General features: G+C 71.8%; 42 protein-coding genes (2 of these 42 cut by a window edge). 14 read left to right on the forward strand and 28 right to left on the reverse strand.

Annotated features, from left to right (window positions below; all coding sequences use genetic code 11):
• The 4 genes from Actob_RS36070 to Actob_RS36085 all read left to right on the forward strand — a co-directional run.
• Positions 1 to 1,149, forward strand: the 3' portion of a protein-coding gene (locus Actob_RS36070; protein ID WP_284916429.1) for a precorrin-3B synthase. It extends 210 nt beyond the left edge of the window; 1,149 of the gene's 1,359 nt are visible here — the last part of the coding sequence; the start codon falls outside the window, past its left edge; the stop codon is at positions 1,147 to 1,149.
• Positions 1,149 to 1,766 carry a precorrin-8X methylmutase gene (locus tag Actob_RS36075; protein WP_284916430.1) on the forward strand — a complete coding sequence of 206 codons (618 nt, stop codon included), beginning with the start codon at positions 1,149 to 1,151 and terminating at the stop codon, positions 1,764 to 1,766. Before Actob_RS36070 ends, Actob_RS36075 begins: the two co-directional genes overlap by 1 nt.
• 172 nt (positions 1,767 to 1,938) lie before the next feature.
• A complete protein-coding gene (locus Actob_RS36080) occupies positions 1,939 to 3,642 on the forward strand; it encodes a precorrin-2 C(20)-methyltransferase (protein ID WP_284916431.1) in 1,704 nt (567 codons plus the stop codon).
• A gap of 172 nt (positions 3,643 to 3,814) precedes the next feature.
• Positions 3,815 to 5,584, forward strand: coding sequence for a cellulase family glycosylhydrolase (locus tag Actob_RS36085; RefSeq protein ID WP_284916432.1), 1,770 nt, complete (start codon positions 3,815 to 3,817; stop codon positions 5,582 to 5,584).
• Here Actob_RS36085 and Actob_RS36090 read toward each other — a convergent pair.
• The 8 genes from Actob_RS36090 to Actob_RS36125 form a co-directional block, all read right to left on the reverse strand.
• Positions 5,524 to 6,720, reverse strand: a complete 1,197-nt coding sequence (locus tag Actob_RS36090) for a glycosyltransferase (protein WP_284916433.1) — start codon at positions 6,718 to 6,720, stop codon at positions 5,524 to 5,526. The two genes, Actob_RS36085 and Actob_RS36090, sit on opposite strands and share 61 nt — an antisense overlap.
• A complete protein-coding gene (locus Actob_RS36095) occupies positions 6,698 to 7,936 on the reverse strand; it encodes a glycosyltransferase family 4 protein (RefSeq protein ID WP_284916434.1) in 1,239 nt (412 codons plus the stop codon). The genes Actob_RS36090 and Actob_RS36095 overlap by 23 nt, the downstream gene beginning before the upstream one ends.
• A gap of 10 nt (positions 7,937 to 7,946) precedes the next feature.
• Positions 7,947 to 9,242 (reverse strand): lipopolysaccharide biosynthesis protein, encoded by a 1,296-nt coding sequence (locus tag Actob_RS36100; RefSeq protein WP_284916435.1) that lies wholly within the window; start codon positions 9,240 to 9,242, stop codon positions 7,947 to 7,949.
• Positions 9,236 to 10,051 (reverse strand): hypothetical protein, encoded by an 816-nt coding sequence (locus tag Actob_RS36105; protein ID WP_284916436.1) that lies wholly within the window; start codon positions 10,049 to 10,051, stop codon positions 9,236 to 9,238. The genes Actob_RS36100 and Actob_RS36105 overlap by 7 nt, the downstream gene beginning before the upstream one ends.
• Entirely contained in the window at positions 10,048 to 12,096 is a 2,049-nt protein-coding gene (locus tag Actob_RS36110; RefSeq protein WP_284916437.1) for a hypothetical protein, read from the reverse strand. Before Actob_RS36110 ends, Actob_RS36105 begins: the two co-directional genes overlap by 4 nt.
• On the reverse strand, positions 12,093 to 13,199 hold the full coding sequence (locus Actob_RS36115; protein ID WP_284916438.1) for a glycosyltransferase family 4 protein: 1,107 nt from the start codon (positions 13,197 to 13,199) through the stop codon (positions 12,093 to 12,095). The genes Actob_RS36110 and Actob_RS36115 overlap by 4 nt, the downstream gene beginning before the upstream one ends.
• Positions 13,196 to 14,041: a glycosyltransferase family 2 protein gene (locus Actob_RS36120; protein WP_284916439.1), complete on the reverse strand. Its 846-nt coding sequence runs from the start codon at positions 14,039 to 14,041 to the stop codon at positions 13,196 to 13,198. The genes Actob_RS36115 and Actob_RS36120 overlap by 4 nt, the downstream gene beginning before the upstream one ends.
• A gap of 132 nt (positions 14,042 to 14,173) precedes the next feature.
• Positions 14,174 to 14,950: an L-type lectin-domain containing protein gene (locus Actob_RS36125; protein WP_284916440.1), complete on the reverse strand. Its 777-nt coding sequence runs from the start codon at positions 14,948 to 14,950 to the stop codon at positions 14,174 to 14,176.
• A gap of 516 nt (positions 14,951 to 15,466) precedes the next feature.
• Here Actob_RS36125 and Actob_RS44165 point away from each other — a divergent pair.
• From Actob_RS44165 to Actob_RS36145, 4 genes are all read left to right on the forward strand, one after another.
• Positions 15,467 to 16,948, forward strand: a complete 1,482-nt coding sequence (locus Actob_RS44165; protein ID WP_407653479.1) for a hypothetical protein — start codon at positions 15,467 to 15,469, stop codon at positions 16,946 to 16,948.
• A 333-nt stretch (positions 16,949 to 17,281) separates the two neighbouring features.
• Positions 17,282 to 18,124 carry a siderophore-interacting protein gene (locus Actob_RS36135; protein WP_284916441.1) on the forward strand — a complete coding sequence of 281 codons (843 nt, stop codon included), beginning with the start codon at positions 17,282 to 17,284 and terminating at the stop codon, positions 18,122 to 18,124.
• An 84-nt stretch (positions 18,125 to 18,208) separates the two neighbouring features.
• Positions 18,209 to 19,396: a CynX/NimT family MFS transporter gene (locus tag Actob_RS36140; RefSeq protein ID WP_284916442.1), complete on the forward strand. Its 1,188-nt coding sequence runs from the start codon at positions 18,209 to 18,211 to the stop codon at positions 19,394 to 19,396.
• Positions 19,397 to 19,589: 193 nt separating this feature from the next.
• Positions 19,590 to 20,777, forward strand: a complete 1,188-nt coding sequence (locus Actob_RS36145) for an LCP family protein (protein WP_284916443.1) — start codon at positions 19,590 to 19,592, stop codon at positions 20,775 to 20,777.
• Between the two features lie 49 nt (positions 20,778 to 20,826).
• Here the strand turns inward: Actob_RS36145 and Actob_RS36150 are convergent, their stop codons facing one another.
• Entirely contained in the window at positions 20,827 to 21,675 is an 849-nt protein-coding gene (locus Actob_RS36150) for an LLM class flavin-dependent oxidoreductase (RefSeq protein WP_284916444.1), read from the reverse strand.
• 304 nt (positions 21,676 to 21,979) lie between these two features.
• Positions 21,980 to 23,479, reverse strand: a complete 1,500-nt coding sequence (locus Actob_RS36155) for a glycosyltransferase family 39 protein (protein WP_284916445.1) — start codon at positions 23,477 to 23,479, stop codon at positions 21,980 to 21,982.
• A 267-nt stretch (positions 23,480 to 23,746) separates the two neighbouring features.
• Between Actob_RS36155 and Actob_RS36160 the strand changes: the two genes are divergently transcribed.
• Positions 23,747 to 28,582 carry an nSTAND1 domain-containing NTPase gene (locus tag Actob_RS36160; protein WP_284916446.1) on the forward strand — a complete coding sequence of 1,612 codons (4,836 nt, stop codon included), beginning with the start codon at positions 23,747 to 23,749 and terminating at the stop codon, positions 28,580 to 28,582.
• Here Actob_RS36160 and Actob_RS36165 read toward each other — a convergent pair.
• The 8 genes from Actob_RS36165 to Actob_RS36200 form a co-directional block, all read right to left on the reverse strand.
• Positions 28,565 to 29,218, reverse strand: coding sequence for a 4'-phosphopantetheinyl transferase family protein (locus Actob_RS36165; RefSeq protein ID WP_284916447.1), 654 nt, complete (start codon positions 29,216 to 29,218; stop codon positions 28,565 to 28,567). The two genes, Actob_RS36160 and Actob_RS36165, sit on opposite strands and share 18 nt — an antisense overlap.
• A 30-nt stretch (positions 29,219 to 29,248) precedes the next feature.
• Positions 29,249 to 30,223 carry a LacI family DNA-binding transcriptional regulator gene (locus Actob_RS36170; protein WP_284916448.1) on the reverse strand — a complete coding sequence of 325 codons (975 nt, stop codon included), beginning with the start codon at positions 30,221 to 30,223 and terminating at the stop codon, positions 29,249 to 29,251.
• A 107-nt stretch (positions 30,224 to 30,330) separates the two neighbouring features.
• Positions 30,331 to 31,152 (reverse strand): MOSC domain-containing protein, encoded by an 822-nt coding sequence (locus Actob_RS36175; protein ID WP_284916449.1) that lies wholly within the window; start codon positions 31,150 to 31,152, stop codon positions 30,331 to 30,333.
• A gap of 113 nt (positions 31,153 to 31,265) precedes the next feature.
• Entirely contained in the window at positions 31,266 to 32,954 is a 1,689-nt protein-coding gene (locus tag Actob_RS36180) for a carbohydrate-binding protein (RefSeq protein ID WP_284916450.1), read from the reverse strand.
• Positions 32,955 to 32,956: 2 nt separating this feature from the next.
• Complete coding sequence (locus Actob_RS36185; RefSeq protein WP_284916451.1) at positions 32,957 to 34,810, reverse strand: glycoside hydrolase family 127 protein; 1,854 nt, start codon at positions 34,808 to 34,810, stop codon at positions 32,957 to 32,959.
• A gap of 37 nt (positions 34,811 to 34,847) precedes the next feature.
• On the reverse strand, positions 34,848 to 35,657 hold the full coding sequence (locus tag Actob_RS36190) for a carbohydrate ABC transporter permease (protein WP_284916452.1): 810 nt from the start codon (positions 35,655 to 35,657) through the stop codon (positions 34,848 to 34,850).
• Complete coding sequence (locus Actob_RS36195; RefSeq protein WP_328518400.1) at positions 35,654 to 36,577, reverse strand: carbohydrate ABC transporter permease; 924 nt, start codon at positions 36,575 to 36,577, stop codon at positions 35,654 to 35,656. Before Actob_RS36195 ends, Actob_RS36190 begins: the two co-directional genes overlap by 4 nt.
• A complete protein-coding gene (locus Actob_RS36200; protein ID WP_284916453.1) occupies positions 36,574 to 37,797 on the reverse strand; it encodes a sugar ABC transporter substrate-binding protein in 1,224 nt (407 codons plus the stop codon). Before Actob_RS36200 ends, Actob_RS36195 begins: the two co-directional genes overlap by 4 nt.
• Positions 37,798 to 37,969: 172 nt before the next feature.
• Between Actob_RS36200 and Actob_RS36205 the strand changes: the two genes are divergently transcribed.
• From Actob_RS36205 to Actob_RS36215, 3 genes are all read left to right on the forward strand, one after another.
• Positions 37,970 to 38,929, forward strand: coding sequence for a LacI family DNA-binding transcriptional regulator (locus tag Actob_RS36205; protein WP_284916454.1), 960 nt, complete (start codon positions 37,970 to 37,972; stop codon positions 38,927 to 38,929).
• 11 nt (positions 38,930 to 38,940) lie between these two features.
• The gene (locus tag Actob_RS36210; RefSeq protein ID WP_284916455.1) at positions 38,941 to 39,372 is read left to right on the forward strand and encodes an SRPBCC family protein; all 432 of its coding nucleotides are present in this window, start codon (positions 38,941 to 38,943) and stop codon (positions 39,370 to 39,372) included.
• Between the two features lie 2,239 nt (positions 39,373 to 41,611).
• Complete coding sequence (locus Actob_RS36215) at positions 41,612 to 44,050, forward strand: glycogen/starch/alpha-glucan phosphorylase (RefSeq protein ID WP_284916456.1); 2,439 nt, start codon at positions 41,612 to 41,614, stop codon at positions 44,048 to 44,050.
• On the opposite strand, the gene Actob_RS36220 is transcribed toward Actob_RS36215, so the two are convergent.
• From Actob_RS36220 to Actob_RS36255, 8 genes are all read right to left on the reverse strand, one after another.
• Complete coding sequence (locus Actob_RS36220; protein ID WP_284916457.1) at positions 44,028 to 44,363, reverse strand: hypothetical protein; 336 nt, start codon at positions 44,361 to 44,363, stop codon at positions 44,028 to 44,030. The two genes, Actob_RS36215 and Actob_RS36220, sit on opposite strands and share 23 nt — an antisense overlap.
• Positions 44,364 to 44,642: 279 nt before the next feature.
• Entirely contained in the window at positions 44,643 to 45,500 is an 858-nt protein-coding gene (locus Actob_RS36225; RefSeq protein WP_284916458.1) for a hypothetical protein, read from the reverse strand.
• Positions 45,497 to 46,003 (reverse strand): SigE family RNA polymerase sigma factor, encoded by a 507-nt coding sequence (locus Actob_RS36230; protein WP_284916459.1) that lies wholly within the window; start codon positions 46,001 to 46,003, stop codon positions 45,497 to 45,499. The genes Actob_RS36225 and Actob_RS36230 overlap by 4 nt, the downstream gene beginning before the upstream one ends.
• A 238-nt stretch (positions 46,004 to 46,241) precedes the next feature.
• Positions 46,242 to 48,602 carry an excinuclease ABC subunit UvrA gene (locus Actob_RS36235; protein ID WP_284916460.1) on the reverse strand — a complete coding sequence of 787 codons (2,361 nt, stop codon included), beginning with the start codon at positions 48,600 to 48,602 and terminating at the stop codon, positions 46,242 to 46,244.
• Positions 48,603 to 48,612: 10 nt separating this feature from the next.
• Positions 48,613 to 50,151, reverse strand: a complete 1,539-nt coding sequence (locus Actob_RS36240) for an RICIN domain-containing protein (protein ID WP_284916461.1) — start codon at positions 50,149 to 50,151, stop codon at positions 48,613 to 48,615.
• A gap of 2 nt (positions 50,152 to 50,153) precedes the next feature.
• Positions 50,154 to 50,840, reverse strand: coding sequence for a PulJ/GspJ family protein (locus Actob_RS36245; protein ID WP_284916462.1), 687 nt, complete (start codon positions 50,838 to 50,840; stop codon positions 50,154 to 50,156).
• Between the two features lie 32 nt (positions 50,841 to 50,872).
• On the reverse strand, positions 50,873 to 52,639 hold the full coding sequence (locus Actob_RS36250; RefSeq protein ID WP_284916463.1) for a putative Ig domain-containing protein: 1,767 nt from the start codon (positions 52,637 to 52,639) through the stop codon (positions 50,873 to 50,875).
• Positions 52,640 to 52,727: 88 nt separating this feature from the next.
• Entirely contained in the window at positions 52,728 to 53,585 is an 858-nt protein-coding gene (locus Actob_RS36255; RefSeq protein WP_284916464.1) for an MEDS domain-containing protein, read from the reverse strand.
• 120 nt (positions 53,586 to 53,705) lie between these two features.
• On the opposite strand from Actob_RS36255, the gene Actob_RS36260 reads away from it, so the two are divergent.
• Positions 53,706 to 54,875 (forward strand): acyl-CoA dehydrogenase family protein, encoded by a 1,170-nt coding sequence (locus Actob_RS36260; protein WP_284916465.1) that lies wholly within the window; start codon positions 53,706 to 53,708, stop codon positions 54,873 to 54,875.
• Here the strand turns inward: Actob_RS36260 and Actob_RS36265 are convergent.
• Together Actob_RS36265 and Actob_RS36270 are read right to left on the reverse strand one after the other, a co-directional pair.
• On the reverse strand, positions 54,835 to 56,751 hold the full coding sequence (locus tag Actob_RS36265; RefSeq protein WP_284916466.1) for an RNA polymerase sigma factor: 1,917 nt from the start codon (positions 56,749 to 56,751) through the stop codon (positions 54,835 to 54,837). The genes Actob_RS36260 and Actob_RS36265 overlap by 41 nt on opposite strands.
• A 19-nt stretch (positions 56,752 to 56,770) precedes the next feature.
• Complete coding sequence (locus Actob_RS36270; RefSeq protein ID WP_284916468.1) at positions 56,771 to 57,091, reverse strand: YciI family protein; 321 nt, start codon at positions 57,089 to 57,091, stop codon at positions 56,771 to 56,773.
• Between the two features lie 162 nt (positions 57,092 to 57,253).
• Here Actob_RS36270 and Actob_RS36275 point away from each other — a divergent pair, with 162 nt between their 5' ends.
• Positions 57,254 to 57,671: the 5' portion of a DUF998 domain-containing protein gene (locus Actob_RS36275; protein WP_284916469.1), read on the forward strand. It continues 266 nt past the right edge of the window; 418 of the gene's 684 nt are visible here — the first part of the coding sequence; it begins with the start codon at positions 57,254 to 57,256; its stop codon lies beyond the right edge, outside the window.

Below are 57,671 nucleotides of genomic sequence, written 5' to 3' on the forward strand. Positions count from 1 at the left end.
GAGGGCGACGCCGCGCGGTTGGCCGATCGCTTGCGCGATGCGGGGCTGCTGCCGTCACCGACCCACGATTCGGTACGCAACATCGCCGCCCCACCACTCGCCGACGCCCGCGTGCGGGAGTTGGTGGCGGAGCTGGACGCCGCGATCCGCGCCGATCCGGAGCTGGCCCGGCTGCCCGGCAAGTTCCTGTTCGCGATCGGTGAGGTGCCGCTCGCGGCCGATGTCGCGGCGATCCCCGGTCCGGCGGGCGCGTTCGCGCTCCGGTTCGGCGGGCGCGACACCGGGCTGCGGGTGGATGCCGGCGCGGTGGTGCGGGCGCTGGTCGTGAGCGCGCACGCGTTCCTCGCCGAGCGGGAGGAGCAGCGGAGTGGCAAGGGTGCCGCGTGGCGGTTGCGGGAGCTGGCCGACGGGCCGGGGCGGGTCTCGGCGCGGGTCGTGGAAACGCTCGGTTTGGCGCCGGTGGCGGCGAGCCGGCCGGTCACCCTCAGCGGACCGCCGGGGGCGGCGGCCGGGGACGTGAACGCGGCGGTGCTGGTCGGCGTGGTGACCGATGGCGATCAGTGCGCGGCGGGGGCTTTGGTGCCCTTGGGGCGGCTCGAGGGCACCCAGACGAGAGTCTTGGCGGAGGCCAAGCGGCTGGTCGTCACGCCGTGGCGCGGTGTCCTGGTGCCCGGTCTCACCGCTGCCGAGGCGGCGTCCTGGACCGAGCGGCTGGCCGCGGCGGGGCTGGTGGTGACCGCGACGTCCCGGTGGACCGGGGTGACGGCCTGCGCGGGGCGGCCCGGGTGTGCGAAATCGCTGGCCGACGTGCGGTCCGACGCCGAGGCGGCGAGCCGGTTCGTGGCCGGGCTGCCGGTGCACTGGGTGGGCTGCGAGCGAGCGTGCGGGAGCCCGGCGGGCGCGCACGTGCGGGTCGAGGCGACCGGCGCCGGTTACGCGGTGACCCGCAGGTCCGCTGACGGCCTGCTGACCGAGAGCGCCCAGGCGGTCGATTCGCCGCTCCGGCAAGCCGAGGCGGCCCGCTCCGGACCGGAGACGGGACTCCCGGTGAACCGGCTGCCGGAGGCGGCGACCGACGGCACGGGACAGACGGTGACATTCCCGGTGGATCCGCTGGGGGACGTGGTGGCGGGGGCGAGGAGAGGCTGATGGATTACGAACGGGACGGCGCGGAGATCTATCGGCGGTCGTTCGCCACGATCCGGGCCGAGGCGGACCTGGGCGGCCTACCGGCCGACGTCGCGCGGGTGGTGGTTCGGATGATCCACGCGTGCGGGATGGTGGACCTGGTGCGGGATGTCCGGTTCAGCCCAGGTGTGGCGATCGCCGCGCGGAAGGCGCTGCTGGACGGGGCGCCGATCCTCTGTGACGCCGAGATGGTGGCTTCCGGGGTGACCCGCTCGCGGCTGCCCGCCGGGAACGACGTGGTCTGCATGTTGCGCGACCCCGGCGTACCGGAAATCGCCGCACGCATCGGGAACACCCGCAGCGCCGCGGCCCTCGATCTCTGGGGTGACCGCCTCGGCGGTGCCGTGGTGGCTGTCGGCAACGCGCCGACGGCGCTGTTCCGGCTGCTGGAGATGGTGGCGGCCGGTGCGCCGCGGCCGGCGGCGGTGATCGGCATCCCGGTCGGCTTCATCGGCGCTGCCGAGTCGAAGGAGGCGCTGGCCGAGTCCGGTCTGGAATACCTGATCGTCCGAGGCCGCCGGGGCGGCAGCGCGATGACAGCGGCCGCGGTGAACGCCCTGGCCTCGGAAGCGGAGTGACGAGCGGCGCGGCGGCCGGGGTGGGCCCCGGGACCGGAATGACGAGCGGCCCAGCCGCCGGGGCGGACCTCGGGAGCGGAATGGCGACCGGGGTGCGGCGGCGACTGGTAAGCGGAATGACGGATGGCAGGGCGGCGGGGCGATGACCGGCGTCGCGGGAGTGGAACGGGACATGACGAACGACGTGGTTCGCGGGCGGCTCTACGGGGTGGGGCTCGGGCCCGGTGACCCGGAACTGGTGACGGTCAAGGCGGCGCGGCTGATCGGGGCGGCCGACGTGATCGCCTATCACGCGGCGCGGCACGGGCGCAGCAACGCCCGGGCGATCGCTGCCGGGTACCTGCGGGACGGGCAGATCGAGGAGGCGCTGATCTACCCGGTGACCACCGAGACGACCGATCACCCGGGTGGTTACCAGGGCGCCATCGACGAGTTCTACGAGCGGGCCGCGGCCCGGCTCGCCGCGCACCTGGACGCCGGGCGGGACGTCGTGGTGCTGGCCGAGGGCGACCCGTTCTTCTACGGGTCCTACATGCACATGCACAAGCGGCTGGCGCATCGCTACGAGACCGCGGTGGTGCCCGGCGTGACGTCGGTGAGCGCGGCGTCGGCGGTGCTCGGGCGGCCGCTGATGGAACGCGACGAGGTGCTCACCGTGCTGCCCGGCACGCTGCCGCCGGACGAGCTGGCGCGGCGGCTCGCGGCGACCGACTCGGCCGCGGTGATGAAGCTGGGGCGGACGTTCGACGGGGTGCGGACGGCGCTGGAGCGGGCCGGCCGGCTCAAGGACGCGTTCTACGTGGAGCGCGCGACGATGGCCGAGGAACGGATCGGGACGCTGGCCGAGGTGGATCCGGCGACCGTGCCGTATTTCTCGCTCGCCCTGCTCCCGAGCCCGGCGGCCACCGCCTTCGCCGAGGCCGAGACGGCGGGTCCGCCCACCGCTTCAGACCAGGCAGCGGCGCTGCCCGCCGCTTCAGGTCACGCAGCGGTCCTGTCCACCGAAGCTTCGATCCGCGCGGCGGCCCCGCCCACCGCTTCAGGACGGGCGGCGGGTCTGGCCGCCGGCGCTTCAACGGAGGCCGCGGGTCTGCCCGCCGGCGCGCGAGCCGGAGAAGAGGCCCAGGGCGGCGCGGTGACCGTGGTGGGGCTGGGGCCGGGTGCGGCCGAGTGGCTCACCCCGCAGGCGCGGGCGGCGCTGGCCGAGGCGGACGACGTCGTGGGTTACACGACCTACGTGGCGCGGGTTCCGGTCAACCCCCGGCAGCGACGGCACGCCTCGGACAACAAGGTCGAGGCGGAGCGTGCCGCGTTCGCGCTGGACCTGGCGAAACGGGGGCGCCGCGTGGTGGTGGTCTCGTCCGGGGACCCGGGGGTCTTCGCGATGGCCGCCGCCGTGCTGGAGGTGGCCGAGGATCCGCAGTGGAAGGACGTGCCGGTGCGGATCGTGCCGGGGCTGACCGCGGCACAGGCCGTCGCCTCCCGGGCCGGCGCGCCGCTCGGGCACGACTTCTGCGTGCTGTCGCTCTCCGACCGGCTCAAGCCGTGGCCGGTCATCGAGGGCCGGCTGGCCGGGGCGGCCGCCGCCGACCTGGTCATCGCGATCTACAACCCGGCCTCGCAGACCCGCAAGCAGCAGCTGGTCCGGGCGCGGGAGCTGCTGCTGGAGCACCGCGCGGCGAGCACCCCGGTGGTGGTCGGGCGGGACGTCGGCGGGCCGCGGGAGACCGTGCTGGTCACCACGCTGGGCGAACTCGATCCGGCCACTGTCGACATGCGCTGCCTGCTCATCGTCGGGTCGTCGCAGACCAGGGCGGTGACCCGAGCGGACGGCGAGACGATCGTCTACACCCCACGGCACTACCCGGGCGCCTGATCCCCGCACGGCGGTGGCTGACCATCGGCCACCGCCTGGGGAATGAATTCCCCGCTCCCGAACCGCAACGAAGGGCAACCGCACTGCATCGACGAGTTACCTGATGGCAACGCGCGCCGAGCCGATCGGAGGGGCCACTGAAAAGAAGACTCCGTGAAGGGCTCCTCCCACCATGTCTCTCGCTGGTCGCCGCGCTGCCATCCTGGCCTCTTCACTCCTCCTTTCGGTCCTCGCACAGACCGGCGCCGCCGAGGCGGCCACCCCGACGCCGACGCCGACCCCGGCGAAGAAAACCGGCACCCCGGTGACCAAGACCGCCACGCCGGTGACCAAGACCCCCACGCCGGTGACCAAGACCAGCACCCCGGTGACCAAGACCCCCACGCCGGTGACCAAGACCAGCACCCCGGCGACCAAGACCCCCACGCCGGTGACCAAGACCAGCACCCCGGCGACCAAGACCCCCACGCCGGTGACCAAGACCAGCACCCCGGCGACCAAGACCCCCACGCCGGTGACCAAGACCAGCACCCCGGCGACCAAGACCGGCACGCCGGTGAAGGCCACGCTCAAGGACGCCACCCTGGTGACCCGCCTCGGCGCCGTCAAGGTCGCCAAGACGATCAACTACTACCCGTCGAACGCCGGCTGGTCGGCCATGTGGACCAGCTTCGACCCCGCCAAGATCGAGGCCGACCTGGCCAGGGCCAAGGCGCTGGGTGCCGACAACGTGCGGGTCATCGTCTTCCCGACCGCGTTCGGCTACCCCACCCCGAAGGCCGACTACGCCGCCAAGCTGAGCAAGTTCGTCAGCGTCGCGGACGGCCAGGGCCTCACCGTCAAGCTCACCCTGTTCGACTGGTGGGCCGCCTACACCGACGCCACCGGTAGCGCCAACTGGGCGAAGGCGGTGCTCACCCCGTACGCGAACGACCCGCGGGTGCTCTCGGTGGAGGTGCAGAACGAGTTCGACCCGACCGACGCGAAGGCCGTCGCCTGGGCCAGGCAGATCATCCCGAGCATCCGGGCGGCCGTGCCGGCCATGCCGCTGACCCTGTCGGTCTCCGGCACCGCCGGCGCGAACGGGCTCGCCCAGATCCGCTCCGCGCTCGCCGCCACCCCGCTCGACTACCTGGACTTCCACTTCTACGGCAACTCGGAGCGAGCGCTCGCCGAGATCCGGAAGGCGCAGGGCGCGGCCGGCCCGGTACCCATCGTGATCGGCGAGACCGGCCTGAGCACCGCCACCGGCACCGAGGGCGAGCAGGCCGGGTACCTGGCCCGGGTGTTCCAGGCGGCCCGGGCGGCCGGGGTCGGCTCGGTCGCCCCGTGGACCCTGAGCGACTTCAGCAACGGCGCGATCCCGGCCAACTCGGCGGTCTCCAGGATCCCGGCGCAGTACAAGTTCGGCCTGTACCGGGCGGACGGCACGGCGAAGGCCGCGGCCGCCGTGGTGAAGACCTACTGGGCCGGGCAGTCCGTCACGAACAGCGTGCTGGACCTGGGCTTCGAGGCGACGGCGACCAACTCGCCGTGGCGGCCGTACCTGGCCGAGGAGGGTGTCGCGGAGCGCACGAGCGACGCCGCCCGCACCGGCACCTGGTCGGCGAAGTTCAGCGACACCACCCGCACCGACGGCGGCCTGCCGTCGATCCGGATCTCCCCGATCACCCCGGTGCAGCCGGGCCAGAAGTGGCACGCCGAGGCGTGGGCCAAGGGCCAGAACGCCACCGGCGCCACCGAGATCGCGCTGAGCTGGTTCGACGCGAACGACAAGTGGCTGGGTCAGGCCACCTCGAAGCGGCTCGCGACCGGCACCACCGGCTGGACCCGGCTGACCGTGGACACCACCGCCCCGGCCGGCGCGGCGAGCGTCCAGCTTCACCTCAAGTCGGGCGACAACCGGGGCAGCGTCTGGTTCGACGACGTCACGCTCTCCTGAACCAGTCCCATCCTGGTGAAGAGGCGCTGGTAGGCGTCCAGCGTCCGGTCCCAGGAGGACGGGTCCGCGTGCCGCCGGCCGGTGAGGCCGGCGGCACCGGCGATGCCGGCGGCGAGCGCGGCCGGGTCGGCCGGCGGGACGAAGACCGTTCCGGGGTACGGCCCGGCCGCCTCGACCAGCCCGCCGACCGAGGTGACCACCACCGGCAGCCCGTGGCTCATCGCGATGTGCAGCGGCCCGCTGGCCGAGCTGCGCCGGTACGGCAGCACCACCGCGTCGGCGGCCGCGAAGTACGCGTTCACCTCGGCATCCGGCACGTACCGGTTGACGAAGGTGATCCGGTCCCGGGCCGGTGACGCGGCGATCAGCTCGGCCGGAAGCGTCCAGCCCTCCCAGGTCTCCCCGACCACCGTCAGCCGGTATCCCGGGCCGAGCGTCGCGAACGCCTCGATCAGGTCCTCCAGGCCCTTGTACGGCCGGATCGTCCCGAAGTACAGCAGCCGCACCACCCCGTCCGGCCCGGGCACCCGCTCGACACCGGCGGCGTGGTGGTCGAACGGCCCGTGCAGCGCGATCTCGGCCGGCACCCCGCCCAGGTCGTACGCGCCGGCCAGGGCGTCCCTGTCGAACGCCGAGTGCACCACCACCCCGGAGGTCCGCCGCAGCAGCGGACGGATGGCCGCCCGCACGTACCGGGCCGCCCACCTGTGCCGCAGCTCGCCGGTGTCCTGCACCTCGTGGAACTCGATCACCACCCGGATACCGAGGTGCCGCGCCGCGGCCGCGAGCACCAGGTACGAGTGCAGCACCGCCCCGGTCCACCACTGCAGCACCAGCACGTCCGGCTGCCGCGCGCGGAGGAACGCGACGGCGCGGGCCAGGCTGGGCAGCGCCCACCAGTCGACGCCGTCGAAGGTGGGGACGGTTTCGGCGTACCGTAAATCGGTCAGCGGAAGCCCGACCCGGGCGCGCCCGGGGTAGAGGCGGGCCGGGAGCAGCCGCCGCATCAGGATCGCGCTCACCTCGAAGCGCTCCTCGAGCGCGTTGCTCAGCCGGCAGGTGTAATAGCTGATCCCGGACAGGAAGTGCCACCCCGATCCGGCGACCACCACCCTAAGACGCCGCGACGCAGGCACGGTAAACCTCCTCGATCTGGGGGACGACGCGCGCGGCGGTGAACTCCAGGCCCCGCCGCGGGCCGGCCGCGCGCAGCCGCGCGGCGAGTTCGGTGTCGGTGAGCACCCGCAGCAGCGCGGCGTGCAGCGCGGCCACCTCGCCGGGCGGCACCAGCAGCCCGCTCTCGCCGTCGCGCACCACGTCGGTGAGCCCGCCGGCGGCCGACGCGACCAGCGGCGCACCGGCCAGCATCGCCTCCACCGCGACCTGTCCCATCCCCTCGTTCAACGACGGGACCGCCCCGGCCGCGGCGCCCCGCCAGGCCGCCATCACCTGGGCGTGTGGCACGTCGTGCCGGATCAGCACGCCGGGCGGGGGCGGCGGGGTGTCGTCGCGGCGGGTGCCGAGGCAGACCAGGGCCGGCGCCGGTCGCGGCCCGGCCCATCCGGCGACGAGCTCGCGGTACGCGTCGAACAGCACGTGGATGCCCTTGTGCGGGCCGAGCGCCCCGACGAACAGCAGATAGTCACCGGCCGGCAGCCAGTCCGGGCGGGGGGTCTCCCGGGCCAGCCGGTCGAGGCCGTCCGGGACCAGGCTGGACACCACCCGCACCGGCAGGTCGCCGGGGATCCGGGCCTGCCGCAGGGCGTCGGCCACCGAGCTGGAGATGGCGGTGAGCGCGTCGATGCCCCGGTGCCGGTGGGCGTGCAGGCCGGCGGTCAGGGCCGCCGCCCGGGGCCGGCCGTACTGGGTGGACGCGCAGCTCACGCAGCGGGACAGGCGCGGGCCGGGGCACGGGCCGCCGTCCCGGGAGAAGGTCTTGCGGACGCAGGTCAGCCCGAAGTCGTGCGCGGTGTGCACGTGCGGCCGCCCCAGCCGGGTCCGGCGCAGCGGCAGGTAGCTGTACATCAGCCAGTCGTGGCTGTGCACCACGTCGAAGTGCTCGGCCCGCAGCAGCCGGGCGATGGCGGCGGTGGCCAGCGGGTCCGGCATGGTCGGGTGGAACGGCTTGCCCGGGTTCTCGTTCATGGCGGGCAGCAGCGTGTTCGCGACGCTGCGGACCCGGTGCACGCGTACCCCGTTGATCGTGTCGTGGCCGGGCGCGGCGGGTGTCGCGCAGGTCAGCACGGTGACCTCGTGGCCGCGCCGGACCAGTTCCTCGCTGCTGGTCGCGATGCTGCGTTCCAGCCCGCCGATCACCGGCGCGTACAGGTTGGACAGGTGCAGGATCTTCATCGGCTCTCCCTCAGGCGGCGGCGGGTGGCTCGTGACGGACTCGCCCGGGACCGGCGAGCCCGCGCCGCACGACCAGGAGAAGGACCAGGACCGCGCCGGCGGACTGCCCGGCCAGCCAGGCGACGCCCGCCCCGGTCACCCCGGCGCCGGGCAGCAGCAGCCAGGTCAGCGCGAGGCAGCAGGCCGCGCGGACCGCGTTGAGCCGGCGGCAGAGCCGGAACTCGCCGCGCGAGCGCCAGTGCGCCACGGCCAGGTTGGCGACCGCGTCCGGGATCGCGGCGAGCACCAGGATCCGCAGCAGCAGGCCACCCTCGGCCGCGTAGCCGGCGCTGAACAGGCCGAGGATCCGGTCGCCGGCGCCGAGCAGCAGCGCGGCCGGGGCGCCGACCATGGCGAGCACCACCAGCGCGGCCCGGCCGAGGCCGACGCGGGCGGCGTTGGTGCGTTCCGCGTACAGCGCCGAGGCGACCGCCGGCGACACCATGAACAGCATCGACGCGGTCATCCAGGCCAGGTAGAAGTGCGCGGTGGCGCCCGCCCCGAGCCGCGCGGTGACCAGCACCGGCAGCAGCGCGGCCGGGCCGGCCTGGGTCAGGTTGATCAGGTGGTGGCCGGTCAGCGCGGCCCGCAGGTGCGGCACCTCGGTGCCGAGGCCGCGCAGCCGCAGCCGCGCGCCGGGCCGCAGCCGGCCCAGCCCGGAACTCAGGGTCGCGGCGCTGACCAGCAGGATCGGTCCGGTCCAGGAGAGCACGACGGCGCCGGCCGAGTGCGCCCCCACGGCGAGCATCGCGGCCAGCGCACCGATCTTCCCGGCGGCCAGGACCAGGTTGCGTACGAACATCCCGTGCCCGGCCCGATGCGCCACGTAGACGTTGTCCAGCAGGGTGGTCGCGGTGACCGCGGTCGCCGCGCAGATCAGCGCCAGCGCGCCGGCCGGCCGGGCCAGGAAGCCGAAGTTCGCCACCGCCATCGGTACCAGCACCGCGCCGGCCGTGGCGACCGCGGCGGTGGCCGCGCAGCCGGCGAGCAGGCCGCCGCCGACGATCCGGGACCAGAGGTCCGGGGCGCTGCCCGGCAGCCGCTGGATGAACATGTGCCCGGCGCCCAGGTTGGCCAGCATGCTGATCGCGGTGGCCGCCGAGATGAGCGCGGTGGCCGTGCCGACCTGCGGCTGCGGTACCGCCCGCGCGGCGAGCATCCAGTAGAGGTAGCCGAGTCCGCCGTTGGCCACCGTGGTCGCCATGATCAGCAGGCTGTTGCGGGCCAGTGAGTCGTCGAGCACCCGCCGGGTCGCGGTGATCAGCACGCCGCCCGCCCCCGGACCGCGCTCGACCGGGCGTAGAAGACCGTGCCGGTGCCGCCGACGCTGATGCCGACCGGCCGCAGGCAGCCGTCCGGGGGCAGGGGCGGCAGCTGGACGTTGAGCGCGTAGACCTTCCCGGTCACCACGGTCACGGGCCGGGCCGCGACGATGGCTCCCGCGACCCGCAGCCGCAGCCACTGGGTGGTGGTCGGCAGACCGGAATTGGTCACTCGCACCGGCACCGCCAGCCCGCGTTCCGGCACCGCCACCGGGTGCCGGATCCCGGCCGCCCAGCCGTTCAGCGCCACGGTCAGGTAGCCCGGCAGCTCCGGTCGCGCCCCGCGCTCCACGGCCCGGATCGCCACCCCGCCACCGATCAGCGTCAGCACGATCGGCAGCAGCACTGCCGCGACGCTCCCGGGGACGGCCCACGGCTCCGGCTCGCCGGGCAGCGGCTCCCCGCGCCGGCCCGGGCCGCCCCGCCGCAGCCGGGCGGCCAGGGCCAGGCCGGTGGCGAGCAGGGCGGCACCGGCGATCAGCGGCACCGACGCGACCCGCACACCGAGCGGGTGCAGCAGCAATGCCACGGCCGGCAGGGTGAGCAGGCCGGCCAGCACGGTCAGCCCGGGCCGGACCGCCGGCAGCCCGGCCTCGGCCGGCGGTCCGGTGACCGCCCGCAGCCAGAGCTCGCCGATGGCGAGCAGCGCGACGAGACCGGCCGGCAGCAGGATCGGCCACGGCAGTCCGGCGGCCGGCAGCAAGATCGACAAGCTGGCGTACGCCACGACGAGCGGCCGCGGAATCGTTGTCATCGCCTTCCCTCGCGCCTCGGCAGCGGGTGTCCGCCGGACGACGCCGGCGGGGGCGGCAGGACGCGCCGGCCCAGGCTGGCGAAGTCGAAGCGGTAGATCGCCAGATGCGGGCCGTCGTAGATTTTGATCAGCCAGGGCAGGGTGTCGAACTTGGTCAGCTGAGCCCTGTCGAAGGCGGGCACCCCGTCGTGGCGCAGCGGCTCGTTCGTCTCGAAGTAGATGTTGATGTCCGGCACCTGCTCGGCCATCCGCCGATCCACCACCAGGAACTCGAACCGCCAGTCCCGCAGCTGGGCCAGCAGTTTCGCCGGCATCGGCTGTCCCGGCCGCACCCGGTACAGGTCGTAGGCCGGGAAGCTGGCCGAGCCGGTGGTCGGCTGCTGCTCGCCGTAGGAACCGAGGATCAGGCCGGAGTAGCGGTCGGCGACCAGCCGGACGCCGCGGCCCTGGGTGTCGCGCAGCCAGTGCGCGGCGGCGAGCACCTCCGGGGTGGCGGCCCGGGTGTCCGAGCCGTACACCGGCGGCCCGGGGAACCGGTAGGACGGGTTCATCCCGGCCGCGTTGTTGCCGACCAGCAGCACCGCGCAGACCGCCAGCAGCCCCGCGCCCACCACCCAGGGCCCGGCCGCGAGGGTCCCCGGCCGGCGCTCACTGTTGCTTCCGCGGCCCGGCCACCACCGTCCCGGCCGGCCGGGGAGGTGCCGGGAGCCGTCGAGCAGGGCGATCGCCAGCGGGGCGGCGGCGACGGCCAGACCCAGGTAGCTGAACGCCCAGGAGCGGCGCGCGCCCTCCGCACCGGCCGGGGTGAGGATGAGCAGGGTGGCCGGGAAATACAGGGATCCGAGCAGCAGCATCGCGGTGGTGCCGGCCCGGGTCAGCGGCTCGTCGGTGTAGCGGCGCCGCCACCACAGCGCGGCCGCGCCGAGCAGGGCGGCCAGCGCGACGGCCGGGGCGGCGTACGCCGCGTTCTGCTCCCACCACGGCAGCACCGACTGGCTGAACAGCTCCCGGCCGCCCTCCTCGCCGCCGGCCAGCCCGCTGATCTGATCCAGCGCCCGGCCCAGGTACGGGTCCAGGTAGTCACCGGTGCGCGGGGCGACCACGCCGAGCCAGGTGGCCACGATCAGCGCGGTGCCGGAGGTGAGCGCCCAGGCCACCCGGGCCGGGGTGACCAGCTCCCGGGCCGGGATCGAGTGGATCGTGGTGACCAGCGCGAGCAGGCCGAGCACCCCGGTCAGCCAGAGCGCGGTGAGGTGGTGGGTGGCGGTGGTCGCGCCGGCCAGCAGCAGGGTGAGCGCGGCCCAGCCGAACCGGGCCGGGACGGTGCCGGCCGCCATCGCGCGCAGCGCCGCCACCAGCGCCCAGACCAGGATGCCGATGGCCAGCGACTCGTAGCCGAGCTGGGTGTCGAAGAACAGGAACGAGCTGTTCAGGCTGTAACCGAGGGCCGCCGCCGCGGCGATCCGCGGGTCCGGCCAGAGCTGGCCAGCCAGCACCGCGACGCCGAGGGTGAGCAGCACGTGCGCGGTGGTCAGCACGATCAGCGCCGCCTGCCAGATGCTCAGGCCGGTGAGCGCGGCCAGCGACGCGACGCAGGCGTGCAGGCCGGGGTAGTCGCCGATCACCCGGACGATCGGGTTCATCGCGAAGAGCCGGCCGTCGAGCAGGATCTCATGGCTTTGGCCCCAGTGCGCGTACTCGTCGTGGTAGAGCGGGCCGCTCGGGTGCCGCAGCAGTTTCGGCAGGTAGGTGAAGGCGCCGTAGCCGACCAGCACGGCCAGCCGCAGCCGCGGCGAGACGGTGCGGCGCAGCGCCCAGTAGCCGACCGGCAGGGTGAAGAGCAGCATGCCGGCCCAGAACCAGCCGAACTGCCCGCCGCTGCCCCACTCGGCCCGGTGGTAGGCGATCACGACGCAGGTCGCGCCGGCCGCACCGGCCACCGTCAGGGTGCTCGCGCACCACGCGGCCGTGGCGAGTTCCCGGCGCGGACCGCCGGGCCGGGACCCGGTGAGTCCCGGCGCCGGCCGAGTGGTGACCGCGCTCACCGGCCTCCCGCTCCCGCGCCGGCGGGCAGCGGCGTCCCGGTGATCGCCGCGTACACGTCGCGGGTCGCCGCTACCACGTCGGCCCAGGTCGGCAGCGGTGCCGCGGTGGCCGACCGGCCGGCCGCGACGGCGTCGCGCAGCGCGGCGGCCAGATCGGCGGTCTCCTCCGGGTCGGTCAGCCGCAGCCAGGCCGCGCTGCCGGCCAGCCCGGCCAGTTCCCGGTGGGCCGGGATCGGCGCGGCGACGGTCGGGATGCCGGCGGCCAGCGCGTCGGCCACCGTCATCCCGAACGCCTCGTGCGCCGAGGCGGAGACCGCCGCCGAGGCCCGGGCCAGGCAGCCGGCGAACGCCGCGTCGTCGAGCCGGCCGTGGAACACCACCCGGCCGGCCACCCCGAGCCGGCCGGCCAGCTGCTTGAGCGCGGACCGGGCGGGCCCGTCGCCGACCACGTCCAGCCGGTACGCCGGGCCGAGCGGGACCATCGCCCGGATCACCCGGTCCACCCGCTTGTAGTGCTCGAGCCGGCCGACGCAGAGGATGCCGTGCACCCCGGTCCGCCGGCCGGGCACCACCGGGCGCGGGTCGGTCCCGTTCGGGATCACCACGATCCGGCCGGTGGCCTCCGGGAAGTCGCGCAGCACCAGGTCGCGCTCGGCGCCGGTGACGCAGACGATCCGGCCGGCCCGGCTGACGATCCGCCGCCCGAACGGCCGGTACATCGGGTGCAGCGCGGCACGCAGCCGGGTGTGCCCGGTCCCGTGGTAGTGCGGGGTGAAGACCAGCGGGGTGCGGTGCCGGCCGAGCGCGGCGCCGAGCGACACCAGCGCGTGGTAACTGTGCGTGTGCAGCACGTCATAGTCCCCGCCGTGCCGGCGCAGCCAGCGCCAGAGCGGCATCGAGACCCGGTAGTCACGGGCCGGCACGGTCAGCGGGAAGCGCCGGACCAGCACGCCGTCCACGGTCGTGGTGGACCGCGCGGCGTGCTGGGTGAGCACCTCGACGTCGTCGCCGGCCTCGGCCAGCCCGGCGCACAGGCGCCGCACGTGCGTCTCCACCCCGCCGATGTCGGGGTGGTAGGCGTTGCAGACGACGCCGATCCTCATCGGACAGCCCGTCCCGCGACCTGCCGGGCCACCGGCTTGCGGCCGCGCGGCCACTCCCGGGCGATGGTCCGCAGCACCCGGATGCCGTCGGTGAACGCGTTCAGGTTGCTCACCCCGTGGATCCGATCGTGCTCGAAGCTGGACACCTCCTCGATGACCAGACGGGCCCGGGCGGCACGCAGGTTGAGCAGGGTCTCGATCTCGAAACCGTCGCCCCACAGCCGCCCGTCGCCGCCGGCCGGGGCGGGCGAGGTGCTGTCCAGGTCGAAGACGTCCAGGTGGCAGGACCAGAACGCGTTGTATCCATAGCAGAGGTCGCTGTAGCGCGTACCGAAAAGGGCATTGACCAGCACGCTCAGCATCTTGTTGCCGGCCCGGCGCAGCCGGGTGATGTCGGCGCTGCCGCCGCCGGGACGGAACCGCGAGCCCTTGGCGAAGTCGGCGCCGGCGCGCAGCGCGGCGATGAAGCTGGGGATCTCCCCCGGGTCGGTCGAGCCGTCGGCGTCGATCATCACGATGATGTCGCCGGTACACGCGGCGAACCCGCAGGCCAGGGCGTTGCCCTTGCCGCGGCGGTTCTGGGTGACGACGCGGATGTCCGGGCGCAGCTGCCGGGCGACCGCCACGGTGTCGTCGGTGGAGCCGCCGTCGACCAGGATCACCTCGTCCACCTGGGGCAGCCGGGCGAAGACGTGCGGCAGGTTACGGGCCTCGTTCAGCGCCGGTACGACGACGCTGACGATCGGCTCGGGATCGGGCTCCGGGTCGGGTCGGGCCGGCGGCTCGACGATGATCTGTGCGGTGCCGGTCTCGGTGGGGAGCACACGGTCGACCGTGGGCATGTGGTGTCTCCGATCGGGCAGGGTGGAGGCGGCCTGGCGGGCCGGGCGCATGGGTGCGGAGTGCGATGACGGGCGGCGATGCCGTCCCGGGAGGGGGCGGCCGGTACCGCGGGCGCGGCGCCGGCAGGGCGGTCACGCCTTCGGCGCGTCGACCGTCCAGTCGTAGATGTCCTGGTGGGAAACCCGGTCGCCGGTGGCGCCGGTGAAACCGAGCCAGCCTTCGGAGACGCCGGCCCAGTGCGCGACGTCGACCTTCTCGTCGAGCATCAGCTGGGACCGCGCCTGCTTGTACAGCCCGCGGACGTACACGCGCAGTCGCTCGTGCCCGGCGTCGTAGCTGATCCGGGCGGCGAACGGCTTGCCGTACAGCGGGATGGCGGCGTCGGCGGTCTTGTGGTGCCGGTCCGGGTTGCCGCCGAGCACCACGGCCAGGTGGTTGCTGCTCGGATCGGTGGAGTTCTGGAAGGTGTCGAACTCGACAGCCACGCTCTTACGGATGCCGCGGTACCCCAGGCCACCGCCCCAGCCGCCGAGCGCCCGCGGCCCGTGGCCCTGCGCCAGGAACGCGATGCCGTCCGCACCGGGCCGGTCGTGGTGCAGGAACGCCGTGAACGAGGTCTCGAACGACCGCTTCAGGTCGACCCGCTCGGTGGACCAGGCGGATCCGATCTGCTTGTAACCGCCCCTGGTCAGCTGGATGACCCGGGTGCCGGTGCTGGCCCGGGTGAGCATCTCGGCGGTGCCGTTGAGTTCCAGGTGCTTGCCGGAACCGTCGGTGATCGGGTGACTCTCGTGCATGGCGCGAGGTGCGGCGACCGCCCCCGCGGCGGGCGCGGCGGCGGATATCGACAGCACGGCGGCGGCCAGCAGGCCACCCCGCGGCAGTCTCGACGAACGGGACAGACGCACGACATGCTCCATTTCAGTCGATTTGCCCGACTAAGACCTGGCCTAAGGTAGGGCAGACTCCGGAGCCGCGTGAGCGAGTCGTGGTTATTTACCCAAGACGGTCCCCCCGTCGTGACCACCCCGGCCCGGCGCCACACCTCGGCGAGCCACCCCGGCGGGGCACTATTTCGCCATTACGCAAAGACGCCCATCGAATTCCCGGCCAGGTCGAAAAGTGGACCACCACCGATACTCCAGAATCGACCCGATCGCATCACGGTGTCGCGGGCCGTTTACTCTGCGCTGCGGGTGTGATTGCATTAGAGCAGGTCAGCGAAATCTGGCCGGATCCCGTTGAACCCCGGGCATCATCCGTTCGGAGGATGCCCGGGGTTCACGCACCGGACCCTGTTTTTCTTTAAGTTTCGATCGCGGAAACCTTAAATAACGTTCCGGAATTGCTTTCTGTGAGAGCTGCTCCTAACGTCTGCTCGTCGGCGCCACAATGGCGAACGCCACATCACCGAAGGGCACGTCATGGGAAGCACGGGTCACCGCCGTTCCGGTCTCGCGGCCGCGGGGTCGAGCCGCACCCGGCTGCTGGCCATCGGAGCCGCGGTCGTCGCCGTGGGTGGCGCGATCGGGTTCACCCAGCTGTCGCGGGCCGACGAGGCCCCGTCGACGAAGGCCGCCGGCGAGAGCGGGGCCGGCAAGATCGTCAACGGGCAGAAGATCCTCACCGACACCTGCGTCGACAGCAAGCTGACCGCGCACGACGGCTTCCAGAAGGGCGACCGGTGCGTCTCCACCGAGTTCGGTGAGGTGGCCTCGGCCGCCAACGACGCGGCACTGCTGATCACCGAGTCGCCGCGAGAGGTCGCGCCGAACACCCCGTTCACCCTCAAGGTGAGCACCCGCAACCTGATCCGCGACCGGTTCCTGGCGGCCGGCAAGGGCGGGTACTACGTGGAGTCCAGCGTCCTGCAGAACGGCCTGGTCCGCGGCCACTTCCACACCGCGTGCCGGATGCTGGCCAGCACGGACGAGGCGCCGACCCCGGAGGGCGTGCCGGCCTTCTTCGTGGCCACCGAGGACTCCAAGGGCGGCCGGACGCCGGACACGGTGACCATCCAGGTCCCCGGGATGCCCACCGAGGGCACCGCGCAGTGCGCGTCGTGGGCCGGTGACGGCTCGCACCGCACGCCGATGATGGAGCGGGCCAACCAGACGCCGGCGATCGACGCCGTGCGAATCACCGTGCGCGCCGGCGGCGGCAACCAGGGTGGCGGCGGCAACAACGGCGGTGACCAGGGCGGCAACAACGGCGGTGACCAGGGCGGGAACACCGGCGGAAACACCGGTGACAACAACACCGGTGGCGACAACAACCAGAACACCGGCGGGAACACCGGTGACAACAACACCGGCGGCAACACCGGTGACAACAACACCGGCGGCGGGCAGGCGACGGCCACCCCGCGGATCACCACCAAGACGACGGTCTCGCCGGGCACCACCAGGAACACCGACAGCACCGGTACGGGCGGCGACTCCGACGACGAGACGACCGGCACCACGAAGAGCACCACCAAGTCGACCCCGGCACCGTCGGCCACCACCAAGGCGCCGACCACCAAGTCGACGAAGTCCACCAGCGGCAACGCCACGACCTCCGGCTCGGACTCCGACTCCGGCTCCGCCAGCGATGCGGACACCACCGCCGACGAGCCGGCGGAGACCACCGCGCCGGCCACCAAGAAGCCGAAGCCGCAGGTCACCGAGAGCGAGGAGGCACCGGCCGCGGACTACGGCGTGGACGGCGGCGCCCCCGACCAGGCGGCACCGGCCAGCACCGCCGACGACGTGCAGCTCGCCGACCCGCCGGCCGGCACCGGCGCGAAGGGCGGACCGCTCACCCTGCTCAGCGACCACCCGGCGTGGTTCGGTGGCGGCGCGGTGCTGGTGCTGCTCGCGATCATCGGGTTCGCCTTCACCCGCTCGCGGCCGCGGCGGTACTGAGCTTTCCCCACTCTCCAGTGATGTCCCGGGCAGGCGCGACTTCTTCCGCGCCGCCCGGGACATCACTTTTCCGGTACGCCGGCAGCCGCGTTCACGGCGCTGGTCCCGGTGCGCGTGCTCGGGGCGTACGGAAAGCGGGTGATCCGGACGGGGAGCGGACCGTGACGTGCCCGCCGTGTCTGCCGATGGCGCGATTTTCCGGTCGCGCGGCCGGGCGGTATCGGGCATTGCGTGTCGCGCAGGTGAGGGATGCGCACACCGGTCGGTTGGACGGCCGAAATTAAGGGTAGCCTTACTTGCCGGAGATCCGTCCACCGGCAGTGAGGTGCGAACATGTCGAACAGACCGGCGCGGCCCGCGCACGAAGGCGTGGTCACGCGGGTGGAGCAGCTCACCCCGCACATGGTGCGGGTGGTGGTCGGTGGCGAGGCGATCGCCCGGATCGACGCGAGCCGCTGCACCGACCATTACATCAAGGTGCTCTTCCCGCAGTCCGGCGTCGACTATCCGGAGCCCTTCGACATGGGCGTGATCCGGGAGACCCTGCCGCGGGAGAGCTGGCCGCTGGTCCGGACCTACACGGTGCGCAGGTGGCTGCCCGAGGCCGCCGAGATGTGGGTGGACTTCGTGGTGCACGGCGACGCCGGCATCGCCGGGCCGTGGGCGGCGCGGGCCCGGGTCGGCGAGCCGTTCCGGTTCATGGGCCCCGGCGGTGGCTACACGCCGGACGCCGGCGCCGACTGGCACCTGCTGGCCGGCGACGAGAGCGCGCTGCCGGCGATCGCCGCCTCGCTGGCCGGCATGCCGGAGGGCGCGATGGTGCGGGCGTTCATCGAGGTGGCGGGGCCGGACGAGGAGCAGAAGCTGGAGACCCCCGCGGACGCCGAGATCGTCTGGCTGCACCGCGGCGACCGGCCGGTGGGCACCGCGCTGGTCGAGGCCGTGCGGGGGCTGGAGTTCCCGGCCGGGCGGGTGCAGGTGTTCGTCCACGGTGAGGCCGGGTTCGTCAAGGACCTGCGCGGGCACCTGCGGCTGGACCGCGGGCTGAGCATGGACCAGCTGTCCATCTCCGGATATTGGCGGTCCGGGCTGAACGAGGACGGCTGGCAGTCCAGCAAGCGGGAGTGGAACGCCAAGGTCGAGCAGGAGCAGGAGCAGCCGGCCGTTTCCCGGTAAGGACCGACCCGCCGGGTGAGGCCTTCGTCTCATCCGGCGTCTCCGCAGCTCTCCGGTCCACCACCGCCGGACGATGATGGTGCCGTGGCAGTGCTGGAAGAACAACCGACCCGGTCGCGTCGCGGGCGCGCCTTCACCCTCGTGGCCCTCGTGCTGGCCGCGGTGAACCTGCGGCTCGCGGTGACCAGCGTGGGCCCGGTGCTCACCGAGATCCGCGACGGGCTCGGGATGAGTTCGACAGTGGCCGGGCTGCTGACCTCCGTGCCGGTCGTCTGTTTCGCCACCGTCGGACTGCTCGCGCCGCGCCTGGCTCGGCGGGTGGGCGCCGCTCCGGTGATCGCCGGCGGCCTGGTGCTGCTCGCCGCGGGGCTCACGGCCCGGCCGTTCGCTGGCGGCCCGGCGCTCTTCCTGCTGCTCAGCGCCGTCTCACTGGCCGGCATCGCGCTGGTCAACGTGCTGCTGCCGTCGATCGTCAAGGACCACTTCCCGACCCAGGTGGGCACCGTCACCGGGCTCTACTCGGTGGCGCTGAACCTGGGCGCGACAGCGGCCGCCGCCACCACCGTGCCGCTGACCGACGGCTTCGGGGACTGGCGGCTCGGGCTGGGCTGCTGGGCGCTGGCCGCGCTCGTCGCGCTGCCGCCGTGGCTGCTGCTGGCCCGGCAGCGCACCGCCACCCGGACGGCGGCGGCCAGCACGCCGCCGGTGCGGGTGAGCCGGCAGCCGATCGCCTGGGCGCTGGCCGTGTACTTCGGGATGCAGTCCACCTCGGCGTACGTGATCATCGGCTGGCTGCCGCAGATCTACCGGGACGCCGGGCTCTCCGCGGAACTGGCCGGGGTGCTCTTCGCGACCACCTCGCTGCTCGGCGTGCCATTGGGGATGCTGCTCTCCGCGGTGGCCGGCAAGCTGCGGTCACAGAGCGGCATTGCCGTCACTTTGGGGCTTTTCGGTATTGCCGGTTATTCCGGTCTGTGGGCTGATCCGGCTGCGGCGCCGTGGCTGTGGGCCGTCCTGCTGGGCATCGTGAACACAGCGTTCCCGCTGGTCCTGACGATGATCGCGCTGCGCGGCAGCAACCCGGCAACGGTGGTGCGGCTGTCCGCGTTCGCCCAGGGTGTCGGCTACCTGATCGCCATTCCGGGCCCGATCCTGATCGGCGCGCTGCACGACGCGACGGGCGGCTGGCGGGCCCCCTTGGCGGTCATGGTGGTCCTGATGGTGCCGCAGATCACTGCGGGCTATTTCGCCGGCCGTAATCGCCAGATTTAGGTCTTGGCTCAGGGTCCGCGAAACCGGAATCCGGAGACCTCAACGGCGTTCCTGACTGGCCGATAGTGACCTCAGGCTATCCACAGCCGATCTCCAGGTCGACAACCCGATCTTTAAAAGGTGGATCAGGTTCACTATCCTTCCGGCGGCGGGCCGCACCCACGCCCAGCCGTTTCAGTCAAGGAGTCAGCGCATGCCAGCGGCAACCGACCGGACCGACGGCCGTCAGCTTCTGGCAGACGGGACACCGGGCAAGAAGAAGAAAAAGGCGAAGGGCCCGAGGGCCCCGCTCTGGACCAAGCTGCTCACCGCTTTCGGCGCGGTGCTGCTGGTGATCAGCGGGGGCACCGGCATCACCGCCAACTACCTGCTCAGTCAGGTCACCGACAACGTGCAGACCACCACCTCGGCGCTCAGCCAGGACGGCGGGGTCGGCGCGGTGCAGACCAACGGCAAGCTGCCCGAGGGCGCGATCAACCTGCTGATGCTCGGCCTGGACACCCGGACCGGCTGGGAGAAGAGCGGTGAGGGCTCCCGGTCGGACACGATCATCGTGCTGCACATCCCGGCCAGCCGCGACAAGGCCCAGATGATCTCGATCCCCCGGGACACCAACGCGGAGATCCCGGCCGACGAGAAACTCGGCTTCGGCGGCAGCACCGAGAAGATCAACGGCGCGTTCTACTACGGCTCCCGGGGCAAGGGCGGCATCGCGGGCGGCATGAAACTCGCCGCCAAGGCCGTGCACAACCTGACCGGGATCAGCTTCAACGGCGTCGTCGTGATCAACTTCAACGGCTTCAAGGACATCCTGGAGGCCCTCGGCGGCGTCTACATGTGCGTCGACCAGGACTCCTGGTCCAGCCACTACGTGGTGAACAACGGCAAGGTGGAGTACGCGAAGGGCGCCGACCCGCTGTCCCCGCCGAGCAACGCCCTGTGGTTCAGGAAGGGCTGCCGCAACATGAAGGCCTGGGAGGCCCTGGAGTTCTCCCGGATCCGGCACTCCGCCCACGGCGACTACGACCGGCAGCGGCACCAGCAGCAGCTGCTGCGCGCGATGGCGAAGAAGGCCACCAGCAGCGGCGTGCTGACCGACCTCTCGAAGGTGTCGAAGCTGCTCTCGGCGGCCGGCTCGTCGCTGACGCTGGACACCAACAACGTCCCGGTCTCCGACTTCTTCTTCGGGCTCAAGGGGCTGGCCAACGCCGAGCTGCTGCCCATCCGCAGCAACAGCGGCAGCTTCTACAGCACGTCGGACGGCAGGAAGGAACTGATCAACGACGTGACCAAGCAGCTGTTCGCGGCCGCGGCCAAGGACAAGCTGGACCCGTTCCTGCTCGCGCACCCGGAACTGGTGATCAACAGCTCGGGGAACTAGCCGGGTCGGGCCGGGGGATGGCGGAAATCTCCCGGCCGTCCGGCGGGGCTCAGCGGGCGCTGGTGGTGACCGCGTCGGTGGCGCGGAGGCGCTGCACGACCGGGGCGAACTCCTCCATGAACATGCCGTTCACCGCGTAATAGGAGAAACCGCCCTCGGCGCGGCGGCGGCGCAGCTCCTCGGCCGCGTGGTCGGCGTCCCCGATCAGGAAGGTGGCGGCGCCGGAGGCGGCCATCTCCCGCGGATCACCGCCGACCTGCCGGGACAGCCGGTCCGGCAGAGCGAAGATGGTCGGGGCGAACGCGGTCACCCCGACCAGCAACTCGACCTGATCGGCGCGTTGCGACATGGACCGGAACGTGTCCGCGGCGCGGAACAGCTCGGACGGCGTGGTGGCCGGCGGCAGCCCGAACGTCACCGTGTCCGCCTGCTCCGCGGCGAGCCGCATCATGCCGGGCTTCGACGCGGCGACCAGCACCCGCGGCGGAACCGGCAGTTCCCGGGCGGCGGCGATCACCTCGGCTGTCCGGTGCAGGCGCTCGCCGGGCGTACCCCACATGCCGCCGAGCGCCGCGGTGTCCGTCTGGCCGTTGGGCCGGCCGCCGCCGACACCGAGCTCGAACCGCCCGTCGCTGATCGTCTGCAGGCTGCGAGTCTCCCAGGCGACGTGGGCGGGGGTGCGGTTGGGCGCGTTCAGGACGTAGGTGCCGACGCGCAGGGAACCGGTCGCCGCGGCGGCCGCCGCCAGGCCGGCGAACGGCGAGAGGGTGAACAGGGTGTCCGGGATGAGCAGGATGTCGTAGCCCAGCTCTTCGGCGCGCCGCGCGGTCGCCGCCCACTCCGCGCCGGTGCGGGCCTGCCCGGCGATGACTCCGAATCGAAACGCACGCTCAGTCATCCGCCCACTGTCGCGGACGCGGCGCACTACCGCGTCCGCTCCGGGACGACTTCCGGCGTACGCCCGTCGGCGTACCCGGGCCCGGCAGCCTGCGCCCCGAGGCGAATCCGCACCCGCCAGCAGGCACCGCGCACCGGTGCGGGTCCACCGCGTCCCGAAAACCCACCGGCGCGAACCGTGTCCACCTCCGCACCCCGCGCCCCGAGGCGAATCCGCACCCGCCAGCAGGCATCGCGCACCGGTGCGGGTCCACCTCGGCACGCCTGCGCCCGGAGGCGAATCCGCACCTATGAGCCGGCATCGGTCAGGAATAGTGCTGGAGGGCCGGCCAGAGGGTGTGCCACGGGGTGGCCGGGTGGCAGACGTAGATGTGCGCTCCTTCCGTCTCCTCGTTCTCGACGCCGGCGGCATTGCGCAGCGCGCCGTGCTCGGTGCAACTGCCGAACATCGCGGCGGCCCGGGCCGGGCCGGTCTGCAGGACCGCGATCACCACGGTCCTGTCGTCCGGTGGCGGGCCGAAGTTGTGCAGCTCGTTCTGTCCGCTGTAGACCTCGGGCAGGCCGAGCGGGCGGCCGAACCGGTTCAGCGCCCCGGCCTCGCCGTAGTTACCGGTGAACAGCACCGCCCGGGACTGCTCGTCGGCGGGCAGGGCGCGATAGACGGCGGCGACCTGTGCGACGTAGTCCGGCCAGCCGATCTGGTCGGCCACCGTCTGGTTGGTCGCCGGCACCGTGGTGTCGGCCAGGCTGCCCTCCGGGATCACCGGGAGCGAGGTGACGACGGCGAGCCCGGCGAAGAACACCGAACCCGCGATCAGCCAGCACAGTCGTGACCGGCGGCCGTCCAGCCAGCGCACGGTGGGCACGGCGCCGATGGCGAACAGCGCGGTGAGCAGGCCCAGCGGATAATAGGGCTGCCCGGAGATCACCAGGACCAGGACCAGCATCACCGGGTACGCCACCGCGAGCGCGCGGATCGGCCGCCAGCGAGGGTCGCGCAGCAGCGCCACCAGGCCGGCGATCCACACCGGCGGCAGGCTGATCAGCAGCAGTTGGAAGGGCACCAGCAGCACCCGGGAGTCGGTGCCCTTGTCCTCGGCGATGGCCTCGGCCATCTTCGCCTGCGGGAAGTCGGCGGCCACCTGATAGATCAGGTTGGGCAGGCCGACGACCAGGGCGATCGCGACACCGCCCCACAGCCACGGTGAGCGCAGCACCCGGCGCGGACCGGCCACCAGCAGGCCGCCGGCCAGGCAGAGCAGGAGCAGGATGACCAGCAGCTTGTTGTAGAGGCCGAACCCGGTGACCAGGCCGGCCCACAACCAGGCCCGGGGCTGGTCGTGCAGCAGCGCGCGCACCACGAAGAGCAGCACGCCGAGCCAGACCAGCAGGTCGGGCGCGGCCGTCGAGCCGACGTGGGCGGCGCTGAGCGGGAACGTGCCGAACACCACGGTGGCGGCCAGCGACTGAGCACCGGCGCCGCCACCGACCTCGCGGGCGAGCGCGGCGGCCAGCAGCGCGGCCAGGCCGACCATCAGGGCGCCGGGCACCCGGATCGCCCAGAGCGAGTCGCCCAGCACCTCGATCGCCAGCCGGTCGAGCAGCGGGGTGAACGGTGGCTGATCGACATAACCCCAGGCGGGGTGATCGCCGAGCACCCGGAAATAGAGCTCGTCGCGGTGATAGCCATAGCGCCCAGCGGTGATCAACAGCAGCAGGGTCGCGGACAGCGCGATCAGGCCGACCGGGACCCAGGCCATCGGCCGGCGGCCGATCTGCGCACCAGGCGTCAGCGTTTCGGTCACGGCGCCAACCTACAAAACCCCACCGACATTTTTCGATACGTCGTTCCGCGCAGCCGAAATCCGACCGGTGGAAGGTCGGAGCCGGCGGCGAACATGACCGACGGGCGAGCAGAACCGGCGGCGAACGTGCACGACGGGGTGAGCAGAACCGGCGGCGGCAGAGCCGGCGTGGGATGCCGTCGACGGGCGCGCCCGGCCGATGGGACTGGGGGATGACGGCAGATTCCTCCCTGGGTTCGATGCGGCGGATCGACCGGTGGTGCCACCATGAGTGCCGGAATCCCGATGTCCACGAAGGACGGCACCGTGCCCGAGCCCGATGACACCCTCGACCCCGGCGAGCGCGCCCGCGCCGGTGTCCGTGGCTGGGTGCGTGAGTCCGGCCGGCGTGCCCGGGCACGGCTGCGCGGCGCCAGTCCGTATGCGATTCTGGCTTTTCTGACCGCCTCGGCGGTGGCTCCGGTGGCCGGGGCGGGGCTGGACGTCCCGGCCGCGTTCGCCGTGGCGCTGGGCCAGCTCGGTGGACTGGGCAGCAACTTCCTCGCCGACGTCCTGGCCGGCTCGGCCCAGCGGATGCGCGGTACCGGGCCGATCACCGAGCAGCAGTGGCGGGACGCGATCGCTGCCGATCTACTGCTCCGGCTCGACGCCGACGATGAGCAGAGCCGGCAGTTGCGGGCCGAGGTCTCCGCGGTGCTCCACGAGATCGACGCGGTGGCCACCGCGCTGACCGAGGCGGCGCACGCCGACGACGAGTTGCGCCGGCAGCTGGAGCAGGTCTTCGAGGAGCTGGGCAGTGACGTCGGCGAGCTGCACTGGATGCTCACCGACGTCCGGCGCTCGATCGACGACCTGCGGCAGCAGTTCGCCGGGCAGAGCCTGCTGCTGACCCAGCAGCTCGAACAGGTCCGCCGCCAGTTGCTCGCGGTGACCGGCGAGCCGCCGGCGGTCGTCCCGGCGGCCTCCTCCTCGGTGCCGCCCTATCCGGGACTGGCCAGCTTCGAGCCGGTCGACGCACCGTGGTTCCGGGGCCGGGAGACGCAGGTCGCCGAGCTGCTCGCCCGGCTCAGTGAGCAGACGGTGGGCGGTCCGGCCCTGGTCGTCACCGGGGTCTCCGGCGCGGGCAAGTCGTCGCTGCTGCGGGCCGGGCTGCTTCCGGCGATCGGTGCCGGGCGGCTGGGCGAGGCAGCGACGGGCTGGCCGTGGATCCTGCTGACACCGGGTCCCACTCCCCTGCGCACCCTGGTGGGCCGCGTCGCCGCACTGCTCGGCGAGGACACACCCGCGACCAGCGGCAGCACCGCCGCGTCGGGTGCTGACGACGCCGGAGGAAGCGGCAGCGCGGCTGAGCCGGATGCCGTCGAGACGACGGCTGACGGCGAAACGGCCACGCTGGGGCGCGACGAGGGCGGGAGCACCGGCAGCGCGGCTACGCCGGGTGCCGACGACGGCGGGAGCACCGGCAGCGCGGCCACGCCGGGTGCCGACGAGGACGGAAGCGCCGACCGGGTCGCCGTGGTCCCCGGGAGCGTGAGGGCGGCCGGCTCCAGGCGGGGCGCGACTATCGACAGGCTGACCGCGGCGGTGCGACGAGAGCCGGGCCGGCTGGGGCGGATCGCCGCGGAGCTGGCGGCGCGCGGGCGGCGGCCGGTGATCGTGGTGGATCAGTTCGAGGAGTTGTTCACCCTGGGTGCGGACCCGGCCGAGCGGCTGGCCTTCGCCGCGGCGCTGACCGCCGCGGCACCCGCGCTCGTGGTGATCGCGGTGCGCTCCGACTTCTACCCGGCCTGCGTCGAGGTGCCGCCGCTGGCCGAGTTGCTGACCGCCGGGCACGTGGTGCTCGGCCCGCTGGACGCCGAGGCGGTGCGCCGGGCCGTGGTGGAGCCGGCCGCGCAGGCCGGCCTGACCGTCGACCCCGGTCTGCCCGAGCTGATGCTGCGCGACCTGAGCGACGGGGACAGCTACGAACCGGGCAGCCTGCCGCTGCTGGCGCACGCGCTGCGCGCCACCTGGGAGCGGCGCGAGGGCGATCGGCTCACCGTCCGGGCGTACCGGGCCACCGGCGGGATCCGGCACGCGGTCGCCGAGACCGCCGAGCGGATCTATCTGGAGCTGGACCCAGGCGACCGATCGGCGCTGCGGACGCAACTTCTCGCCCTGGTCACGGTGACCGGCAACGGCACGGTCGTCAGGCGGCACGGCGAGCGCGGCGCGGGCGGTTCCCGGGTGCTCGACCGGCTGGTCGCCGAGCGGCTGGTGACCGCCGGGACGGACACCGTGGAGATCAGTCACGAGGCGCTGCTCACCGGCTGGCCACGGCTGGCCGGCTGGGTCGCCGAGGCGCGCGCCGATCTGGAGCTGCGGCAGCGGGTGATCGAGGCGGCGGCGGACTGGGAGCGTTCCGGCCGCGACCCGGACCTGCTGCTGCGCGGCGCCCGGCTGCTCGCCGCCCGCGAGCGACTCGTCGACCCGGCCACCCACTCCGAGCCGGCCCGGCCCCACGACAACAACTCGACCCGCAGCCACGACAACGACTCGACCCGGCCCGGCGACAACGACTCGACCCGCACCCACGACAACAACTCGACCCGGCCCGGCGACAACGACTCGACCCGCACCCACGACAACAACTCGGTCCGGACCCACGACAACGACTCGGTCTGGGCCCCCGACAACGACTCGGTCCGGACCCACGACGTCGAGTCGACCGGGATCCACGACACCGGACCGGGCCGGATCGCGACGCCGACCCTGGCCGGGCACACCCCGCGGGCCGGCGTGACACAGGCGGGCCCGGCCCTTCCCGAGCCGGCGCTGTCCTTCGTGATGGCCGGGACCGAGGCGGCCGAGGCGGCCGAGGCGGCGCGGCGCCGGGCCACCGGGCGGCTGCGCAGGCTGGCCGCCGGGCTCGGGGTGGCGCTGCTGCTGGCCGTCGCCGGCGGCCTGGCCGCTGTCGACAAGCAGCAGGTCGCCGCGGACAAGGAACGGGAGGCGCAGGCGGCCCGGCATGACGCCGCGTCCCGGCAGGCGGCCGCCGAGGCGGTGAACGCGCTGGACAAGGACGAGGTCACCGCGGTCCGGCGGGCGCTGGACGGCTGGCAGGAGGCACACACCGCGCAGGCCCGCGGCGCGCTGCTCTCCGCCCAGATGGTCAACTCGCTCGGCACGCTGGGCACCGGCACCGGTGGTCTCTCGGCGGCGTTCAGCCCGGACGGCAAACGAATCGCGATCGGTCACGGCGACGGGGTGGTCCGGCTCTGGGACACCGCCACTTTCACGCCGGTCGGCGAACCACTGGTCACGCCGAAAAAGGCAGCCCGCGGCCTCGTCACCTCGGTGGCGTTCTCGCCGGACGGCCGGTTCCTGATGTCCAGCGCCTTTGCCAAGGACAGCCTGCAGATCTGGGACGCCGCCACCGGATCTCCGGTCCACACGCTGCGGGGCGCCGGCGTGGCCGCCTGGCTACCCACCGCGGGAGCGAACACCGCGGCGGGAGCGAACACCGCGGCGGGCACCGGACCGAGTGCCGGCACCGTGCTGGCCCTGCGCACCGATCCCAAGGCGACAGGGCTCCAGCTCGGTACCTGGGACGCCGCCACCGGCCGCCTCACCCGGTCGTTCCCGATCGACGACTACTACCCCTACGACCTCGCGATCAGCCGGGACGGGCGATATGTCGCGGTCACCAAGGGCCCGGGCTCCGCCGCGCGGGTATGGCGGCTGAGTGACGGCCGGGCGGTGACCACCGTCCCGGACACCACGCACGTGGCGTTCGCCCCGGACGGGACGCTGGTCGGCATGGACCGGGTCGGCCACCTCTTCCAGTGGGCGGTACCGTCGGGGCGGCGACTGCGGACCCTGTTCGCCGGGGCCAGCACGCCCGGAGCCAGCCGGTTCACCGTCACCGCCGACGGGATGGCGGTGGCGAATGTCGGTTTCCGGAAGGTCGGCATCTTCTCTCTGGCCGACGGCACCACTCTGATCCAGGACACCGGGGTGGCGTCCTCACCCGCGGTGGCGTCCTCACCGGACGGCCGCCTGATCGCGGTGACCGGATCGGACGCCCCGACAGCGGTGTTCCGGCGGGCGACCACCTGGCTCCCGCACGGCGGCATGGTGACCAGCAGCGGCTTCTCCCCGGACGGCCGGCGGCTGGTCGCCGCCGCTGACGACGGCCGGATCCGGATCTGGGACGTGGCCTCCCGCGACCTGGTCACCGAGTTCCCCGCCGGCGGCATTCCGTTCCGGGTCGCGTTCGCCGCCGGCGGCCTGCTGGTGGACGCCACCATGGACGACAGGCTGGAGGTGCGGGACGCCGCCACCGGGCGGCTCCGGGAGACCGTGCCGCTCGCCGGTATCCCCAACGACCTGGCTGTCTCACCGGACGGTTCCCTGGTGGCCGTGGCGACCGGCCCGCTTCCCGCCGAGGTGGTCGTGCCCGGCGCCCGGACGGAGCAGCACGAGCGGATCCTGGTCTATGACGTCACCCGGCGCGCGGTACGCACTCAATTCCAGTCGGTGGAGGCGCCGCACGCGGTGGCGTTCAGCAGGGACGGCACGCGACTGCTGGCGACGACGACCGATCCCTATCCGGTCACCAAGATCTTCCACTCGGCCCTGCGGGCCTGGCGCACCAGCGACTTCGCCGGTGCCGGCAACTATCGGCTCGGCGACTACCAGGCCACCGACCTGGCGGTGTCCCCGGCCGACGGCTCGATCGCGGTGGCCGGGACCGGCGGGCAGGTCGAGATCCGCAGCCCGGACGGCGCTCAGGCACTGTGGCAGGCCCCGCGGCAGATCGAGCAGATCGACGCCATCGCGTTCGCACCGGACGGCCGGACGCTGGCCGTGAGCGACTTCGACGGCCGCGTCCACCTGTGGGACACCGTGGGCCGGGCCGAGGCCGCCACCCTGAACGGGCACCGCAGCCGTGTCGCCTCACTGGACTTCGCCCCGGACGGCGGGCTGCTGGCCAGCTCCGAACTGGACGGTCCGTTCGGGTTGTGGCGGCTGGACCCGGCGCGGGTCGTACCGGAAATCTGCCGGATCGCGATCATCGCGAGCCGCAACGAGGGCGGCGGTCTCTCACCGCTCTGTGGCTGACGGACGGCAGACGGCGGTCACGACGAGGTCCCGCGCGATCAGGTAACGGCCGGTCAGCCGGTCGATGGTGGTGTCGGCGAGGAGGATGCGGCCGGTGAACTCGCCGGTGGACGGGTCGATGTCCAGGGTCGCGTCCTCGAAGCCGAGCCAGCGGCCGGTCAGCGGGTACCACGCCTTGTAGATCGACTCCTTGGCGCTGAACAGCAGGCGGTCCCAGCAGGTGCCCGGATGTGTCACAGCGAGCCGGGCCAGCAGGTCGCGGTCGGCGGCGGTGGTCACCGCGCCGAGAACCCGGGGCGGGAGGGGCGCATGCGGTTCCGCGTCGATGCCGACGCTCGCGACGTCGGCGACGTGTGTCACGGCGGCGGCCCGGAATCCGGTGCAGTGGGTGATGCTTCCGGCCACCCCGGCCGGCCAGATCGGCTCCCGGCGCGGGCCGCGGAGGATCGCGGTGGGCGCGTGCCCCAGGGCGGCCAGCGCCTCCCGGGCACAGCGCCGCGCGGTGAGGATCTCCCGGCGGCGGCCCGGGGCGGCGGTCGCGACCAGCTCCTCCTCACCCGGGTAGCAGGCCTCGTCGGGATCGTCGGTGTAGGCGACGGCGAAGCGCACCGGGTGCGGCAGCAGTTGATCGAGCACGTGCGGAGTGTCCCACCTCCGCCGGACGGATCAGGGGCGGACGGTGGAGTCTCTGATGATCAGGCGCGGCGGGTGCGGGTGGGCTCCGGGTGACGGCTCGCCGTCTATCGCGGACAGCAGAAGCCCCGCCGCAGCACGGCCCAGGCCCTCCAGGTCCATGTCCACGCTGGTCAGCGGCGGGCGGCTGGCTTCCGCGATCACATCCCAATTGTCGAACCCGGTCACCGCGACGTCTCCCGGCACGTCCCGGCCGGACTCCCGCAGGGTTTCGGCCAGGCCCCTGGCGATCTGGTCGTTACCGCAGATCACCGCGTCGAAGGCAGGTCCCCGGGCGAGCAGCAGCCCGGCCGCGCGGCGCCCCCACGCCTCGCTCCACTCGCCGTAGAGGGTTTCGACGCCGGCCTCGGCGGCGCGCACCCGGGCCGAATGGTGATGTTCCGGACCGGTCACGTGCACCAGGCGAGTGCGGCCGGTGGCACGCAGGTGCTCCACAACCAGCCGGATGCCGCCCGGCTCGTCCGGGATGACCGAACAGTCCGCGGGATCGGTGGAGGCGAGGAAGGCGTAGACCACCGGGACGGGCAGGCCGGTGCCGATCGGCGGCCGGGTCCCGGTGCGCCGGCCGGTCACGATGATGCCGTCGACCCGGCGGCTGAGCAGCACTCGCAGGTGATGCCGCTCGCGGATCGGATCGTCGCGGGCGTCGCAGAGCAGCACCGACACCTGACCGGCGCCGAGGATGTCCTCGGCGCCGATGAGCAGCGGGATGCTGAACCGCCCGATGGTGTCCGTGGTGATCATCCCGACCGTGTAGGTCCGGTCGGTGTGCAGGCTGCGCGCCGCCTGGTTGGGCCGGAAGTCGAGCTGCTCGGCGGCCTGCCGCACCCGCGCCACGGTCTCCGCGCGCAGCGAGCCGCGACCGTTCAGCGCCTTCGACGCGGTGCCGACCGAGACCCCGGCCAGCGTCGCGACGTCGCGGATGGTGGCAGCGCGCGGACGGGACATGCCAGGAAGCTACCGTGCCGGCCGCCCCGCCACCCATCCCACCCGGTTGCGGATCACACCCGGTCCGCTCCGGCCCGGGCCGCCGAGTTCCCGGTACGGCGGGAGCGTCACCCCACCCGCCCCGCCGGCACCAGGTCCACCCGGGCACCCAGCGCCAGCCGGCCGGGCCGCAGCACGTCGGCGTAGACACCGAAGCAGGCGCCTTTCCCGGTGCCGAACACCTCGACCCGATAGTGCCGGGCAAGCGTCCGCAACACGACCGGATCCGCCGGCAGCCCGTCCTGGGGCAGGCTCGGCACCACGCAGCGTGGCGTCCGGAACGCCACCCGGAGCACCACGTCACCGATCGCCAGTTCCGCACCGGGCTCGGGGTCGGCGTCGGCGTCGATCAGCAGGTTGGGCCGGAACCGCTCGGCCGGCACCGGGTGCCCGGTCCGCCCGGACAGTCCGGCCAGGGCGCCGGTGGTGATCAGGTGCACCGCCCCGAAGTCGACGAACCGGCCGGTCCGGGCGTGGCCGCCGGCCTCCTCGACGCGTTCCTGGCCGGGTCGCAGCTCGGCGAGCCAGTCCGGCACCATCCCGGCCTCGGCCGGCAGCATCCGATGGATCCGTGGGGTGGCGGGCGCGGTCCGGGTCAGCCGGACCGGCCGGCCGAGATGCTCGGCCAGCGCCGCGTCGGCTTCCTCGGAACCGGCCTCGTAGAGTGCCCCGCCGACCTCGATGGTCGCCGGTTCGCCGGCCGCGCGCACCGCGAGCAGGTCGCCCCAGCGTCGTGGGTGCTTGGCGCTGCCGATGGTGCCGTCCTGATCGTCGACGCAGGCCCAGGCCCGGTCGCCGGCCAGGCCGCCGGTGTCGGCCCGTGCTTCGCCGAGGGCCTCCCCGCCGGCGCTCTTCACCGGATAACGCCAGATTCCCGCCGCCTCGCCCATGACCGTTCTGCTTACCAGAGCGGCCGCGCGCCGTGGGTTCGGCCGGCACGGGACTGCTCCGGGCGTACCGGAAGAGGCTGCCGGGTCCGGGCGGACCCGGCAGCGGGAAGCGGTCAGGCGAGGTTGAGGTAGTCGAGTTCGGCGTAGCCGGTGCCGCCGGCGAAGTTGGGCGAGCCCTTGGCCAGGCGGATCACGTTGTAGCCGGCCTTCAGGGTGACCGGGGTGCTGACCGTGGAGCCGAAGACGCCCCAGGCCGCGGTCGGCGGGTAGGAGATCGTCTGGAAGGCGCCGCCGTTGTAGGCCAGGCCCTGGGTCGCGGTGGCGCCCGTGGCGTTGGCGTAGCCGATGGTCATCGTGTACGTGCGAGCGGTGGGCACGTTCACCACGAAGTCCACGAAGGACTGGTTGCGGGAGTTCGCCGAGCCGTCGATCTGGCCGACGTAACCGCCGTTGGAGGCGGAGCCGGCGGAGAACCGGTTGGCGTTGACGACGGTGGCGTTCTCCGCCTCGTAACGCTGCTGCCAGGTGGCGGCGCCCGAGGCCGGGGTGATCAGCAGCTGGTAGGCGTCCGCCGCGTCCATGCCGGCGACCGGCACGCTGATGCTCCCGCCGGACACCTGGTAGGTGGCCGAGGACACCGCGATCGGCGCGCTCTGGTTGGTGGTCCGCCCGGTGGTGCCGGACCGGACGAGGGTGGCCCGGACCTGCGAGCCGAGCGCGCCGAGCCCGTTGACCTTGACGGTGTTGTTGCCGCTGTCGCCGCCGAACACCACGTTCACGAACCTGCGGGTCGGGTCGTAGGCGGCGACGCCCTCCAGCCACGAGCCGGGGACGGTCTGCACGATGGTGCCGGCCATCTCGCCGTACCACTTGTAGGCCCAGTACGACGAGGTCGGCGCGTTGTCGTGCAGCAGGCCGTTGAGGGTGCCGGCCTCGTACCAGTAGGCGCGCTCGGCGTCCCGGATGCCGTAACGCTCGAACGTCGCCATGAAGTGCACCGCGACGCTCGGGATGTCGACCTGGCTCGGCGACGCGTACTCGTTGATCGAGATCGGTCGCGGCGAGATGCCCAGCGACTTCTCGATCGCCCGGTAGTCGGCCACGTCCGCGCCGATGTTGAGGTAGTCGTCGTTGTCCAGCTCGTGCCAGACGATCACGTCGGGCAGCGTGCCGGTGTCCCGGGCGTTGGTGAGGAAGCTGACCAGGTAGTCGTGGTTGTACCAGGAGATGCTCGGGCCGACGATCGGGGTCACCGGGTCGAGCGAGCGGATCAGCTTGACGGTACGGGTCCAGCCGGCGTTGAACGTCCCGGCCGACCCGGTGTTCCAGGTCCAGTCCGGCTCGTTCCACAGCTCGTAGCCGTCGACGTTGGTGGTGCCGGTCGCGGCCAGCCGCGCGTTCACCATGGTGCGGACCTTCGACTCCCAGTCGGCCCAGCTGACCCACTTGTACGGGAAGTCCCGGTAGATGTCCGGCAGCCGCCAGAACTGCTGGGCGCCGGCGCTGGTCACCTTGCCGGCCACCTGCAGGCCGTCGCAGCACGGAACCGTGGCGCCGTTGCCGAGTTGCTGCACGCCGGGCGGCGGCTGGGTGAGGTGGTTCATCCGGAGCGGGTACATCTGCTCCAGCGGCGGCTTGCTCCCGGTGTCGACGGCGTAGAGGCCGCCGGCCGCGACGTGCGTGACCGGCCGGACCGCGGTGCCGACGTTGACGGTGAGGGTGTTGCCGGCGGCCGCCGCCGGGCTGGGGACGACCAGCCCGGCGGCGGCGAGCAACAGGACGGGGATGACGGAGCGGCGCATGATCACCTCTCGGATAGGGGGATGAACACCCGCATCGGTCCCGGCTCCCGGTTGGCCCAGAGGTGGTAGGGGATGGCGGTCACGGCCACCGGTGGGGTGGCGCGTGCCGGGGCCGGGAGGGGCCGGTAGAGATGCGGGGTGTCGGAGGGCCGGGCCCGCAGCGAGATCCGCAGCAGCACCGGCGCGAGACCGTCGGGGTCCCGGAGGACCCGCGGCGGCGCTGACGCGTCCAGCTCCAGGTCCTCGAACGGCACGCCGGCCGGCGCGTCCGCGTGTTCCAGGCAGTAGACCATCGGGCCGCGGACGACGGCGGCCGCGCCGCGGACGGCGTCGACGCGCGGGTGCGCGGTGATCAGGAGAGGCGGCATCGCCAGGGTCAGCTCGACGCGGTCGCCGACGAGCCAGGTCCGCTCCAGGACGACCCAACCGGATTCGCCGGCGTCGACCGGCTCGCCGTTGACGGTCAGGCGCGCCCGCGTGCACCACGCCGGGATGCGCAGCGACAGCGCCCACGGCCCGGGGCCGACCTCGGTGACGGTCACCGTGATCGTCTCGTCCCACGGGTAGTCGGTGCGCACGTCGACCGCGTGGCCGCCGGCCCGGAACGTGCCGGCGGTGTAGAGGTGCAGTTGCAGCCCGGCCGCGTCACCGGTGGCGGCGTAGTTGTCCAGCGAGGCCATCAGCCGGGCCAGGTTCGGCGGGCAGCAGGCGCAGGAGTACCAGGGCAGCCGCTGCGACGGGGCGTCCTCGTGCGAGCCGTCGTGCCCGGTGCGCAGCTGCAGCGGGTTGGAGTAGAAGAAGGTGGCGCCGTCGAGCCCCGTGCTCCCGGCGATGCCGTTGTAGATCAGCCGCTCCATCTCGTCGGCATACTTCGGTTTGCCGGTGGCCAGCAGCAGGCGCCAGGCCCACTGGAAGCTGCCGATCGCGGCGCAGGATTCGGCGTACGCGCGGTCCGGCGGCAGTTCGTAGGGATCGCCGTACGCCTCGTCCCGGTGCCGGGAACCCTGGCCGCCGGTGAGGTAGGTGCGGCTCTCCAGGGCGGAGTCCCACAGTCGTTCGGCCGCCGCCAGCAGCTCGGCATCACCGGTCTCCACGGCGACGTCGACCGCACCGGCCAGCAGGTACACCTGCCGGACCACGTGCCCGGTGACCTCGTCGGCCTCCGTCACCGGCTGATGATCCTGGAAGTACCGCGGACCGAAGCGCCCCTCGCCCAGCACGCCGTGCCCCCGGTTCGCCACGAAACGCGCGGCCAGGTCCAGGTACGGGCGGTGGCCGGTCACCCGGTAGAGCTCGACGAGCGCGGTCTCGACCTCGGGATGGCCGTCGACCTCCGGGGAGCCGGCATAACGGCGTACCAGTAGATCGGCGAACCGCCGGGCGATGGAGACCACCTGCGGGGCCGCCGCGGCGCCGCTTCGCGCGGCGGCGACCGCCGCCTGGAACAGGTGGCCCGCGCAGTACATCTCGTGGCTGAAATGCAGCTCACTCCACTGCTTGTCGCGGTGGTCGACCTGGTAGTACGAGTCGAGATAGCCGTCCGCGTCCTGCGCCTTCTCCAGCAGGGACGCGGCATCGGCGACGAATCCGGACTCGTCGCCGCCCCAGAACGCGGCCTCCAGCGTCTTGTACACATCGGAGTCGGCGAACCAGAAGCCGCGGAACTCCCCGGCCGCGTCGCCGGTGACCCTGCGCAGGTTGGCGAGGTTGCCGTAGGCGTCGAGCTGGGCGACGCAGTGCGGCAGGGTGACGGCGGCGTTGCGCGCCTGCCACCCACCGAACAGGCTCTCCGGCCGCAGCGTCACGGCTTCGCGCGGCAGCGGCCGCAGCGCGGAGACGGCACGGGAGGTGGGCACGACGGGGCCGTACGAAACGTCCATGGCGCGGTTTTCCTCAATCCTTGACGGCGCCGGCGGTCACACCGGCTGCCACGTAACGCTGGGCGACGATGAGCAGCAGGGTCGCCGGGATGGACGCGATCACGGCGGTGGCCATGATGGCGTTCCACTGCTGGTTGTTGTTGCCGATGTAGTGGTAGATGCCGAGGGTGATCGGCTGGTACTCGCCGCCGCCGTCGAGCGTGGTGGCGAAGACGAAGTCCGACCAGGCCCAGAGGAAGGCGAACAGGCTGACGGTGACTATCGCGTTGCGGGACACCGGCAGGATCACCGAACGGAACGTCCGCGCGGTGGTCGCCCCGTCGATCAGCGCGGCCTGCACCAGCTCGTCGGGGATGCCCGACATGAAGGCCGTGAAGATCAGTACGCCGAACGGCACCGCGATGGTGGAGTCCGCCAGGATCAGCCCGGGCAGCGTGTTCAGCACACCGGCCCGCAGGTAGATGGCGTAGAACCCCATCGCCATGATGATCCCGGGGATCATCTGCGCGATCAGCAGCACGAAGTTCAGCGCGCCGCCGCCCCGCGGGCGCAGCTTGGCCAGGGCGAACCCGGCCGGCGCCGCGACGATCAGGGTGAGCGCCACGGTGCCGAGCCCGATCACCAGGCTGGTACCGAGATAGGGCAGCTGCTGGTCGAGCACCGCCCGGTAACCGTCCAGCGTGCCGTCGAACGGGAACAGGTGCGGCGGGTCGGCACGCATGTCGGTGTCCTTGGTGAAGGACACGTTGATCATCCAGTAGACCGGGAACAGCATGATCGCGGTGAGGATCAGCCCGATGCCGGTTCTCAGGTGCTTGGTCATGAGCGCTGCCGCCGAACGTAGAGGAGACCGAAGAACAGGGCGATCAGGATCAGCAGGTTGCCGACCGCCGCGCCCGGGCCGAACTGCGGCAGCAGGTTGCCGAAGGACAGCTTGTAGGACCAGGTGGCCAGGGTGGTCGACGCGTCGGTCGGGCCGCCCTTCGTCATGATCCAGATCAGGTCGAAGACCTTGAGGGTGTAGACCAGGCCGAGCAGCAGGGTGATCGCGGAGACCGGGCGCAGCAGCGGGAACGTGATCTGCCAGAAGCGCTGCCCGCTCGTCGCGCCGTCCAGCGCGGCCGCCTCGTAGACGTCGGCCGGGATGGCCTGCAGTCCGGAGTAGAGGATGACCAGGTTGAACGGGATGCCGATCCAGATGTTCGCGATGATCACGCTGGTCAGCGCCCAGTCGGGCGAGGTCAGCCAGTTGACGTGCCCGAGGTGCAGGGCCTCGAGAGCGACGTTGACGATCCCGGAGTCGCTGTTGAGCATCCAGGACCAGGTCGAGGCGCTGACGATCAAGGGCAACAGCCACGGTACGAGGAACAGCGCCCGCAACGTCGCCGACAGCTTGAAGTGAGCGGTGAAGAAGACCGCCAGCGCCAAGCCGATGGCGAACTGGAACGCGATGCTCACGAACGTGAAGACCAGCGTGTGCAGCAGCGCCGGACCGAAGGTCGGATCCGCGAACACCGTGGTGTAGTTGTCCGCCCCGGAGAACGGCGCGTCCCCCTGCACGAACGAGCGGACCGTGTAGTGCCGCAGGCTCAGGTCCAGGTTGCGGTAGAGCGGGTAGGCGTAGAACGCGACCAGGTAGATGATCACCGGGGCGAGGAACGCCCACGCCGCCCACTGTCCCCGGGCCCGCCGGACCCGGGCAGCCCCCCGGGTCCGGACGAGCGCTTCCGCGTGCGTCGTCACTTGCTCGCCGCACCCTGGGCGTCGGTGAGCGCCTGCTGCGGATTCTTCGAGCCGGACAGCGCGGCCTGGAAGGCGCCCCACATCGGCTCGGAGATCTTCGGGTACTTGGTGCCCAGATCGTCACTGGTCCGGCCCTTGGCCGCGCCGACCGCCTGCGCCCACACCTTCAGGTCCGGGTTCGCGGCGACCTGCTTCTCCTGCACCGGCTTGGTGGCCGCCACGTAGGAGAGGGTGGTGTCGGTGGTGAGGGCGTTGTCCGCGTTGGTCAGGCAGGCGATCAGCTTCTGCGTGGTGGCGTACTTGCCGGTGTCGGACTGGACCGGGGCGGTGACGAACTCGCCGCCGGTCGGCGCCGGGGCGGTGCCGCCGGCCTGGGACGGGATCGGGATGATGCCGTACTCGAAACCGGCCTTCTTGGCGTTGGCCAGCTGCCAGGTGCCGTTCTCGCTGAACGCGAAGTCACCGGCGGCGAACTCCTGCCAGCTGGTCGTCTGGGTGTTGTTGAGAACCGAGTTGGGCGCGTAGCCCTTCTTCAGCCAGTCGGTCCACAGGCTCAGCGCGGCGACGCCCTGCGCCGAGTCGAGCTGGGTGAGGTTCGCGCCGGAACCCCAGAACCAGGGCAGGAACTGGAAGCTGCCCTCCTCGGTGCCGATCGCCGAGAAGGTGATGCCCTTCTTGCCGGCCGCCTTCACCTTCGCCAGCGCCCCGGTCAGCCCGGCCCAGTCCTTGATGGTGGCCGGGTCGACCTTGGCGGCGTCCAGCACCTTCTTGTTGTAGTAGAGCGCCAGCGTGTTGGCGCCGATCGGGATGCCGTACGTCTTGCCCTGCAGCTGGCCGGCCGCGAGCAGGTTGGGCTCGACCGCCGAGGTGTCGACCTTCATCTCCTCGGTCGTGGTGAGCACGCCGGCCTCGGCCAGCGTGGAGACGACCGGGTTGTCGACGATCAGCACATCCGGGGAGTTGTTCTGCTGGGCGGCGAGCAGCGCCTTGTTGGTCAGGTCGGTGGTGTCGTAACCGGTGCGCTTGACCGTGACGCCGGCGTCGGTGCCGCACTTGGTCAGCAGCTTCACCCAGTCCGAGCTGTCGTCGAACTGCGGGTACGGGTCCCAGACGGCGTAGCTCGTGGGTGTGCCGGAAGAAGTCGTGTCGCCGCCGGACGAGCAGGCGGAGAGCAGGCAGGCGGTGACCGCGAGCGCGGCGCCGAGGCCTCGGATGTTCATGGTTGTTACCCCTCGAGAGCGGGTGTGGGGAAACTCAAGGAAAACGATTGCCTAGACGCTAAGGACGTCCTTGCGGGCGTGTCAATAGGAAGTTACCGTCGCATTGCACAGGGCGAAGGAAACCGGGGAGGAAACTCTGAGCAACGAACGACGCGGCGCCACGATCAGCGAGGTGGCCGCCCTCGCGAAGGTTTCCACAGGCACCGCGTCGAAGGCGCTCAACGGTCGCGGCACCATGCGGCCGGAGACCCGGTTACGCGTTCAGCAGGCCGCCGACCAGCTCGGATTCGTGGTCAACGCGGCCGCGCGGAGCCTGCAGACCGGGCGCACCTACACGGTCGGGATGATCACCACGGACACCATCGGGCGGTTCAGCATCCCGCTGCTGATCGGCGCGGAGGACGCGCTCGGCGCCGGGCAGATGTCGGTCTTCCTGTGCGACGCCCGCGACGATCCGATCCGGGAGCAGTACTACCTGCGTACGCTGCTGAGCCGCAAGGTCGACGGGATCATCGTGACCGGCCGCCGCACCCAGGCGCGGGCCCCGATCGGCGCCGGCCTGCCGGTGCCGGTGGTCTACGCCTTCATCAGCTCCACCGACCCGCGGGACTGCTCGGTCGTCCCGGACGAGGCGGACGGCGCCCGGCGGGCGATCCGCCACCTACTGGACACCGGCCGCCGCCGGATCGCGCACGTCACCGGCCCGGAACACCACCACTCGGCGCAGGTCCGCGCCGCAGCGGCGGCGGCCGAGGCGGAACTCGCCGCGCCGGTGCTGCACGGCGAGTGGACCGAGGCGTGGGGCCGGCAGGCGGCCGGGATGCTGCTCTCCGGCGGTGTCGCGTTCGACGCGGTGCTCTGCGGCAACGACCAGATCGCCAGGGGGGTCGCCGAAGGGCTGCGGGAGGCCGGCCGGGACGTGCCCGGCGAGGTGGCCCTGGTCGGCTTCGACAACTGGGACGTCATGGTCGACGCCTGCCGCCCCGCGTTGACCAGCGTCGACATGGACCTGGAGGGCATCGGCCGGACCGCCGCCGAGTTGCTGCTGGCCGCGATCAACGGCGAACCGGCACACGGCCGCGTGGCCCGCCCCTGCCGCCTGGTCCCACGGGAGTCGACAGCCGTCTATTAAGGTGCGCGATCATGGAGCTGGTCCACACGTTCACGGTCGCGGCGCCGGCCGCGCGGATCTACGCGCACCTGATGGATCCGCGCAGCTATCTCGGCCTGTCCCCGCTGCTGGTCGAGGTCCGCGACATCCACCGGGCCGACGACACCGTTTCGTACGTCGCTGTCGAGCGCTTCACCTTCGGCCCGTTCCACTGGAACAACCCGATCCGCGTGACGATGACCGGCGAAGCGTTGGGCCGGGCGGTCGTCAGCGCGGTCCGGAGTCCTGGGTTCGTCACCCTCACCTCGCGGGTTGTCCTGTCTCCACAGGTCAGCGGCACGCTGGTGGTGGAGACGATCAGGCTTGCCGCGCCGGCGCCGCTGCGGCGGTTCGTGGTGGGGCAGGCTCGCTCGGTCCAGTTGCACCGCGCGTCCGAACTGACCCGGCGGATGGCAGCGGCCTGAGGTCCACAGCTCACCCATAGCTCAGTCGGGCTGTTCTCCGTTTCGCTTTCTCTCCGGGGTCGGCCTTCCTTCCCGGGCCGCCGCTCCTCCTTCCGGGCCGCCGCCCGCCTCCAGCCCGATCGCGCCTTCCGGGTCCGCTCTGCTCCGTGCCCGCTTTCCTGCGGGTGCTCCCCGCTTCGGTCCTCCCCCAGCGGGCCGCTGCCTGCTCTCGGTTCAGGTGCCCTCCGCGCACGCGCCCCCTGATGATCCTCATTCTTCCGAACTATTGTGGAAATTCGCTGTGGGAGTTTATCGAAACGACATGATCGAATACTGATGGGCGGGGTTCGGGGGTCGGGATAATGGGGGCATGGCGCAGTTGTCATTGTTCGGCAAGGCAGAACTCGCGAAGATGCGGGATCGAACCGCATCGCGCAATTATTCACCCCTCAAAGACGAGTTTCGTCGGGAGCACGAGCGTCACCGTGCGTGGGGCCTGCGACGCAGACAGGCCGAAAAACTTCGCCGTCTCCACCAGCGCGCCGTGACAGCACCCGCCGCGAAAAACGATCAGACACGCCCCGCGGTTCCAACGGCGAACCCGCGTACCTCACGCTCCAGGAGCGGAGAGCCACGGCCGCCACAAGCATCCCGACGAGATGCCGCCGGCCCATCCAGCCCCGCCACGGACATCGCACCGAACCGGCCGCAGCAGCCCGCACCGCACCAGAACGCCACGTGCCAGTCACCACGATCAGCGGCGGCACCGACAGCTTCGGCCACATCTCACCCGCGGCCCCAGCCACCACGATCAGCGGCGGCACCCACAGCTTCGGCCACATCTCACCTGCGGTCCCAGTCACCACGATCAGCAGCGGCACCCACAGCTTCGGCCACATCTCACCTGCGGACAGCGGCATACGCACCTGCATTATCCGCAGCCCGAGCGACATCCCGAGACACGGAGCAGCAAGCCGCCACGCGAAATGCCGCGGGGGTAACTGAGCGGTCGGCACCCGAAGCAGGCATACCGAAGCAGTCCCCACCCGGGCCGAGGCGCCCGGGGTCCGGATGGGCAGTTGGCGTCGAGGGGGTCGCGGCACCGCGGGGTTCACTCGCGGCGGGGCGGCTCGCTTGCGGCAGGGCGGCGGGCGGCGGTTCGCTTGCGGCAGGGCGGCGGGCGGCGGTTCGCTTGCGGCAGGGCGGCGGGCGGCGGTTCGCTTGCGGCAGGGCGGCGGGCGGCGGTTCGCTTGCGGCAGGGCGGCGGGCGGCGGTTCGCTTGCGGCAGGGCGGGATTTTATTGATGAATTTGGCTGGGGCGGGATGGTGGCAAAGGTGACACCCAGTGTTGTCCGGAACCGCCGGACTCGCGACCCTCCCTGTCGGGTGGATAAGGTTAAAGATTCCACCCTAACGCTTTTTGCACCGGTCTGCGCGGACCGGAATTGTCAGTCCCGCGGATCTTATCTAGCCACGTCTTTTATCGGTGGCGAGGCGGAGGTGAAGCATTACTTTTCCATTTGCGGGGGCATAGCAGTCACGCCCTCCGCAGTCGTCACCTCGCTGGCGATATCGCGGTCAACTCGGTCAACTCCGCCGCCGGGTTCGGCAGCTCGGTGCATACCGCCCGACAAGGCAGCACCTGTAGTCGGCAGCGCGGGCGGGGTGGTGCTCCTCCCGGGACAACTCGCCGTGAGGGCTCGGTCTTGCCCGGGAACGACCCCACCCGTGAGGGCTCGCCCTTACCCAAGACGCCCCGTCAGGAGAGCTCGCTCCACCCAACCAACCCCTTGGGCGGGTGTGCTTTCACCCGGCTGGCATCCCAACTGGGAGGGGTGCTCGCTCCAGGGAGCAACCCGGCTGGGCGGTGGGGGTGGTCGCGCCAGGGGGCAACCCGGCAGTGAGGGGAGCATCCAGCACGGGCAGGCCGGGCGGCTGTGCGGGGAGCGGCGTTCGTCGTGGATCGGGGCGCAAGTCGGTGGTGAGGAGAGCATCCAGCACGGGTGGGCCGGACGGCTGTGCGGGGAGCGCGCATTCGTCGTGGATCGGGGCGGAAGTCGGCGTAGGTCGTACGAAAGCGGGTTTTGGGGTGCGGTCGGATTGGTAGCGGCATGCCTGTCGTGGGGGTGGTTGCGGTCTTGAGGATGGGTGGGGACATGCACGTCAAGCGGGGGGACCCTGGGATGCGGGCGTGGGTTCTTCGACGAGCGGAACCGAGAACGTCAGCCGTTGGAAACGTGGTCGCGGCAGAATGGGGCGCATGGATCTTCGCCAAGGCATCGGTCTGCGACGACTGGGCACCACCGCGGAAGAGTTCCAACAGGATCTGCTCAGCAGTCTGTACTACCGCAGGGGGACGACCATCGAGTCGGCCAGCTCGCGGGACGCTTACGAGGCGCTGGTGCTGACCGTGCGCGACCGGCTCGCGGATCGGCGGGCGCGCACGGCGGCCGCGCACTTCGCCACCAATCCGCGGTGGGTCTACTACCTGTCCGCGGAGTATCTGCTGGGTGCGCAGCTGGAGCAGAACCTGCTGTACTCCGGGACCGGCGAGATGGCCGCCGCGGCGGTGAAGGTGCTCGGGCGGTCGCTGGAGGAGATCGAGGAGCTGGACGTCGAGCCGGGCCTGGGCAACGGTGGGCTGGGACGCCTCGCCGCGTGCCTGGTCGACTCGATGGCCACCCGGGACATCCCGGCGGTCGGCTACGGCATCCGCTACGACTTCGGCATCTTCCGGCAGTCGCTGGAGGGCGGCGCGCAGGGGGAACGCCCTGACGACTGGGCGTTCCAGGGCAACCCGTGGGAGTTCCCGGCGCCCGACGACCGGCAGACGGTCGGCTTCTACGGGCACACCGAGCCGGTCGCCGGCTCGGAGATCCGCAAGCGCTGGCTGCCCGGCGAGATCGTGCTCGGCGAGCCCAGCCACATGCTGGTGCCCGGGTACGGCACCGAGACGGTCAACATCGTCCGGCTGTGGCGGGCCCGGGGCAGCGAGGCCTCCTTCGACCTGTCCCGGTTCTCCGCGGGGCAGTATGCCGAGGCTGTGCAGGAGGCGGTGCGCGCGGAGAACATCAGCAAGGTGCTCTACCCGGACGACAGCACCGAACTGGGCCGTGAGCTGCGGCTCAAGCAGCAGTACTTCCTCTGCTCCTGCTCGCTGCGCGACATCATCCGGCGGTTCCGGATCCGCAACGAGGACTGGGACGACTTCGCCGACAAGACGGTCATCCAGCTCAACGACACGCACCCGACGATCGCCATCCCGGAGCTGATGCGGCTGCTCGTCGATGAGAACGGGCTGGACTGGGACAAGGCCTGGTCGATCACCCGGCGCACGTTCGCGTACACCTGTCACACGCTGCTGCCAGAGGCCCTGGAGACCTGGCCGGTGCACCTGTTCGAGCGGCTGCTCCCCCGCCACCTGGAGATCATCTACCTGATCAACATGCTGTTCCTGCGCGAGGTGGAGGACCGCTTCCCGGGCGACACCGACCGGATCCGCCGGATGTCGATCATCGGCGAGGGCGCTGAGCGCCGGGTCCGGATGGCGCACCTCGCGGTGGTCGGCACCGAGGCGGTCAACGGGGTCGCCGAGCTGCACTCCAAGCTGCTGCGGGAGACGGTGCTGCAGGACTTCGCCGACCTGTGGCCGGCCAAGTTCCAGAACGTCACCAACGGCGTCTCGCCCCGCCGGTTCGTCAAGCTGGCCAATCCTCGGCTGTCCGACCTGATCACCGAGGGGCTCGGCGGCGACGGCTGGCTCAACGACCTGGACAAGCTGGCCGGGCTGGAGCGGCTGACCGGCGACGCCTCGTTCGCCGAGCGGTGGCGGGCGGTGAAACGCGCCAACAAGGTGGACCTGGCCGCCGGCGACCCGGACGCGCTCACCGACGTGATGATCAAGCGATTCCACGAGTACAAGCGGCAGCAGCTCAAACTGCTCCACGTGATCACGATGTACCACCGGATCCGGGCGAACCCGACGGGTGACTGGGTGCCCCGGGTGGTGCTGTTCGCCGGGAAGGCGGCACCGGCATACCACGCGGCGAAGAGCATCATCCGCCTGATCAACGCGGTGGGCGCGACGATCGCGGCGGATCCGGTGGTCGCGCCGTACCTCAAGGTGGTCTTCGCGGAGAACTACAACGTGACGCTGGCCGAGCGGATCATCCCGGCCGCCGACCTCTCCGAGCAGATCTCCCTGGCCGGCAAGGAGGCCAGCGGCACCGGCAACATGAAGCTGGCGCTCAACGGGGCGGTCACCATCGGCACGCTGGACGGCGCCAACATCGAGATCCGGGCGCGGGTCGGCGAGGAGAACTTCTTCCTCTTCGGACTGGACGCCTTCCAGGCCGTCGACGTGCAGCTCGGCGGCTACCACCCGCGGGGCTTCTACGACCGCGACGCCGAGCTGAAGACGGCGCTGGACTCGATCACGGCGGGCACGTTCGGCGGGGTCGGGCACGAGGTCGCGGAGTCGCTGCTCGGCTGGGACGAATACCTCACGCTCGCGGATTACCGGTCATATCTGGAGGCGCAGGACGAGGTGGAGCGCGCCTGGCGGGATCGGGATCGCTGGACCCGGATGTCGATTCTCAACACGGCACACAGCGGGTTCTTCTCGGCGGACCGCACGGTGGCCGATTACGCCGCCCGCATCTGGCGGGTCGCCCCGGTCACGGTTCCCCGCGAGGACTGAACACCTCACGGATGAGGGCGTGCCCGACGACCCGCGCGCCCTCCTGGATCAGAATCCGCCGGCCGACGGTCAGATACGGCGCGGCGATCTCCGGCGCGAGGAAGCCGATCCGGGCGCGCCGCTCGCCGCCGTCCTCCGGACCGAACTGCTCCATCAGGATGCTCAGCACCTCTGAGGTGCCGTCGCCGGCCAGAAAGGCGCAGGTGGCGGCATAGACAGGCGCCGAGGGAGGCCCGGAGCGGCGGCCGCCCTCGGCAGCGGAGAGCCAGCGCACCGACACGACGGCCGCCGGCTCCTCGATCCGATCGATCACGGCCCCTCCCGCCGGGTCGACGTGCTGATCCCGGCCGAACTCACCGCGGCGTCGAGATTCATGATCATCTTATCGTCCGGGAGCGCCTGGTCGCCAGTTGCCCGGGGAGCCGATCAAGATCCTCAAAATCTTCATTTACGCAGGTCCGCTGGGGTGCGGATCGCATGCTCCCGCGCGGGCCGAGGGCGGCGATCTGGCCGCTGCGCGTCCAGGGCGATCGCCGCCCTCTTCACTGCCCGTGGGTGGTCACTGTTCGAGACGGAAACACCAACCGGGAACTCAGCCCGCCGGGTAGAAGTTGCCGTAGACGTCGAGGGACTGGCCGCTCGCGGTGGTGGCGACCGCCTCGTAGGTGTCGCCGCCGGCGTCGCGGCCGCCCGGGTCGTAGCTGTACCTGGCGGTGAAGGTGTACGTCCCCGGAGCGATCTCGTCCGCCGAGGCCAGGGTGAACGTGTAGAGCAGCGCGTCGGGCCGCTCGGTGACGGTGCTGGTCACGCTGGCCCCGGGAACCGACTTGGTGCCGCCGCGCGAGGTCAGGCCCGGCGTCTTCGCGACCCGGACGGTGACCGTGAGGGCGGTCAGCCTCTCGGCCGACTTCAGGGTGATGACGCCGGCGCCCTGGGTGTCGCCACTGTCCGGGTCGATCGAGCCGTCCGACCAGAGCGGGCCCTGCTCGACCCGGGTGTAGCCGGGCTGGCCCTTGGCCGGCGCCGCCGACGGCGCCCGGGTCGGCGAGGTGGTGGCCGGGCCGGTCGTCGCGGTGGCCGGCGCGGTCGTCGCCGGGGTGGCCGGGTCGGTGGTCCTCGCCGGCTTGCCGGTCGGTGTGGAGGAGACGGACACACCGGGGGACGCCGACGGCGGCGGCGATACGGTCGCGGGCGTCGAGACGACCGGGACGGCCTGATCGTTGTCGGTCGCTCCGGCCAGTGCCCACTGGGCCGCGAAGCCACCCCCGCCGAAGAGCGCCACCAGCGCGCCGACGACCGCCAGCCGCAGCCGGGAACCGCTGCGGCGCGGCGGCACGGGCGTGTTCATCGCGGTCGAGGTGATCCGGGCCAGCATCGCCTCACGGTCCGGCCGGTGCGCGGCCGCCTCGGCCTTCAACGCCGCCCGCAACTGCTCGTCCGAGGGCCTCATCGGGCCGCCTCCCAGCCGTCGATCCGGGTGACCGCCCCGCCCAGCAGGACGGCCAACTGTTTCGCACCCCGAGAGGTGGCGCTCTTCACCGCGCCGACGGAGATGCCCAGCGTCGCGGCGACCTCACGTTCGGACAGGTCGAACGCGTACCGCAAGACTACGCATGCCCGGCGGCGGTGCGGGAGCTTGCGCAGCGCACTGCGGACGTCGAGCACCGCCGGCACGTCACTGCCGCCCGGCGCGCGGCCGGCGAGACCCAGACCGAGCAGGCGGTCCCGGCCCCGGCGGCGCACCCACTGGCGGGCCAGGTTCATCAGGATGCCGTGGCCGTAGGCGACCGGGTCGTCGGCGGCCTGCACCCGCTCCCAGTGCCGCCACACCTCGGTGAGCGCGTCCGCGGCCAGGTCGTCGGCGACCGACGACTCCCCGGTCATCAGGTAGGCCAGCCGCGACAGCGACGCATGATGCCGCTCGAAGTACGCGCGGAACGCGTCGTCGCGCATCGGCACCCCTCCCCCGCTCCCTGGCCGGTTCATTGCCTGAACCTTCTCCGGACCGGATGACGTTAGAGATCAACCGGTCGCGCCGGCAAGGCCCGGACGGACGAGGAAATCCGATCGTCGACCCGACCCGGAGGGGGCCGTGCGGACAACGCTTTCCCGCCGGTCCGGACACCGCCTCGCAACAGTGCCGAAGGGAGCGGAGCGTGTCAATGCAGCGCTGCAAACCAGACTGCCCGGATCAGGACCTGACGTACTCCGCGAGGTGCTCGCCGGTGAGGGTGGCACGGGTGGTGACCAGGTCGGCGGGGGTGCCCTCGAAGACCACCCGGCCACCGTCGTGGCCGGCGCCCGGGCCCAGGTCGATGATCCAGTCGGCGTGCGCCATCACCGCCTGGTGGTGTTCGATCACGATCACCGAACGGCCGCCGTCGACCAGCCGGTCGAGCAGGCCCAGCAACTGCTCCACGTCCGCCAGGTGCAGACCGGTGGTCGGCTCGTCGAGGATGAAGACGCCACCCTTCTCCCCCATGTGGACGGCGAGCTTGACCCGCTGGCGCTCGCCACCGGACAGCGTGGTGAGCGGCTGCCCGAGGGTCAGATAGCCGAGACCGACGTCCGCGAGCCGCTGCAGGATCTTGTGGGCCGCCGGGTTCCTGGCGTCCCCGGCCGCGAAGAACGCGACCGCCTCGGCGACCGGCATCGCCAGCACCTCGCTGATGTCCCGGCCGCCGACCCGGTAGTCGAGCACCGAGGCCTCGAACCGGCGCCCCTCGCACACCTCGCAGGTGGTGGCGACCCCGGCCATCATCCCGAGGTCGGTGTAGATCACGCCGTTGCCGTTGCAGTTCGGGCAGGCGCCCTCGGAGTTCGCGCTGAACAACGCCGGCTTCACCCCGTTGACCTTGGCGAACTGCTTGCGGACCGGCTCCAGCAGGCCGGTGTAGGTGGCCGGGTTGCTGCGCCGGGATCCCCTGATCGCGCCCTGGTCGACCGCGACCACGCCCTCGCGCCCGGCCACCGAGCCGTGGATCAGCGAGCTCTTGCCGGAGCCGGCCACCCCGGTGACCACGACCAGCACGCCGAGCGGGACGTCCACGTCCACGTTCCGCAGATTGTGCCGGTCGGCGCCGCGCACCCGCAGGAAGCCGGACGGCTTGCGGACGTCGGGCTTCAGCGACGCCCGGTCGTCGAGGTGCCGCCCGGTCAGCGTGCCGCTGGCCCGCAGCCCGTCCAGGGTGCCCTGGAAGACCACCTCGCCACCGGCCGAGCCGGCTCCCGGCCCGAGGTCGACGACGTGGTCGGCGATCGCGATCGCCTCCGGCTTGTGCTCCACCACCAGGACCGTGTTGCCCTTGTCCCGCAGTTGCAGGAGCAGCTCGTTCATCCGCTGGATGTCGTGCGGGTGCAGGCCGATGGTGGGCTCGTCGAAGACGTACGTGACGTCGGTGAGCGACGACCCGAGGTGCCGGATCATCTTGGTGCGCTGCGCCTCGCCGCCGGACAGGGTGCCGGCCGGGCGGTCCAGGGACAGGTAGCCGAGGCCGATCTCGATGAACGAGTCCAGGGTGTGCTGGAGTTTCGCCAGCAGCGGGGCGACCGACGGCTCGTCGAGCCCGCGCACCCACTCGGCCAGGTCACTGATCTGCATCCGGCAGGCGTCGGCGATGCTCACGCCGCGGATCTTCGAGGACCTGGCGCCCTCGCTGAGCCGGGTGCCGTCGCACTCCGGGCAGGTGGTGAACGTGATCGCCCGGTCCACGAAGGCCCTGATGTGCGGCTGCATCGCCTCCCGGTCCTTGGCCAGGAACGATTTCTGGATCGCCGGGATGAGGCCGGTGTAGGTCAGGTTGATCCCGTCGACCTTGATCTTCGTCGGCTCCCGGTGGAGCAGGTCGTTCAGTTCCTTCTTGGTGTACTCGCTGATCGGCTTGTCCGGGTCGAAGTAACCGCAGCCGCGGAAGATCCGGCCGAACCAGCCCTCCATGCTGTAACCCGGGATGGTCAGCGCGCCCTCGTTGAGCGACTTGCTGTCGTCGTAGAGCGCGGTGAGGTCGAAGTCGGTGACCGAGCCGCGCCCCTCGCAGCGCGGGCACATGCCACCGGTGATGCTGAAGCTGCGCCGCTCCTTGGTGGTGACGCCGCCCTTCTCCATGGTGACCGCGCCGGCGCCGGAGATCGACGCGACGTTGAACGAGTACGCCTGCGGCGAGCCGATGTGCGGATCGCCGAGCCGGCTGAACAGGATCCGCAGCATGGCGTTCGCGTCGGTGGCGGTGCCGACCGTGGAGCGCGGGTCGGCACCCATCCGTTCCTGGTCGACCAGGATCGCCGTGGTCAGGCCCTCCAGGACGTCCACCTCGGGGCGGGCCAGGGCCGGCATGAACCCCTGCACGAACGCGCTGTACGTCTCGTTGATCATCCGCTGCGACTCGGCGGCGATGGTGCCGAAGACCAGCGAGCTCTTGCCCGAGCCCGAAACACCGGTGAACACGGTCAGCCGGCGTTTCGGGATCTCGACGCTGACGTCCTTGAGATTGTTGACGCGTGCGCCGTGCACGCGGATGAGGTCGTGACTGTCGGCTACATGCGTCTTCTCCATGACGGCCAGGCTAGTTGCTCACCTCGACCACGTCGCCGAGCGGACTGGAGTTGCTGATGTTCGCCGGGGCGTTCCACTTCTGCAGCTCGGAGCTGTTGCACACGGCCACCTTGACCTTGCTGGTGCCGTCCGAGTGCAGGTCCACGTTCTTGACCCCGGTCTTGAGGTCGGCCGGTTGCAGGCAGAGGCCCTTGCTGTCCTCGATGCGGTAACTCGTGGTGTAGCTGGGAGTGCCGCGGCGTACGTTCCAGACGAGCTCGGCCGGGATGCCGGTGAGGCTCGTCGTGGTGGTCTGCGGGCAGCCGGTGGTCGTCACCGTCACCCAGCTGCTCGACGTGGCGACCAGCGGCGACTTCAGGCAGTACCGCTTGCCGCCGGTGACGACGTAGATGACGCCCTTCTTCTCCACCGCCGGAGCGACCGGGACCGGGTGGTACCAGGTCTGGTTCCAGTCGACGACGCCGTTCGGGTCCTGCTTGCAGAACCAGGCGATCATGTACGTCGAGGTGACGGACCGGTTGGTGACGTCCAGGCAGCGGCTGAACTGGGAGTAGTTGACCAGCTGGTAGGTCTCCTCACCGGCCATGCCGGCGCCGACCGCCGCGTCGAACCGCCACACGTTCAGCGAGGCGTTGCTGCTGCACGAGTTCAGGATCAGCGGCGTGTCCACCTTGCTGGCCGTGGTGAGGTTGATGCAGAAGTTCTCCACGGTACGGGTGGGGCTGGTCGACTTGAGCTCGCTGTTGTTGTCCAGACTCCACTGGAAGTCGGGCACGATGGTGCCGGTCGGGCACGGCTGGAGCACTATCGCCTTCCCGTTCGCGTGCACCGTCGTGCCGAACACACACATGCCGGTCGGGTAGGCGTCGGTCTCCGAGTTGACCAGCTTGATGTAGAGCTCTTCGGTGTACCTGAACTGCTGGGTGCTGCTGCCGTCGCAGAGTCGCGCCTTGACCGGCGCGCCGGCGGCGGGAGTCTTCGACACCGCGTCCATGCAGAGGTTGCCGACCGAGGAGCTGTCGATCCGGATCGAACCGCCGGTGGCCTTCTGGTTGTCGTTGTCCACCCCGAACGAGTAGCTCCCGGTCAACTTGCGGGAGGCGTACTGCGCCGGTGCGCCGGCCGGGGACAGGTTGGCCGCGCCCCGGCCCGCCGACCTCAGCTCCGCGCGGTACGGGACCGTCGTGACGGGACACATCTCCTGGTCGGCCGCGTCGAAGTACTTGACGGTCACGGAGTAGTCGAGTTTCTCGTCGCCCACGCCGACGTCACCCTCGATCGCTTTGTCGCACGGCGGCAGGTCCTCCAGGAGACCGGTGGACTTACCGGAGGACTTGTCGACGGCGGCCGCGATCCGGGCCAGCACCACGTCCAGGCCCACCCGGGCGCCGGCCAGGGCGGTGTTGCGGTCGGCCATCGTCCGGGCGCCGGTGACCTGCCGGACGATCATGGGAAGGACCGCTATCGACAGGACGAGCCCGGTGGCCACCACCATCATCGCGATGGGAAGCGACCCGCTGTCGTCGCCGGCACGGCGCTGAGTCCTCATGGCTACGGCCTCCCTGCGTTCGCGCAAGCCGACGGGTCCTGATCCTGAACGGCGTCCTTGTAGACGTTCTGTGAGGTGAAGACGTTGTCGAACCGCTGGACGACGTCACCGACCTTGACCTTGAAGCGGATCCGGACCATCAGGTACGTGTTGTTGAACTCGCTGCCCAGCCCGGTGGTCCCGGGACTCGCCGCGGCGGCCGGCAACCCCGGCTTGGAGACGAGGAACGGCGACGTGGCACCGTCCTCCAGCGCCACGTCGGTGGCGAGGTTGGCCGGCAGCGCCGGCTTCGTGCCGGGCAGCTCCCAGCTGTACATCGCCAGCGACTTCTGGGTCGGGTCGAACATGAGCTGCCGGCACTGGGGCAGCGGATCCGTGGCGTCCGTCGCTGTCTTCTCCCGGGCCGGGATCGCGAACTCCAGGTACGACCGGGAGTTGCTGGCGCCCGCGGTCGGCCCGTTGACCATCGTCGCGTAGTGCAGGTCACGGTCCAGCCGGGTGAAGGCGATGTCGAGCTGGTCGCCGGCCACGGAGTTCTGCTCGATCTGCTTGGTCCCGGAGTAGATCTGGATGGTGGCGGTCACCGCCATCAGCGTCACCACCCCGGTGATCGCCGTCGTGACCATCACCTCCATCAGGGAAAAGCCCTGGTCGTCACCGGCCGGTCGGCGGCGCTTCCACCGGGACATCCAGGCTCCTCCCCGGCTGACGAGACGACGGCTCACAGGACGGTCCAGACGAAGGTGTACTGCGTGTTCTGCTTGCTGTTCGGGCTGATCGCGGTCAGCGTGACCGTGTAGACGCCCGGCACGATCGGCGTACCGGTGAGGTTTTTGCCCTGGCCGTCCAGACTGATGCCCTTCGGCAGCCCGGCGGCGTCGATCTGGCTGATGCTCACGCCGATGGTGGCGGCATTGGTGGTGACCGGGATGGACACCGCCTTGCCCAGGCTGGAGGTGACGGCGACGCCCGGCGAGGTGAACTGGAGGCTGGACGCGGAGCCCGCCTGCAACGCGAAGCTGACGCTCACCGACCCTCCAAGTCCGTCCCGCACCGTGACTGTCGGCAGGTACCGGCCCTGGATGAGGACCGGACCGCCGGAGATCACCCCGGTGGTGGTGTTGATGCTCAGCTCGGCCGGCAGACCGCTCGCGCTGAACGTGTACTTCCCGTCACCACCCGCCGCGACGGGCGCCGGCAGGTTGACCGTCGACAGCAGGTCGACCTGCTGGTCGGCGATCGGCTGCAGGGTCAGCGGCGAGTACACCGTGTGCGTGAACGTCACCGGGACCGGCACGTAGTTCGCCGTGGTCGTGGCGGTGATGGTGGCGGTGAACGTCGCGGCCGGCGTCCCGGTGATCGTTCCGGTGGCCGGATCGAACGACAGCTCGGCGGGCAGGTCCTTGATCGAGTAGGTGTAGGGCACCACGGGCGCCGTGGTGTCCACGACGACCGGCGCGATGCTGATCGGGTCACCCAGGTAGCTCGTCGAGGCGGGCACCCGGGCCGTCGGCGGCTCGATCACTCGCCAGGTCAGGGCCGGGCTGAGCGCCTTGTCGGTGTCCGAACGAGGCGACAGCGTGCCGACCGGCGGCTGGCTCTCCACCACCTTGATGTAGGTACCGGTGGCAGACCAGGACCAGGTGCCCACCTTCGTCGGCGTCTGCTTCTCGCCGACCATCCCGGTCTGCGGGTCGATCGAGAGGCCGTCGGGCAGGTTGACGGCGCTCCAGGTGTTGGGCAGGTTGCCGCCGGTCACCTTCATCTTGACGGCGACGTCGTTCCGGCCCCGGTAGAACACCTTCATGTCGGGCTGGCGGATCTTCGGAATCGCCCGGGTGGTGCTGTACGTCGCGTCGGCCTTGTCCTTGGAGATCAGGGTCGAGGCGATGTGACCGCACACGCCACCGGACACCGTGCAGCGTTTGTGCTGCCAGGTCTCCAGGACGACCACCCGGTAGTACTCCAGGATCGAGGTGGCGTCCGCCGGACGCAACGGGTCGCCGACGGGCAGCGGGAGGACACACTTGTCCGTCCGCGTCACGTAGACCTCACAGGTACCGACGAGGATGTTCTGCGTGAAGCTGGTGCCGCCCACGGTGATCGTCTTCGGTGCCGTGGGCAGCGACGCGTTGTCTCCCTCGGTGCTGTCCTCGATGCCGTTGTCGGCCGGCTCCATGCTGTCCAGGTACGGCTGAAGTTTGTTCTTGAACGGCCCGTTCTGGAGGCTCTGCCACTGCTGCAGGACCTTCTGCGCGCCGCGCCCGTCCACCAGCGCCGTCGGCTCCAGCGCCCGGACCTGCTCCAGCGCGTTGCCGGCGAGCCGGACCGCGTAGCGCTGATCACGCTGCTGAGCGACGATGACCGCACCGTTGACGAAGAACGCGCCCAACCCGGCCATGGCGACGCTGATCACAGCCATCGCCACGAGGACTTCGAGCAGCGTGAAGCCCTCGTCCCCGCGACGGTCGGACGATTCGCCGCGCATCCCACTCCTCAACTGATCCGCCGGCGCCCACGCGGGAGCCTGCCAACAAGCACCATCGGCAGTCCGGCGGCGAAGTGGAGCGGTTTTCCTACTCGATCCGCAGCGCCGCGGACGGCCCCGACCAGTGGAAACGCAGCAGTCGCCGCAACGACGGGGAAGCACCGGCGATCCGCAACTGGTGGGTTCCCGCGGCGGCCGGCCCGAGCAGGGTCCGGGCGGCTGCCGAGTCGGCGAACCGCAGCCGGCTGAGATCGAGCGTCAGCGGCACCGGCGCCGGCACGTGGTCCTCGATCAGGTGCTCCATCATCGCCCGCAGCGCCTGCCGGTTGGAGAGGTCGGCCTCGCCCGCCAGCCGCAGGCCGGGTGGCTTGCGGGTACGCACGCCGCGGAGCAGCGGTACCCGATCCGGGTCAGTGTTCCGGGTGATGGTGGCCGGATGGGTACGGGTGAGCCGGCGCAGCTCGAGCTCGCTGAACAGGCGACGGTCGTAGAGGCAGATGCCCATCGCGTACCCGTCGGCGAAGACCCGGTTGACCTGGGCCTCGTACCAGGAGAGCTGGTCGACGCCGTCCAGGCGGCGGGCCCAGGACATGTCGCCGATGCCGCGCATGCCCCGGTAACCGGCGGCCCGGGCCCGGTCCGCCTCACCCATCCAGGCGGCCAGGCTCGCCTCGGCGTCGAAGACCCCGGCCGTCAGGTACGCCGCCCCCGGCCCGGCCAGCAGCAGCTGCCCACTGTCCAGGGCCGCGCTGACATCCACGCCGTGCGAGGCGAGCACCGCGGGCAGCCGGTCGGCGCTCTGCCCGTGGTACAGGATCCGATGATGCTGACGCAGCCCGGCCCGGATGTACGCCGTCACGCTGCGGGCGCGTAGTGGCTCGTCGTCGAAGACGAGACAGGCGTGATCACCCGGGCTCAGCTGGTCCAGCGGGCTCGATGCGGCCATCGTGACCCCTCGCTGCCGAACGCCCCGTGACGAATTGGTTGGGCCCCACGGTAACGACGCCCGCGCGCCCGTACTATCGCTGAATCGGGTGCCCGGCAGGCCGCTGACGACGGAGGACAGATGACCCTCACCGACCCCCTCGAGCTGCTCGACATCGCCGGTCTGCTGAGCGACGAGGAGCGGCAGATCCAGCAGACGGTGGGCCGGTTCGTCGCCGACCGGATCCGGCCACACGTCGCCGAGTGGTTCGAGGCCGGCACCTTCCCTACCCGCGAGCTCGCCCCGGAGCTGGGCAAACTCGGCGTGCTCGGGATGCACCTGGACGGTTACGGGTGCGCCGGGACGAGCGCTGTGGCGTACGGTCTGGCCTGTCTGGAATTGGAGGCCGGCGACTCGGGCCTGCGCAGTTTCGTCTCGGTGCAGGGCTCGCTGGCGATGTTCTCCATCTGGAGGTACGGCTCCGAGGAGCAGAAGCAGGAGTGGCTGCCGCGGATGGCGGCGGGCGAGGCGATCGGCTGTTTCGGCCTGACCGAGCCGGACTTCGGCAGCGACCCGGCCAACATGCGCACCCGCGCGGTCCGCGACGGCGACGACTGGGTGCTCACCGGCACCAAGATGTGGATCACCAACGGCAGCATCGCCGACATCGCGACGGTGTGGGCGCAGACCGAGGACGGCATCCGCGGCTTCCTGGTGCCGAAAGGGACGCCGGGGTTCACCACGCGCACCATCAAGCAGAAGCTGTCGCTGCGGGCGTCGATCACCGGCGAGCTGATCCTGGACGAGGTGCGGCTGCCCGACTCGGCCCGGCTGCCCGGCGCGCGCAGCCTGGGCGCACCGCTGAGCTGTCTGAACGAGGCCCGCTTCGGGATCATCTTCGGCGCGGCCGGCGCCGCCCGGGACTGCCTGCGGACCACGATCGAGTACGCGAACACCCGGGTGCAGTTCGACCGGCCGATCGCGGCGTTCCAGCTCACCCAGGAGAAACTGGCGAACATGGCGGTGGACCTGAACACGTCCGCGCTGCTGGCCCTGCACCTGGGCCGGCTCAAGGACGCCGGGTCGATCAAGCCGCACCAGGTCAGCGTCGGCAAGCTGAACAACGTGCGGAAAGCGCTGGGGATCGCCCGCGAGTGCCGGACCATCCTCGGCGGCAGCGGCATCACCCTGGAGTACTCGCCGCTGCGGCACGCCAACAACCTGGAGTCGGTGCTCACCTACGAGGGCACGTCGGAGATCCACACACTGGTCATCGGGCAGGCGCTGACCGGCCACGCCGCGTATCGCTGAGGGTTCGCAGGGTCCGCCCGGTCGCCTGTTTGAAGAGGTGGGCGGCGCGTTCGTAGGACAACCGCCGCCGGCCGGTCTCCGGGCAGAGATCGGCCGGTTGCGGACGGCGGGCCGGGGCGGGCCGCCGGTCCGACAGGAAGAGCGGTCCTCGGGTCCGGCTCCCGATCAGCTCGGGCAGCAGGGCCGCGGTCCGCTCGCCCCAGGTCACTCCGGGTCCGCGGCGGCCGGCCAGATCCAGAGCGTCGACGTCGAGCGCGAGCACGGCGCCGATCGGGGCCGCCGACTCCCGCACCATCGCCCACAGCACGCGCTCCCGCACCGGGACGCCGGCCAGGTCGGGCAGTCCGCCCGGCACGATGCCGGCGCTGTCCGGCACGGCCCGATTTCGCAGCCCGGCCGCCAGGTCGGGGAATCCGGCCCACGCACTGAACGACCGGACCGCGGCGAGGTGCCGGTTCCAGCTGCGAGGCGCGGCGTCCGGCCAGATCGCGGCCACGGCCGCGGCCACCCCGGCGGCGTCGAGGGCGGCCAAGGGAGTCCGTTCCCCCAAGATCCGCCGCAGCCGGCCAAGCGATTTCCGGTACGCGTGAGCCGTCGCCCCGCCCAGCCCCGCCACGAACTCGTCGACCGCCGCCCCGAGCATCGGCCCCGCGCCGGCGCGGCCCGCACCGCCCTCCGCCCGCGCTCGCAGGAAGTCCCGCTCCGCCGCGTTCCGGGTCAGCGACGCGGCCCGCTCCAACTCCAGCCGCGCCTCCGCCACCCGCCCGACCCGCAGCAGCAGATCCCCGCGAACCCCCGGCAGCAGGTGGTAGTCCCGCAGCACCGGATCCGCCCGCAGCGCGTCCACCAGCGCCAGCCCCGCCTCCGGCCCGGCCGCGAAGCCCACCGCGACGGCCCGGTTCAGCCGTACCACCGGCGTCGGCAGCAGCCGCTCCAACGCCCCGTAGAGGGTCGCGATCCGCCCCCAGTCGGTCTCCTCAGCCGTCCGGGCCTGGGCGTGACAGACCGCGATGGCGGCCTGCAACACGTACGGCCCCGGCGCCCTCCCGGCACCGGCCGCCCGGGCTCGCAGCATCGCCGCGAACCCGCGGTTGATCAGCAGACGGTCCCATCGCCCGCGGTTCTGTTCGTGCAGCTGGACCGGCTCGCCCCGGGGACCGGTGCGGGCCGCCGACCGGGACTGCTGGATCTCCATGAGCGCGACCAGGCCGTGCACCTCGGGTTCGTCAGGCGCCAGCTCGGCGAGCAACCGGCCGAGCCGCAGCGCCTCCAGGCACAGGCCGGGGCGCATCAGGTCGTCGCCGGAGGTCGCCGCGTAGCCCTCGTTGAAGACCAGGTAGACGACCTCCAGCACGGAGGCCAGCCGGCCGCTCGACTCGGCGCCGGACGGCAGTCCGTAGGCGACACCGGACTCGGCCAGGGTGCGTTTCGCCGCGGCGATCCGCTGGGCGACGACCGGTTCGCCGACCAGGAACGCACGGGCGATCTCGGCGGGGCTGAGGCCGGCGACGACCCGCAGCGTCAGGGCCACCCGCGCGTCCCGGTCCAGCACCGGATGGCACGAGATGAACATCAGCCGCAGTACGTCGTCACCTGACGACTCCTCGGCGGTGGCCCGGGGCTCGATGTCCGTACCGTCGAATCTCTGTGCTCTCCGCAAGTGATCGACGGCCTTGCGGCGGGCGATGGTGGTCAGCCAGGCACCCGGATTGTCCGGGACGCCGTCGACCGGCCACTGCTCCATGGCCGCGACCAGCGCGTCCTGCGCGAGTTCCTCGGCCAGGCCGACGTCGTGGACCATCCGCAGGAGCGTCGCGATGATCCGCGCGGACTCCTGCTTCCAGACGACGCCGACCCGGGCGCGGACCTCGATCATGGGAGTCTCGGCGTCGCTCTCAGGCGAAGACCTGGTGGATCATGCTCTCGCCGTCCCCGACGATCTTGCGGAACCGCCGCCCGAGCTCGACCGCCTCCTCCCGCGACCGCACCTCGACCAGCGCGAACCCGCCGATCGCCTCCTTCGCCTCGGTGAACGGCCCGTCGGTCACCGTCACGTCGTCCCCCTGCGAGGCGATCTTGAACCCGGCCGGGTCCAGGCCGCCGGTCGCCAGCAGCACGCCGGACGCGGTCATCTCCTCGATGAACGCCGCCATCTCGGCGAACAGCTTCTCGTCCGGCTGGGTGTCCTGCATCTTCGACAGCATCAGGTAGCGCATCGTTCTCTCCGTTCCTCGACGGTGGCACTCGCACCCTGACGTCGTCCGGGTCCATGTGACAGGTAATCACTTCCGGTACGGCCGTGGCGCCCCTCACGATTACCTGTCACATCCGCTGAGGCGACGGTTGGGCAGAGCACCCACCCGACAAGGAGCCCCAAGATGACCACCACCCGCCACCCGGCCGCCTCCGTCACCTCCCACCCGGCCGCCTCCGTCGCCTCATACCCGGCCGATCGCGTCGGCGGCACCCGGGCGATGCTCGGCGCGCTCGCGGTCGCCGGACCGCTGTGGGCCGCCGTGTCGTTGACCCAGGCCGCCACCCGGGACGGCTTCGACCTGACCCGGCACCCGCTGAGCCTGCTCAGCACCGGCGCGCTCGGCTGGCTGCAGATCACCAACTTCGTCCTGGCCGGAATCCTCCTGCTGATCGGCGCCACCGGCCTGCGCCGCACGATCACCAGCCGCTGGGCACCGCGGCTGGTCCGGATCAGCGGGGCGGGCATGCTCGCTGCGGGCGTCCTGGTGATGGATCCGGCCGACGGCTACCCGATCGGCACCCCGGCCGGGATGCCGGCCA

It is taken from the genome of Actinoplanes oblitus (genome assembly GCF_030252345.1).
Lineage (GTDB): Bacteria > Actinomycetota > Actinomycetes > Mycobacteriales > Micromonosporaceae > Actinoplanes > Actinoplanes oblitus.

What these genes read in the sequence shown, in the direction of transcription:
- Actob_RS36075 (WP_284916430.1), top strand. Translation starts at nt 1,149, where the DNA reads ATGGATTACGAACGGGACGGCGCGGAGATCTATCGGCGGTCGTTCGCC.
- Actob_RS36080 (WP_284916431.1), top strand. Translation starts at nt 1,939, where the DNA reads ATGACGAACGACGTGGTTCGCGGGCGGCTCTACGGGGTGGGGCTCGGG.
- Actob_RS36085 (WP_284916432.1), top strand. Translation starts at nt 3,815, where the DNA reads ATGTCTCTCGCTGGTCGCCGCGCTGCCATCCTGGCCTCTTCACTCCTC.
- Actob_RS36095 (WP_284916434.1), bottom strand. Translation starts at nt 7,936, where the DNA reads ATGAAGATCCTGCACCTGTCCAACCTGTACGCGCCGGTGATCGGCGGG.
- Actob_RS36105 (WP_284916436.1), bottom strand. Translation starts at nt 10,051, where the DNA reads ATGACAACGATTCCGCGGCCGCTCGTCGTGGCGTACGCCAGCTTGTCG.
- Actob_RS36115 (WP_284916438.1), bottom strand. Translation starts at nt 13,199, where the DNA reads ATGAGGATCGGCGTCGTCTGCAACGCCTACCACCCCGACATCGGCGGG.
- Actob_RS36120 (WP_284916439.1), bottom strand. Translation starts at nt 14,041, where the DNA reads ATGCCCACGGTCGACCGTGTGCTCCCCACCGAGACCGGCACCGCACAG.
- Actob_RS44165 (WP_407653479.1), top strand. Translation starts at nt 15,467, where the DNA reads ATGGGAAGCACGGGTCACCGCCGTTCCGGTCTCGCGGCCGCGGGGTCG.
- Actob_RS36135 (WP_284916441.1), top strand. Translation starts at nt 17,282, where the DNA reads ATGTCGAACAGACCGGCGCGGCCCGCGCACGAAGGCGTGGTCACGCGG.
- Actob_RS36145 (WP_284916443.1), top strand. Translation starts at nt 19,590, where the DNA reads ATGCCAGCGGCAACCGACCGGACCGACGGCCGTCAGCTTCTGGCAGAC.
- Actob_RS36150 (WP_284916444.1), bottom strand. Translation starts at nt 21,675, where the DNA reads ATGACTGAGCGTGCGTTTCGATTCGGAGTCATCGCCGGGCAGGCCCGC.
- Actob_RS36160 (WP_284916446.1), top strand. Translation starts at nt 23,747, where the DNA reads ATGAGTGCCGGAATCCCGATGTCCACGAAGGACGGCACCGTGCCCGAG.
- Actob_RS36170 (WP_284916448.1), bottom strand. Translation starts at nt 30,223, where the DNA reads ATGTCCCGTCCGCGCGCTGCCACCATCCGCGACGTCGCGACGCTGGCC.
- Actob_RS36175 (WP_284916449.1), bottom strand. Translation starts at nt 31,152, where the DNA reads ATGGGCGAGGCGGCGGGAATCTGGCGTTATCCGGTGAAGAGCGCCGGC.
- Actob_RS36180 (WP_284916450.1), bottom strand. Translation starts at nt 32,954, where the DNA reads ATGCGCCGCTCCGTCATCCCCGTCCTGTTGCTCGCCGCCGCCGGGCTG.
- Actob_RS36190 (WP_284916452.1), bottom strand. Translation starts at nt 35,657, where the DNA reads ATGACCAAGCACCTGAGAACCGGCATCGGGCTGATCCTCACCGCGATC.
- Actob_RS36200 (WP_284916453.1), bottom strand. Translation starts at nt 37,797, where the DNA reads ATGAACATCCGAGGCCTCGGCGCCGCGCTCGCGGTCACCGCCTGCCTG.
- Actob_RS36210 (WP_284916455.1), top strand. Translation starts at nt 38,941, where the DNA reads ATGGAGCTGGTCCACACGTTCACGGTCGCGGCGCCGGCCGCGCGGATC.
- Actob_RS36215 (WP_284916456.1), top strand. Translation starts at nt 41,612, where the DNA reads ATGGATCTTCGCCAAGGCATCGGTCTGCGACGACTGGGCACCACCGCG.
- Actob_RS36225 (WP_284916458.1), bottom strand. Translation starts at nt 45,500, where the DNA reads ATGAGGCCCTCGGACGAGCAGTTGCGGGCGGCGTTGAAGGCCGAGGCG.
- Actob_RS36230 (WP_284916459.1), bottom strand. Translation starts at nt 46,003, where the DNA reads ATGCGCGACGACGCGTTCCGCGCGTACTTCGAGCGGCATCATGCGTCG.
- Actob_RS36235 (WP_284916460.1), bottom strand. Translation starts at nt 48,602, where the DNA reads ATGGAGAAGACGCATGTAGCCGACAGTCACGACCTCATCCGCGTGCAC.
- Actob_RS36240 (WP_284916461.1), bottom strand. Translation starts at nt 50,151, where the DNA reads ATGAGGACTCAGCGCCGTGCCGGCGACGACAGCGGGTCGCTTCCCATC.
- Actob_RS36245 (WP_284916462.1), bottom strand. Translation starts at nt 50,840, where the DNA reads ATGTCCCGGTGGAAGCGCCGCCGACCGGCCGGTGACGACCAGGGCTTT.
- Actob_RS36250 (WP_284916463.1), bottom strand. Translation starts at nt 52,639, where the DNA reads ATGCGCGGCGAATCGTCCGACCGTCGCGGGGACGAGGGCTTCACGCTG.
- Actob_RS36255 (WP_284916464.1), bottom strand. Translation starts at nt 53,585, where the DNA reads ATGGCCGCATCGAGCCCGCTGGACCAGCTGAGCCCGGGTGATCACGCC.
- Actob_RS36260 (WP_284916465.1), top strand. Translation starts at nt 53,706, where the DNA reads ATGACCCTCACCGACCCCCTCGAGCTGCTCGACATCGCCGGTCTGCTG.
- Actob_RS36265 (WP_284916466.1), bottom strand. Translation starts at nt 56,751, where the DNA reads ATGATCGAGGTCCGCGCCCGGGTCGGCGTCGTCTGGAAGCAGGAGTCC.
- Actob_RS36270 (WP_284916468.1), bottom strand. Translation starts at nt 57,091, where the DNA reads ATGCGCTACCTGATGCTGTCGAAGATGCAGGACACCCAGCCGGACGAG.